General features: G+C 63.6%; 48 protein-coding genes, 1 tRNA gene and 1 riboswitch (1 of these 50 running past the window's edge). Of the genes, 19 read left to right on the forward strand and 30 right to left on the reverse strand.

What is annotated here, in order from left to right; all coding sequences use genetic code 11:
• Nucleotides 1-205, forward strand: the 3' end of a protein-coding gene (locus KLP42_RS18965; RefSeq protein ID WP_215568515.1) for an FkbM family methyltransferase. 791 nt of this gene lie to the left of the window's left edge; the window shows 205 of its 996 coding nt (coding positions 792-996); its start codon lies beyond the left edge, outside the window; its stop codon occupies nt 203-205.
• Here the strand turns inward: KLP42_RS18965 and KLP42_RS18970 are convergent.
• The 5 genes from KLP42_RS18970 to KLP42_RS18990 form a co-directional block, all read right to left on the reverse strand.
• Nucleotides 156-3,953, reverse strand: coding sequence for a glycosyltransferase (locus tag KLP42_RS18970; RefSeq protein ID WP_215568516.1), 3,798 nt, complete (start codon nt 3,951-3,953; stop codon nt 156-158). The genes KLP42_RS18965 and KLP42_RS18970 overlap by 50 nt on opposite strands.
• The gene (locus KLP42_RS18975; protein ID WP_215568517.1) at nt 3,950-5,542 is read right to left on the reverse strand and encodes an FkbM family methyltransferase; all 1,593 of its coding nucleotides are present in this window, start codon (nt 5,540-5,542) and stop codon (nt 3,950-3,952) included. Before KLP42_RS18975 ends, KLP42_RS18970 begins: the two co-directional genes overlap by 4 nt.
• Before the next feature lie 190 nt (nt 5,543-5,732).
• Nucleotides 5,733-6,710: an NAD-dependent epimerase/dehydratase family protein gene (locus KLP42_RS18980; protein ID WP_252193094.1), complete on the reverse strand. Its 978-nt coding sequence runs from the start codon at nt 6,708-6,710 to the stop codon at nt 5,733-5,735.
• A gap of 54 nt (nt 6,711-6,764) precedes the next feature.
• Nucleotides 6,765-6,968, reverse strand: a complete 204-nt coding sequence (locus KLP42_RS18985) for a hypothetical protein (RefSeq protein ID WP_215568518.1) — start codon at nt 6,966-6,968, stop codon at nt 6,765-6,767.
• Between the two features lie 40 nt (nt 6,969-7,008).
• Nucleotides 7,009-7,185, reverse strand: a complete 177-nt coding sequence (locus KLP42_RS18990) for a hypothetical protein (protein WP_215568519.1) — start codon at nt 7,183-7,185, stop codon at nt 7,009-7,011.
• Nucleotides 7,186-7,647: 462 nt separating this feature from the next.
• Here KLP42_RS18990 and KLP42_RS18995 point away from each other — a divergent pair, with 462 nt between their 5' ends.
• A complete protein-coding gene (locus KLP42_RS18995) occupies nt 7,648-8,478 on the forward strand; it encodes an inositol monophosphatase family protein (protein ID WP_215568520.1) in 831 nt (276 codons plus the stop codon).
• 82 nt (nt 8,479-8,560) lie between these two features.
• Here the strand turns inward: KLP42_RS18995 and KLP42_RS19000 are convergent, their stop codons facing one another.
• From KLP42_RS19000 to KLP42_RS19015, 4 genes are read right to left on the reverse strand one after another with little or no spacing between them, the layout of a single operon-like run.
• Nucleotides 8,561-9,652 (reverse strand): ABC transporter ATP-binding protein, encoded by a 1,092-nt coding sequence (locus tag KLP42_RS19000; RefSeq protein WP_215568521.1) that lies wholly within the window; start codon nt 9,650-9,652, stop codon nt 8,561-8,563.
• Between the two features lie 29 nt (nt 9,653-9,681).
• Complete coding sequence (locus tag KLP42_RS19005) at nt 9,682-10,509, reverse strand: ABC transporter permease (RefSeq protein ID WP_215568522.1); 828 nt, start codon at nt 10,507-10,509, stop codon at nt 9,682-9,684.
• Nucleotides 10,506-11,396 (reverse strand): ABC transporter permease, encoded by an 891-nt coding sequence (locus tag KLP42_RS19010; protein WP_215568523.1) that lies wholly within the window; start codon nt 11,394-11,396, stop codon nt 10,506-10,508. Before KLP42_RS19010 ends, KLP42_RS19005 begins: the two co-directional genes overlap by 4 nt.
• A 2-nt stretch (nt 11,397-11,398) precedes the next feature.
• Nucleotides 11,399-12,544 (reverse strand): extracellular solute-binding protein, encoded by a 1,146-nt coding sequence (locus KLP42_RS19015; RefSeq protein ID WP_215568524.1) that lies wholly within the window; start codon nt 12,542-12,544, stop codon nt 11,399-11,401.
• A gap of 428 nt (nt 12,545-12,972) precedes the next feature.
• On the opposite strand from KLP42_RS19015, the gene KLP42_RS19020 reads away from it, so the two are divergent.
• On the forward strand, nt 12,973-13,449 hold the full coding sequence (locus tag KLP42_RS19020) for a chemotaxis protein CheW (RefSeq protein WP_215568525.1): 477 nt from the start codon (nt 12,973-12,975) through the stop codon (nt 13,447-13,449).
• Nucleotides 13,450-13,522: 73 nt separating this feature from the next.
• Here KLP42_RS19020 and galE read toward each other — a convergent pair whose 3' ends face one another.
• From galE to mscL, 3 genes are all read right to left on the reverse strand, one after another.
• On the reverse strand, nt 13,523-14,554 hold the full coding sequence (gene galE / locus KLP42_RS19025; protein WP_215568526.1) for a UDP-glucose 4-epimerase GalE: 1,032 nt from the start codon (nt 14,552-14,554) through the stop codon (nt 13,523-13,525).
• Between the two features lie 162 nt (nt 14,555-14,716).
• Entirely contained in the window at nt 14,717-15,883 is a 1,167-nt protein-coding gene (locus KLP42_RS19030) for a pyridoxal phosphate-dependent aminotransferase (protein WP_215568527.1), read from the reverse strand.
• 108 nt (nt 15,884-15,991) lie between these two features.
• Nucleotides 15,992-16,417, reverse strand: a complete 426-nt coding sequence (gene mscL / locus KLP42_RS19035; RefSeq protein ID WP_215568577.1) for a large conductance mechanosensitive channel protein MscL — start codon at nt 16,415-16,417, stop codon at nt 15,992-15,994.
• A gap of 183 nt (nt 16,418-16,600) precedes the next feature.
• Between mscL and KLP42_RS19040 the strand changes: the two genes are divergently transcribed.
• Together KLP42_RS19040 and KLP42_RS19045 are read left to right on the forward strand one after the other, a co-directional pair.
• Nucleotides 16,601-20,104, forward strand: a complete 3,504-nt coding sequence (locus KLP42_RS19040; protein WP_215568528.1) for a PAS domain-containing hybrid sensor histidine kinase/response regulator — start codon at nt 16,601-16,603, stop codon at nt 20,102-20,104.
• A 194-nt stretch (nt 20,105-20,298) separates the two neighbouring features.
• Nucleotides 20,299-21,561, forward strand: coding sequence for an OpgC family protein (locus KLP42_RS19045; RefSeq protein ID WP_215568529.1), 1,263 nt, complete (start codon nt 20,299-20,301; stop codon nt 21,559-21,561).
• 110 nt (nt 21,562-21,671) lie between these two features.
• Here the strand turns inward: KLP42_RS19045 and KLP42_RS19050 are convergent, their stop codons facing one another.
• Entirely contained in the window at nt 21,672-22,805 is a 1,134-nt protein-coding gene (locus KLP42_RS19050; protein ID WP_215568530.1) for a sensor histidine kinase, read from the reverse strand.
• A 304-nt stretch (nt 22,806-23,109) separates the two neighbouring features.
• Between KLP42_RS19050 and KLP42_RS19055 the strand changes: the two genes are divergently transcribed.
• Both KLP42_RS19055 and KLP42_RS19060 read left to right on the forward strand, forming a co-directional pair.
• Nucleotides 23,110-23,472, forward strand: coding sequence for a CidA/LrgA family protein (locus KLP42_RS19055; RefSeq protein ID WP_215568531.1), 363 nt, complete (start codon nt 23,110-23,112; stop codon nt 23,470-23,472).
• A gap of 3 nt (nt 23,473-23,475) precedes the next feature.
• Complete coding sequence (locus KLP42_RS19060; protein ID WP_215568532.1) at nt 23,476-24,198, forward strand: LrgB family protein; 723 nt, start codon at nt 23,476-23,478, stop codon at nt 24,196-24,198.
• Between the two features lie 74 nt (nt 24,199-24,272).
• Here KLP42_RS19060 and KLP42_RS19065 read toward each other — a convergent pair whose 3' ends face one another.
• The 5 genes from KLP42_RS19065 to KLP42_RS19085 form a co-directional block, all read right to left on the reverse strand.
• Entirely contained in the window at nt 24,273-26,489 is a 2,217-nt protein-coding gene (locus tag KLP42_RS19065; protein ID WP_215568533.1) for a 3-hydroxyacyl-CoA dehydrogenase NAD-binding domain-containing protein, read from the reverse strand.
• A 179-nt stretch (nt 26,490-26,668) separates the two neighbouring features.
• Nucleotides 26,669-27,877 carry an acetyl-CoA C-acetyltransferase gene (locus tag KLP42_RS19070; RefSeq protein ID WP_215568534.1) on the reverse strand — a complete coding sequence of 403 codons (1,209 nt, stop codon included), beginning with the start codon at nt 27,875-27,877 and terminating at the stop codon, nt 26,669-26,671.
• Nucleotides 27,878-27,923: 46 nt separating this feature from the next.
• Nucleotides 27,924-28,253 carry a type II toxin-antitoxin system PemK/MazF family toxin gene (locus KLP42_RS19075; RefSeq protein ID WP_215568535.1) on the reverse strand — a complete coding sequence of 110 codons (330 nt, stop codon included), beginning with the start codon at nt 28,251-28,253 and terminating at the stop codon, nt 27,924-27,926.
• Nucleotides 28,253-28,510, reverse strand: a complete 258-nt coding sequence (locus KLP42_RS19080) for an AbrB/MazE/SpoVT family DNA-binding domain-containing protein (RefSeq protein ID WP_286675488.1) — start codon at nt 28,508-28,510, stop codon at nt 28,253-28,255. Before KLP42_RS19080 ends, KLP42_RS19075 begins: the two co-directional genes overlap by 1 nt.
• Nucleotides 28,511-28,565: 55 nt before the next feature.
• On the reverse strand, nt 28,566-30,359 hold the full coding sequence (locus tag KLP42_RS19085; protein ID WP_215568537.1) for an acyl-CoA dehydrogenase C-terminal domain-containing protein: 1,794 nt from the start codon (nt 30,357-30,359) through the stop codon (nt 28,566-28,568).
• 495 nt (nt 30,360-30,854) lie between these two features.
• Between KLP42_RS19085 and KLP42_RS19090 the strand changes: the two genes are divergently transcribed.
• The 4 genes from KLP42_RS19090 to KLP42_RS19105 all read left to right on the forward strand — a co-directional run bounded on the left by KLP42_RS19090 (nt 30,855) and on the right by KLP42_RS19105 (nt 37,985).
• Entirely contained in the window at nt 30,855-34,511 is a 3,657-nt protein-coding gene (locus tag KLP42_RS19090) for a peptidoglycan-binding protein (RefSeq protein WP_215568538.1), read from the forward strand.
• Between the two features lie 203 nt (nt 34,512-34,714).
• Complete coding sequence (locus KLP42_RS19095) at nt 34,715-35,644, forward strand: sulfite exporter TauE/SafE family protein (RefSeq protein WP_215568539.1); 930 nt, start codon at nt 34,715-34,717, stop codon at nt 35,642-35,644.
• Nucleotides 35,644-36,459 (forward strand): TIGR02186 family protein, encoded by an 816-nt coding sequence (locus tag KLP42_RS19100; protein ID WP_215568578.1) that lies wholly within the window; start codon nt 35,644-35,646, stop codon nt 36,457-36,459. Before KLP42_RS19095 ends, KLP42_RS19100 begins: the two co-directional genes overlap by 1 nt.
• Before the next feature lie 251 nt (nt 36,460-36,710).
• Entirely contained in the window at nt 36,711-37,985 is a 1,275-nt protein-coding gene (locus KLP42_RS19105; RefSeq protein WP_215568540.1) for a histidine-type phosphatase, read from the forward strand.
• A 29-nt stretch (nt 37,986-38,014) separates the two neighbouring features.
• Here the strand turns inward: KLP42_RS19105 and pdeM are convergent, their stop codons facing one another.
• The 6 genes from pdeM to KLP42_RS19135 form a co-directional block, all read right to left on the reverse strand.
• Nucleotides 38,015-38,740: a ligase-associated DNA damage response endonuclease PdeM gene (gene pdeM, locus KLP42_RS19110; protein ID WP_215568541.1), complete on the reverse strand. Its 726-nt coding sequence runs from the start codon at nt 38,738-38,740 to the stop codon at nt 38,015-38,017.
• 212 nt (nt 38,741-38,952) lie between these two features.
• Nucleotides 38,953-41,439, reverse strand: coding sequence for a ligase-associated DNA damage response DEXH box helicase (locus tag KLP42_RS19115; protein ID WP_252193108.1), 2,487 nt, complete (start codon nt 41,437-41,439; stop codon nt 38,953-38,955).
• A gap of 160 nt (nt 41,440-41,599) precedes the next feature.
• Nucleotides 41,600-42,016 (reverse strand): hypothetical protein, encoded by a 417-nt coding sequence (locus KLP42_RS19120; protein WP_215568543.1) that lies wholly within the window; start codon nt 42,014-42,016, stop codon nt 41,600-41,602.
• 276 nt (nt 42,017-42,292) lie between these two features.
• Nucleotides 42,293-42,937, reverse strand: coding sequence for a YitT family protein (locus KLP42_RS19125; RefSeq protein WP_215568544.1), 645 nt, complete (start codon nt 42,935-42,937; stop codon nt 42,293-42,295).
• On the reverse strand, nt 42,937-43,572 hold the full coding sequence (locus tag KLP42_RS19130; RefSeq protein WP_502941318.1) for a YitT family protein: 636 nt from the start codon (nt 43,570-43,572) through the stop codon (nt 42,937-42,939). Before KLP42_RS19130 ends, KLP42_RS19125 begins: the two co-directional genes overlap by 1 nt.
• Nucleotides 43,573-43,673: 101 nt before the next feature.
• Complete coding sequence (locus tag KLP42_RS19135; RefSeq protein ID WP_215568546.1) at nt 43,674-44,609, reverse strand: class I SAM-dependent DNA methyltransferase; 936 nt, start codon at nt 44,607-44,609, stop codon at nt 43,674-43,676.
• Nucleotides 44,610-44,753: 144 nt separating this feature from the next.
• Between KLP42_RS19135 and KLP42_RS19140 the strand changes: the two genes are divergently transcribed.
• Both KLP42_RS19140 and KLP42_RS19145 read left to right on the forward strand, forming a co-directional pair.
• Nucleotides 44,754-45,020, forward strand: coding sequence for a DUF6460 domain-containing protein (locus KLP42_RS19140; protein WP_215568547.1), 267 nt, complete (start codon nt 44,754-44,756; stop codon nt 45,018-45,020).
• On the forward strand, nt 45,020-45,508 hold the full coding sequence (locus KLP42_RS19145) for a CAP domain-containing protein (protein WP_215568548.1): 489 nt from the start codon (nt 45,020-45,022) through the stop codon (nt 45,506-45,508). The genes KLP42_RS19140 and KLP42_RS19145 overlap by 1 nt, the downstream gene beginning before the upstream one ends.
• A gap of 322 nt (nt 45,509-45,830) precedes the next feature.
• Here the strand turns inward: KLP42_RS19145 and KLP42_RS19150 are convergent, their stop codons facing one another.
• Both KLP42_RS19150 and KLP42_RS19155 read right to left on the reverse strand, forming a co-directional pair.
• Nucleotides 45,831-46,913, reverse strand: a complete 1,083-nt coding sequence (locus tag KLP42_RS19150) for a quinone-dependent dihydroorotate dehydrogenase (protein WP_215568549.1) — start codon at nt 46,911-46,913, stop codon at nt 45,831-45,833.
• Nucleotides 46,913-47,257, reverse strand: a complete 345-nt coding sequence (locus KLP42_RS19155) for a DUF952 domain-containing protein (RefSeq protein ID WP_215568550.1) — start codon at nt 47,255-47,257, stop codon at nt 46,913-46,915. Before KLP42_RS19155 ends, KLP42_RS19150 begins: the two co-directional genes overlap by 1 nt.
• A gap of 157 nt (nt 47,258-47,414) precedes the next feature.
• Between KLP42_RS19155 and KLP42_RS19160 the strand changes: the two genes are divergently transcribed.
• The 3 genes from KLP42_RS19160 (at nt 47,415) to KLP42_RS19170 (ending at nt 49,551) form a co-directional block, all read left to right on the forward strand.
• Nucleotides 47,415-47,807, forward strand: coding sequence for a hypothetical protein (locus tag KLP42_RS19160; RefSeq protein ID WP_252193109.1), 393 nt, complete (start codon nt 47,415-47,417; stop codon nt 47,805-47,807).
• Nucleotides 47,808-47,936: 129 nt separating this feature from the next.
• Nucleotides 47,937-48,584, forward strand: a complete 648-nt coding sequence (locus KLP42_RS19165; RefSeq protein ID WP_215568552.1) for a response regulator — start codon at nt 47,937-47,939, stop codon at nt 48,582-48,584.
• Nucleotides 48,585-48,885: 301 nt separating this feature from the next.
• Nucleotides 48,886-49,551 (forward strand): S24 family peptidase, encoded by a 666-nt coding sequence (locus tag KLP42_RS19170; RefSeq protein WP_215568553.1) that lies wholly within the window; start codon nt 48,886-48,888, stop codon nt 49,549-49,551.
• 101 nt (nt 49,552-49,652) lie between these two features.
• Here KLP42_RS19170 and KLP42_RS19175 read toward each other — a convergent pair whose 3' ends face one another.
• Complete coding sequence (locus tag KLP42_RS19175; RefSeq protein WP_215568554.1) at nt 49,653-50,489, reverse strand: transporter substrate-binding domain-containing protein; 837 nt, start codon at nt 50,487-50,489, stop codon at nt 49,653-49,655.
• Between the two features lie 103 nt (nt 50,490-50,592).
• On the opposite strand from KLP42_RS19175, the gene KLP42_RS19180 reads away from it, so the two are divergent.
• Nucleotides 50,593-52,653, forward strand: a complete 2,061-nt coding sequence (locus KLP42_RS19180) for a glycosyltransferase family 2 protein (protein WP_252193095.1) — start codon at nt 50,593-50,595, stop codon at nt 52,651-52,653.
• Here KLP42_RS19180 and KLP42_RS19185 read toward each other — a convergent pair.
• The 3 genes from KLP42_RS19185 to KLP42_RS19195 all read right to left on the reverse strand — a co-directional run bounded on the left by KLP42_RS19185 (nt 52,560) and on the right by KLP42_RS19195 (nt 54,975).
• Complete coding sequence (locus KLP42_RS19185; protein ID WP_215568555.1) at nt 52,560-53,552, reverse strand: glycosyltransferase family 10 domain-containing protein; 993 nt, start codon at nt 53,550-53,552, stop codon at nt 52,560-52,562. The genes KLP42_RS19180 and KLP42_RS19185 overlap by 94 nt on opposite strands.
• A 166-nt stretch (nt 53,553-53,718) precedes the next feature.
• Nucleotides 53,719-53,792: transfer RNA gene (locus tag KLP42_RS19190), tRNA-Gly, on the reverse strand.
• An 88-nt stretch (nt 53,793-53,880) separates the two neighbouring features.
• Nucleotides 53,881-54,975 (reverse strand): 2'-deoxycytidine 5'-triphosphate deaminase, encoded by a 1,095-nt coding sequence (locus tag KLP42_RS19195; RefSeq protein WP_215568556.1) that lies wholly within the window; start codon nt 54,973-54,975, stop codon nt 53,881-53,883.
• A 72-nt stretch (nt 54,976-55,047) separates the two neighbouring features.
• Nucleotides 55,048-55,126, forward strand: a riboswitch (SAM riboswitch).
• A gap of 43 nt (nt 55,127-55,169) precedes the next feature.
• Here KLP42_RS19195 and KLP42_RS19200 point away from each other — a divergent pair.
• Together KLP42_RS19200 and apaG are read left to right on the forward strand one after the other, a co-directional pair.
• Complete coding sequence (locus tag KLP42_RS19200; RefSeq protein ID WP_215568557.1) at nt 55,170-56,354, forward strand: O-succinylhomoserine sulfhydrylase; 1,185 nt, start codon at nt 55,170-55,172, stop codon at nt 56,352-56,354.
• Between the two features lie 132 nt (nt 56,355-56,486).
• A complete protein-coding gene (gene apaG / locus KLP42_RS19205; protein WP_215568558.1) occupies nt 56,487-56,879 on the forward strand; it encodes a Co2+/Mg2+ efflux facilitator ApaG/CorD in 393 nt (130 codons plus the stop codon).
• Nucleotides 56,880-56,945: the final 66 nt, after the last annotated feature.

Consider the following 56,945-nt stretch of genomic DNA (forward strand, 5'->3'; position numbering starts at 1 on the left):
TCGCCGCCTTCCGGACATTCGCGCCCGTCAGGCGTCTATCGAACTGGAAAACAATGCGCTCGTTTCTGCAAACCAGCGCATTGCCCAGCTCGAGGCGGAGTTGAGCGCGTCCAGCCGGCGTGTTGCCGACCTTGAATCATCCCGCAGCTGGCGGATTACCGCTCCACTTCGTGCATTGAAGCGTGCCGCCTCTCGCCGGACATGACCGGACTTCCATCGCAAACACTGTCAAGATCATCGGTGATATTCGACCACAAGCGGTCGGCGCATTCCTTCCAGCTCAGCGGCCTGATGTTGCGGCTGTCGGGCCGGGCCTGTTGGGGCAAGGCAAACCACGCCTTGATGGACCGGACAATCTCGGACGGTCCGCCCGCCTGAAAATAATGGGCATGGGTGCCCGCCACCTCCCGAAAGACGGGGATGTCCCTGACAATGAGGGGGGCCGCGTGTTTGGCCGCTTCGACGATGGGCAGTCCAAATCCTTCACCGTAGGAGGGAACGATGACGCAGGTGGCGGCCGCATAGACCTTTCCGAGATACTCGTCGCTCACCCCGGAAAGCCAGAAAAGGCGATGGTTGCGCTGGGGGTGCGCATTTATCCGTTCAATCAGGTGATCGACCATCCAGCCCTGCTTGCCCACCAGCACGAGATTGCCGTCAAAACCCTCGTCCCATAGCGCTTCAAAGGCATCCAGCAATTCGGCATGTGCCTTTCGCGGTTCGAGCGTGGCGACGCAGACAAAGCTTTGCTCAGCAGTGAACCTTTCGATTTGCCGCGCTTCCTCGCCGGTGATGCGCCTATCGTTGTCGCGGACCTCGATGTCGGATCCCAGGGGAAAATGGAGGAGCTTCAGGGTTTCCAGCCTGGCGGGGTCATGGACAGCAATCCAGTCAGAAAGCTCCTGTTGAACAGACCGGGAAATGCAGATCAGCCGGCAGCCGAACCGGACGATCGCCCTCAGCCAGTCGGAATGGAGGACTTCGGCCGCCGGCGGAAAGCAGCCGGGAAGCCGAACAGGCAGGAGATCGTAGACGACGAACATGATCTCACCGCCCCTGCTCTTGATCTCCTCGAAGAAGGGCTGGGTCCTGTCGAAAAACCTGTGATTGAGATCGAGGCCGACAAATATGTCCCCCTTCCCGACATGCACAGGGGCGTCTGCAGGCATCCAGTCGTGCAGGCCGAGAAACTCCTTCATGAAGGAGCGCGCATAGCGGTATCCTTCGCCCTCCTCCGGCTTGAAAACCGGCTCCACGTTGAAGATCGTATCGGTCCGGCGCGCAAACTCCGAAAGGATGTTTCGGACAACCCTCTGGATGCCGGTCTTCGCGTCCCGTTTCGCCAGCTCCGTGACGTCCAGAAAGATCTTGCGCTTGTGCATGGGGGGCTCGAATGCACCGGCTAGGCAACGGGAGGCGGCGGCGAGATCTGCGCGTGATCGCTCAGTTGGAAGCGCCGCGATAGCCTTGACGGCTTCAAAGCGATGGCAGGATTGGCTGCCGGCATGAAACCCTTCGATGGCCTCGCTATAGGAGGCGGCGACAGTCTCCGGATCGAGCTTGTCGGCGACATGGCGACGCGCGCGCGCGCCAAGAACGCTGCAGCGCCCCCGGTCCCTGACCAGGGCCATCAGCACGCCGGCAAGTTCCTCTGCTTCAAACCGGTCCGGCAGCTTGATGACCACGTCATCGGGGAGTTCGGCGAGAGACCCGTTGCCATTGACGATGGTGGGCAATCCTGCGGCCATGCAGTCGTTGACGGCAGCGGAGGTCTCCCCGCGGGAATTGCTCCTGAGCTGGACGGCCACATCGGCAGCCGCCAGATAGTCGCGATAGGTCTCCATGCTGACATGTCCGGTGATGCGGATCCTGTCCTTCAGCCCCACCCGCTCCAGAACCTCGCGGATGACCTGACGGAATTCCCCACTTGCCTCCGCCCCCACGAAGACGAGGTGAGCTGCACCATCCGCATGCAGACCGGCCTGCAACCAAGCCGTCACCAGTTTGTCATTCAACTTCAGCTTTCCCATCACGCCGAACGAGCACACCAGAATGTCTTCGGGCTTCAGGCCGAGTTTCATTCTGGCAGCATCGCGTGACGGCAGAACCGGGATCTGCCTCAACAGGGGAAGCACCGACCAGCTGCCGTTGACCTGCGAACCGTAGCATTGCTGTGCGAGAGATCTGGCATATTGGCTGTGCACGATCACGCCATGCGCCGTCTCAAGCGCCATGAAGTTCGCCGGGTAATTGTAGATAAGCGGTGTGATGTCCCTGTTTTCTTCATTGTCGAGAAGAGCCGGATACCCATGTGTGCGGTAGAGGCTTTCGGACCAGAGGCCAGACTTTCCCTCATGAACGGCCAGGTGTGCAATGATGCCGCTCAGGTAGAAATCGTGGAGGACAACGACGCCCGGTGCATAGCGTATCATGTCGAACATATGGCTGTGATACGTCGAATTCCCGAAGTGATAGAGAATCCTGTCGTATCTCGAATATTCCTTCTGGAAACGCTCGACGCTCACAATCGGCAGGCCCAAGGTTTCATGGGACTCCATGCCCTTATCCCGGTCGATGACGAGGTCTATGTCGTAGAAGGTCGTGAGCGGCGGGATCAGTTCCGCGCTATAGTCGGCAATGCCGCTCCTGTCGGGTGGCAGAGGCGATACATAGGCTAGCCTGGGGCGAGCACGGGCAAGGGGATTTGCCCTGCCTTCGGCCTGAAACCGCTGACGGGCATGGATCTCCTCGAAGGCTTCCCAGGATTTCTTCGCCGTTGCATCCCACGAAAACCGACCGCTTTGCTCACGAGCGTGTACCGCCATCACATTGCGAAAATCGACGTCGGTCAAAGAGCGCAACAGCACCCGGCAGATGTCATCGACATTGCGCGGGTCAAACAGCGCATCCTTACGGCCGACGACCTCGGGCAGGCTTGAGGTACTGGAGGCAATCGTGACCGCACCACATTGCAACGCTTCCAGCACCGGAAGACCAAACCCTTCGTGCAGGGAGGGAAAGCAGAATGTGGTGCACAGATTGTAGAGCTTGATCAGATCGTCCTCACTGACGTGCCCGGTCATCACAAGATCATTGTCACCCAGGCCGTGTCGCCTGGCGACGGATTTAAGCAGGGCAATGTCATCGTTTCTGGCAGAGCAGACGATCACGAGTTGATAGTCCGTCCTGATGTCGTTCGGCAGCGCTGCGAAGGCCGCTATCAGCGCATCGATGTTCTTGCGCGGATCAATACCTCCGGTGTACATGATGAATTTCCGGGAGATGGCGTATTTTGTCAGAACCGCCCGTGCGGACGATGCATCAATGGGAATTTGCATGAAATGCGGATCCGCCGCGGTCGAAATCGCAACGACCCTGTCCGGCGAAAGACCGAGGAACTCGACGGCCTCGCGCCGGGAATGCTCGGAAATCGCCAGCAACAGGTCAAGACTTTTCAACCGCTCGATCTTGCTCAGATACCAGGCCCTGAAGTCCGGGCGAGCAAGATAGATATCGGGATAGACGTAGGGAATGATATCATAAAGCGTCGCGGCCGTTGTCGTGGCTGATCCGGCCCCCCCCTCAGCGGTCACGGCGTCGTCCCAGAAGCCTTCGAACATGCTGCTGACATGTATGATATCCGGACGCAGGCTTTCGCAGAACATGCGCTTGATGATAGCATTGGCGTCGTATCGCCATTTGTTTTCGCGGTTCAGATGAGCGGAAGACGAAATCGTGTCGAGGAAATGCAGCCGCTCCGCGCCGAACAGCCCTGCCATTCGCCGCGCAACGTCATCTGCGCCGTCAACCAGCGTCCGGGACAGAACCATGTCAACGTCATGCGCCCCGGATGTGCGCAGAAGCGCTTCCATCCATGACAGGGTATAGCGTCCGATTCCCCGACCGCGGCTGCTGACGCTCTGCGCACCGATGAGATCTACGAGCAACTTCACTTTTTCGCCAATCCTGACAGATATTTCACCGATTGTTCAGCCTTCACGATCTGTTCGATCAGGATGTGTTCCGTCTCCGTCAGAGCGTCCGGGTCAGAGCCAGCCCCGGCCGACTGCATCGTGACCACGACCGAGGGCGTCAGCAGAGCCTTGCGAATGAAGCGCTCGACACCTGGAAAGCGGCTGACCAGACGGCGCGCCCGCAGTTGCAGGTCCGGCGAGCGTCTCACCTTTCTGTACAGTCCGTGCAGGATGAAAACAGCTATCCTGTGCGGACGCGAATTGGGCTTGAAGGTGAGCCAGGCCACTGACCCGTTTTTCAGAAACCGCAATGGGAAGAGGACGGCGAAACGAATGCGACTCGTATGGACACCGAAGCGGACAAAGATCGGCCGCATCGCCCGCTTGATCGACGCACTGACCATGCGATAGGGGGAAGTGATCCTCCAACTGAAGCTGGAGCGCAGATCCATGACCTGCTGATGCAGCAGGTCGCTCCGGTGCGTCCAGTCGGCAACGTCCAACAGGAGCCCCTGAATATTCTTCTCCGTCGCTTCGACATATCGTGCATGGCGGTCTTCAAAGGCTTGCAGTTCGCGCGCCAGATCGTTTCGCCGCGCCTCGGCTTCGGACAAGCCGCCTTGAACCGTCCGCAGTTGCTCCTCTGTCTGGCTAAGCTTTTGCCTCAGCTCGATCTCGCGTTCGAGGTCCGTCATTCGCGCCTTGGCGAGCCTGACGATGTCTGCAGTCAACTCGCGCACCTGTGCGGAACGCCCCGAGTGATCGCACCGGACGCTGTCTGGTTCATCACGAACCACCGGAAGCTCCCTGTTGAACCGGGACACAAGGCTTGAACTCGAGGTTCCGGACAGGACGAAGCCATCGAAGACATTGGGAGGAACACCGAAGGCGTCTGCATCCAGCTCGGCATTTTCGTGGATGTAAAAGCAGTTGAGCCCATCGAAGTACCGGGCCTGGTATCCACGGCTTTCAAGCAGATGCGCCCATCCATGATCGGTTCTATCTCTGCTGGAGGGTGCGGTCGCCTCGATCACCACGACGAAAGGCCTGACCTCGCTTTTTCCCCAGCTGCTGAGGACGTCCTTCTCCATACCCTCCACATCGATCTTCAACCAGCATATGGTCCGGTCTGCGAACATCTCAAGAATGCTCTCCAGCGAGAGGCAGTCGACATGCACCTCCTCCCACGCCAGACCGGATTGCCTGTGCCGCTCAGCAATGCCACGATCTGCCGTGCTCAATCCGGTTTCGGGAAAACAGTAGAAGGCAATCGGGCCGGGACCGGTTCCGACCGCAGCCTCGATGACCACCTCGTCCGGACGGGCATCTCGCATCTTCTCAGCATAGGCGTGGACCGGCTCGATGCTGACACCGCGCCAGCCTCTTTCGTAGAAGCCGCAGCTGACGGAATCGGTGACCGGGTCCTGCGCGCCGATATCGATATAGAAGCCGTTATCGATATGGCTGAACGCGCGCCAGAGGATCACGTCTTCGAAGTTCTGGGCGTAGGATGTAAACATTGTCTCTCGTTTGCCATCGGGAGTCGCGCCTTGCGGCGAATCCTGCATGTATTTTCTCGGTTTCCGAGTATTTCGGCGCCAAGTCCGGGCGGCTCTCCCCGCATCTTGAACCCATATGCCCGACAGGTCCTTGGCTGCTGCACCAGGCGCTGCAGGAAAAGGACGGCTGCATGGATCGGCGGAGTGCGTGAGTTCTCCGGCAGCGGGAAGAGACGGCGAAACGGGATCATCGGCTCCCTCAGCTTTCCGATCTGCTTGCGCTGACACGTTGACGCCAGTCGGCAAGGACGGCGGCTATCGTCTCTTCGACCGGGAAGCGCGGTGTCCAGCCGAACACCTGGAAAGCGCGCTCGGCATTGCCGCGTGCGAGCGGGATATCGACCGGCCGCAACCGTTCCTGCGACACAGCGACCTCGATCCGTCGGCCAGACAGACGGATCAGGATATCGAGGATCGTTCCGATCTGCACCGCCCTGCCCGATGACAGGTTGAAAACCTGCCCTTCCACCCCTGTGACCTTGCCAAGCGCGGCAAGTGCATAAGCGCGCACCACATCACGCACGTCGAGAAAATCCCGATAGGCGCTCAAATTGCCAACCTCGATGACAGGCTCCGAGAGGCCCTGCTCGATCCGGGCAATCTGGCTGGCAAAGGCGGGCAGGACATAGGCAGCCGTCTGGCCCGGTCCCGCGTGGTTGAAGGGGCGAAAGCGGATGGAACGCAGCCCGTCGCGATACATCCGCCCCAGAGCGATGTCGGCAGCAGCCTTTGTTGCTCCATAGACCGTGAGGGGGCGTAATGCCGCGCCTTCAGTCACGGCCTCTCCTTTTGTCTCTGCAAATGTCTGGCCATAGGTCTCCGAGCTTCCCGCATAGATAAACCGGCAGTCAGGCACTTCGCTCAATGTCGCCCGGGCGAGATTGACGGTTGCCGTGAAGTTGACGTTCCATGCCGTCACCGGATCACGTCTGGCCTCCTGCGGATCGGCAATGGCAGCGAGATGGATGATGGCCGTAGGATGCAACTCGCGCAGGACCCGAACAACCGTCGCCTCATCCCGGATATCCAGAGCGATATCGCAGCCCGGACCGCGGCCACAACCGTAAAGCTCAAGGGGTTCGTCCCCGGCGGCATCCTGCAGGGCCGGCATGAGCCAACGCCCCACAAATCCGTTTGCCCCGGTCACGAGGATCCGATGTTGCGGCATCATCGGCATCGTCCTCAAGTGAATACCAATGTGGCCAAACATGTCGGACTGGTCGCGACCATCTCAGGAACCGTTCAGGAGAACATGGCCACCGGGGCCGCGCCAGAGGCCAGCCGCATCCGAGTCTATGGCGATGCGCTGGCGGTGCATCGCGGCCAGCATCAGGCTCGCAAGCGCGGCGTCACGCTCCGGCCCGTCGGAAATGATGCCGATAAGAGGCTTCCCATCACGATCCATGATCGCGGCAGCCGGATCGGCGAGCGTCATAAAGAGAGATGCACCATCCCGCCGCCAAACTTGACGAAGATCACTCACAACGCCTCTCGATACTTAACTTCGAGACGGTGCCAGCCATCCATTCGGTGACACCGGCATAGGTTTCGCCGCTGTCGAATATCCAAGCAACCATGGCCTGTTTTCCGCATAAATATCTTCGCTTGAAGCCCATTCTGTGAGTGACGATCCGCATCTTGTCAATATTCAATGCATGCTTCTGGGACATTCGAAGGAATGAGATGGGACATCAGGAAATTTCTTTCCCGGTCGACATTGTTATTTACGACACAGAGATATCCAATATATTATTGATGGAGCAAAATCTGGAAAATTCTCCCTTTGGTTGTCCTGTCCGACCATGCCAGGAAATTTTTGTATCATACGAAATGTCGTATACTCCATTTCCCGTCTCCCGATTACATTTCCGAGAGACCTCCTTTATACCCGGCTGTGCCAATCGGCCTGCCTGGACAATCCGTCTCCTTGGTCACTCCTGATTTCGTCCCGACACGTTTGGGCTGTACACTCACTGTCTCATTGGGGGAGCCTTCGGTTATTCCCCTGAAATTTCAGGGAAGTTCACAAGGTTGTCGCACAAATCGGGGAGGCTGCGGCGTTCCATGAAGCCTTGCCGGCGGTTGATCTGCCGGACCTGATGAAGACAGTCCCGATGCCCTCCCCCGATATTTCCCCCCGCCTTCCCCAGCATGCCTCGAACCGTCTGCTGCTGATGTCCGCTGCCGCGCTGGAAGCCGGCGAACTGGCGCGTCGCTCGCTGAAGCGGCGCTATGCCGACCAGATGGTGGCCAAGGCGCCGCGTGATTACCAGACCGAGATCGACGTGGCGGTGGAGGAGATCATCGTGCGGCGCATGCGCGAGCATTTTCCCGACCACGCCATCACCGGCGAGGAGGCTGTCGCCAATCATGAGGCGGCGGAGGGTGCGCCGCGCATCTATATCGATCCCATCGACGGCACCACGAACTATGCCTGGGGCATTCCGCACTTCGGCATGACGATCGCCATCGTCGAACAGGGCGAGGTCACCTGCGGCGTGGTCTATGACAGCATGCAGGACGAATTGTTCGTCGCCGAGAAGGGCAAGGGCGCGTTTGTCAACGGCGAACGGCTCGTCTGCCGGCCGGTGGACAGCGTCGAGGACGTGCTGATCGGCGCCGGCCTGCCGATTCCCGGACAGGTGAAGAGCACCAGCGAGGACACCTATTTCGCGGCGCTGCGCCGCCTGATGGCCAACACATCCGGCGTCCGCCGCCTGGGCTCCGCCTCGCTCTCGCTCGCCTATGTCGCCTGCGGCCGGCTCGACGGCTTCTTCGAGGACGGCCTGTCACTGCACGACTATGGCGCCTCCATGCTGCTGATCCGCGAGGCAGGCGGCCGCGTCACCGGCTTTTCCGGCGGCCCGATCGGCCCGCACGGTGACATTCTCGCCTCAAATGGCGCGCTGCATCCCTGGCTGCTTGAGGGTTTTGCCGGCCGCTGAGCGGCAGCAGGTCAACCGAACGACGAAAACGGCGGGCACCAGACCCGCCGTTTTGCTGTCGTTCACGCAGTGAAAAGACGGCTCAGACCGTTACCCGCACCACGTCGAGGCTCGCCGCCGTCGTCGCACGCCCCTCCACCCGGCCGGAGTCGACCAGCCGGTTGTCGCGGTAAAGCGCATAGGCTGCGGGAACCAGCCGCGCGCGGGCGCCCCTTTCCCAGCGGATGGACGGGCTGGTCATCGCCTTCAGGCGCGTGCCGTCAGCGAGTTCCACGTCCACCATGATATGGCTGCCGAAATCGGTCGAGCGCAACACGGTTGCCCCCGCCTCCCCGTCGGTCGCGGCAAGGCCGAGCGCTTCGGGGCGCACGGCCAGCACCGCCGGCCCATCCTGCACACCGACGGCGATCGACACATGCGGATGACGGAAAGTGCCGCCTTCGACATTGGCCGCGATGAAGTTCATCTGGCCGATGAAGCCGGCCACGAACTGGGTCTGCGGGTTGCGGTAGATGATGTCCGGGGCATCGGCCTGTTCACACTGTCCGTTGCGCAGCACCACGATCCGGTCAGCCATGGCGAGCGCTTCGTCCTGGCCGTGGGTCACGAAGAGCGTGGTGATGCCGAGCCGCTGCTGGATGTCGCGCACCTCCTCGCGCAGCCGCTCGCGCAGATGCTGGTCAAGGCTGGCGAAGGGTTCGTCCAGCAGCAGGATCTTCGGCTCCAGCACCAGCGAACGGGCGAGCGCCACGCGCTGCTGCTGCCCGCCGGACAGCTGGAAGGTCTGGCGATGGCCGTAGCCGCCAAGCCCGACAAGCTCCAGCGCCTCCTCCACCTTGCGGCGGATTTCGGAGCGCGGCAGCCGGCGCAGCTTGAGGCCGAAGGCGATATTGTTGAACACGTTCATGTGGCTCCACAACGCATGGCTCTGGAACACCATGCCGGTCGGGCGCCGGTCGGGCGGCAGGCGGCTGACATCCTGCCCGTCGATGCGGATCGCACCCGAGGTCGGCTGCTCGAAGCCGCCGATCATGCGCAGGATGGTCGACTTGCCGGAGCCGGATGGCCCCAGCAGGCAGACGAGTTCGCCATCTGCCACATCCAGCGAAAAATCATCGACCGCCACGGTGCTGGCGAAGGACTTGCGCAGGCTCTCGATCGTCAATCTGGCCATGGTCTACTCTTTCATGATTGCACGGCGCCTCAGGCGCCAAATCCCTTGGCGAAGGCCCCGGTGCCGATGACGCGGCGGGCAAACATCAGGGCGATGAAGGACGGAACCCACAGGATCACGGAGAGCACCGCGCCGTACTGGATCACGACCTGATTGTTGATGAAGTTGATCATCAGCACCGGCATGGTGCGGATCTGCGGCGCGCCGATCAGCCAGGCGCCTTCGGTCTCGTAGAAGGTGGAGACGAAGGTGAGCAGCACGGCCGCAAAGATCGTCGGGCCGGCCTGTGGCAGGGTGATCGACCAGAAAACGCGCAAGGGTCCGGCGCCAACATCGCGCGCTGCCTCTTCCATGCGCCGGTCCACCGCCTGGAAGGCCGCGACCGGGATCCAGATCATCAGCATCAGCGTGCCGACCAGCTGGATCAGCACCACGCCCCAGAAGGTGGCGATCAGGTTCAGCTGCAGGAAGATCGCCGCGATTGCCACCAGCAGGCCGAATTTCGGAAAGGCATGCGAGGCAAGGAAGGACAGGAAGAACAGGTCGCGGCCCGGAAACTTCATCCGCGCGAAGGCGTAAGCCGCCGGAAGGCAGATCAGTGCGGAGAGCGCCGTCACTGTCGCCGACAACCTGAGGCTGATCGACAGCGCCTCCCATACATCGGCGCGCGACAGCGTCTGGTCCCAGAAGCGCAGGCCGAATTTCTGCGGGATCACCGAAGGATAGCGCCACACCTCGGTAAAGGCCCAGGTGAAGACGACGAGAAGCGGCACGGCGATGACGATCGCCAGCAGGATCGTGAAGGCCAACCCTGTCCAGTCGAAGCGGCCGGAGGTGGAGGAATACGTCCGGATCATCTGCTCTGGCTCCTCTGGTTGCGGGCGATCGACCAGACATAGAAGATGCCGAAGAACAGGCAGAAGACGAAGGAGATGACGGCCTGCGTCTTGGCGTTCAGCGGATCGTAGAGATCGTTGAAGGTGCGCAGCATGAAGGGACCCATCATTTCCGGCGAGGCCGGGCCCAGCACGTAAGGCAGCGTGAAGGAGGAAAAGATGCCGAGCACGGTGAAGGAGATCGTCACCAGGATGGAATTGCCCATGCGCGGCAGGATGATGTGCCAGAAGACGCGGATCGGACCGGCACCGACATCACGCGCCGCCTCGACGGCGCTGTTGGAAATGCCGGCGAGACCGGCCGTCAGCATCAGCACGGTCAGCGGCAGGTTGTCCCAGACAAGCCCGATCACCGGACCCCAGGGGGTGAGATAGGGGCTTGGGATCTTGGGCAGGCCGACGGCATTCAGCAGGATGTCAACCGTGCCGTTCGGTCCGATGGTGCGGATCAGCGCATAGGACAGGATGATCGACGGAACGAACATCGGGAAGATCGCGAGGCTCTGCACCAGATCGGCGAAGCGGCTGGTGGAAAAGCGCAGGTAGAGCGCAATCGGCAGGCCGACGAGGAGCAGCAGCACGGCGCAGACGCCGGTGGTCCACAGCGTCAGCGCCAGATTGGCGCGGCTATAGGGGTCGGAGAAAAAGAACCGGTACGAAGCCGTGCTGAACTGCACGCCGTCCGTTGCCTCGACGAAGAGGGTCGAGACGATGGCGGCGATGATCGGGTAGATGATCAGCCACCCGACGAGAAACACCGGAAGGGCAACAAGGAGGAGGCCTTTCAGCCCCCTCCCGATTGCCGGCTCGGATCCACCGGTGGCGGACGCAGTTGCCGTGTCTGCCATGATCAGCCGCGTGCGAGACCGGTCGCCACGTTGCGGTACCAGCCGTCATTGATGGCTGCATTCCAGTCGCCGCCCGGGAAGGTCGGGATGGAATTCGGCACGACGTCCTTGTACTTCTCGCGCAGGTCGGCTGCGACGTTGTCCCAGGTCACGCCCGGGAAACCGCCGATCTGGGTGATGACGGCCGACTGCATCTCGCTCGTCAGCAGGAAGTCGGCAAGCTTGAGGGCCGCATCCTTGTTGGCGCCGTTGGAGAAGACCGTCAGTCGGGAGAAGCCGCCGCAGAGCGCGAGGTCGGTCAACTGAACGAGGCCGGTCGTTTCCGGCAGAACGCCCTGCGACATGGCCTGCAGCACCTGGTCCGACCAGACCGGAACCATGGTGACGACGCCCTGCGAAAGGAGCTGGATCGACTGGGTGTTGCCGGAGGTATAGGCGCCCTTCTCATACAGGAAAGGAGCCATGTCCTTCAGCACGGCCCAGGCCGGCGTCAGCGACTTTTCGGCATAATCGGCCGAGAAATTGGCGATGGTGAATTTCGACGGATCGCGACCGTTCACCTCGTGGATGGCGCGACGAACGAAATTGCCGCCGGAGCCGCCCTTGTCCGGACGGTTGTAGATGAACTGGCCGGGGTTCTTCTTGACCCAGGCAACCAGCTGTTCCCAGGTCTTCGGCGCGTCCTTCGGGTCGAGCTTGGTCTTGTCGTAGGCGAGCAGGACCTGCGAGCCGCGATAAGGCAGCTGCTGCGGCATGTCGATTGCGGCGCGGTTGATCTTGCCGTAGCTCGGCACATTCTCGGCCGAGAAGGTGACCCAGAGGCCGGCCTCGACGCCGCCGGCCGGCAGGCGCGCATCGAAGTTCTCGAAGACGTCGGCCTGCGGATCGGCCTTGCTCTTCAGTGCGGCCAGCGCACGGTCGGCAATGGCGCGAAGGCCGTTGTCATCGCCGGCATCGACCAGCTTCACCTTCATGCCGGGATTGGCCTTCTGGAAGGCCGGAATGATGGTGTTGTTCCAGAAATCGATGATGTTGTTGTCCGAGCCGCTGTAGACCTGGATCGTCTTGTCGTCGGCGAGAGCGAGGGAAGGAAGGGCGCTGGCTGCTGCAACGGCAGAGCCTGCCGCCAGGAATTCGCGTCTGTTCATGGGTCTGTCTCCGGATGTGGGACGGCCTGGCCCGCTTGTCCGGGCCGGCGATAACGCGGCGACCCTAGGCAGGCTGAATGACAGCTGGATGATCGTTCGATGACAGTTCCTTGTAATTTGCACAGCTGTGCGAACTTTTTGGAGCGGCGACGATGCATGCGCGGGCCGGGCGGAATGTCAGCCGGGCCCCAGGAATTGCGTGCGGCAATAAGACTTCATTAGCAAAAACGAAATATCTTGGATCAACCATGCAATTGATGGCGTCGAACAGACTGTCGACGGCATGATGCCGTATCCAAGCAAAGCGCCTGCATTTTCGCGCGGCACATCCGGCCGACCGCGTCTCAAGCCCGGCGCAGGATCGAACGGCTATTCTGGCGGACAATCGATTGGCTTGACCTGCAACCGAAGTTCGGAGACTTCCGCCCATGAGCGTGCCCCAGACCACCACCGGCGACGAACTGCTGGAGATCATCGCCTTCCGGCTGCATTCCCAGGAATTCTGCGTGCGCACGACCTCCATCCGCGAAATCCGCGGCTGGGCGCCGGTGACGCCGCTGCCGCATGCGCCCTATGACGTGATCGGCGTGATGAACCTGCGCGGCACCGTCATCCCGATCGTCGATCTCGCCGTGAAGCTCGGCATGCCCAACACGGAGGTCAACGAGCGCAGTGCAATCGTGGTGACCGACATCAAGGGCATGACCGTCGGCCTGCTGGTGGATCGCGTATCCGATATCATGACCATCCCGTCGAGCCGCCTGCAGCCCGTACCAATGGCGGCGGGCTCCAGTTCCGCCTTTTCCGACGGGATCATCGCCCATGACAGCGGCATGATCTGCTTCCTCAACCTGGAACGGATGTTTGCGCTCGATGACGCCGACGACTGGGGCATGGTGGCCTGAGGCCGCCCCGACCCTTACCGGACGCCACCGGTGAACGGGCGCCCCGCGGCGCCCGTTGTCGTTTGCGCCGGTATCAGAAGCTTGCGGCGAGACGGCGGTGAATGGCCGTCAGTCCGCCGAACTTGCGTTCGTTGAGCTGGCGCTCCCAGCGCAGGGCAGTCGCGACGATGTGGTCGAGATCATCATGGCGCGGCGTCCAGCCGAACAGGCGGCGGGCGCGGGTGGCGTCGGCCACGACCGACGCGGTATCGCCGGCGCGGCGCGGCGCATAGCGCACCTCAAACGGCCGCCGCTCCACCCGCATTACCGCATTGAGCACGTCCAGCACCGAGTAGCCGCGGCCATAGCCGCAATTGGCGACCTGTGGCTGGCCACCGCGCCGGAGGTAGGCGAGCGCCTTCAGATGCGCCTCCACCAGATCGCTGACATGGATGTAGTCGCGAATGCCGGTGCCGTCGGGTGTCGGATAATCGGTGCCATAGACATCGACCCCGCTGCGCAGACCAAGGGCCGCCTCGCAGGCGATCTTGATGAGATGCGTGGCGCCTTCGGTGGAAAGGCCCGCCCTGCCGGCGGGATCGGCACCGGCGACATTGAAATAGCGCAGCGCCACATAGCGGAAATCATGGGCGGCGCTCGCGTCGCGCAGCATCTGCTCGGCCATCAGCTTTGACTGGCCATAGGGGTTGTTCGGCAGCGTCACGGCGCTTTCGGTCACCGGAACGCCATCCGGCACCTCGCCATAGACGGCAGCCGTCGAGGAGAACACGAAATGCCGGATGCCAGCCTGAATGGCGGCCGCCGCCAGTTGCCCGGTCTTGGCGCTGTTGTTGTCGTAATAGTCGAGCGGATGCAGCACCGATTGCGGCACCACGATGGAACCGGCAAGATGCAGCACGGCATCCACGGCATTTTCCGCGAAGATGCGAGCCAGCAGATCCCGGTCGCCCACATCGCCGAGATAGAAGCGCGCCGGATCGGGCACCGCCCAGCGAAAGCCGGTGGACAGCCTGTCCAGCACCACCACCTCCTCGCCCGCGTCGAGCAGGGCCCAGACCATATGGCTGCCGATATAGCCGGCGCCCCCGGTCACAAGAACTGCCATGGTTCGATGCTCCTGCCTGATGTTTCGGCGCATCGAACCATGCGGGACCTTCACCGCGCCTTACCGGCAAAGCCTCATGCGGAGCATTGTTTGCGCAAGGGAAAACGGAGGATTTCCGCAATCGCTCGCATTTGACGGATCAAGGCGTGGCGGGCGCCCGCCCTACAGTTTGGCGATATAATCCGCCAGCCGGCCGGCGGCTTCCTCGATCTGTTTCGGATCACGCAGGAAGCAGGCGCGCAGGAAGGCACCGCCACCCGGACCGAAGGCGGTGCCAGGTGCCAGCCCGACCAGCGTCTTGTCGACGATATCGAAGGCGCCGGCGCGCGGATCATCGATGCCGTCCACCTTCAGGAAGGCGTAGATCGCGCCGTCCGGCTTGCGGGTCTGCACGCGATTGGTGGCGATCAGCGCGTCGCAGAGGAGATCGCGCGAGATGCGGGCCCGCTCGATATTGGAGCGCAGGAAATCGTCGCCCTGGTCAAGGGCCGCGATCGCGCCGCGCTGCATGAAGGGCGTCAGCCCGGAGCTGGAATACTGGATGAGGTTTTCCAGCACCTGGCCGATCGACGGCGGCGCCACGATCCAGCCGACACGCCAGCCGGTCATCGACCAGTTCTTGGAGAAGGAATTGGCGTAGAGAATGCGGTCGTCGGGCGTCGAGATGTCGAGGAAGGACGCGGCGCGATCGCCCTTGTAATAATAGAGGGCATAGATCTCGTCGGCGATGATCCACAGCCCGTGCTGGCGGGCAAGCGCCAGGATGGCTTCCAGATCCTCGCGCGTCGCCGTCCAGCCGGTCGGGTTGGAGGGGGTGTTGATGAACAGCGCACGGGTGCGCGGCGTGATCGCCGCCGCAATCTTCCCGACATCGAGCGACCAGCCGCCATCAACGAAATCCACCGCGACCGGCACGGCACCGGCGCCGGCAATGCCGATGGCCGCCACAATGTTCGGCCAGCTCGGCGTCAGATAGATGATCTCGTCGCCCGGCGCCGTCAGCGCCTGGACGCAGAGATTGATGGCATGCATGCCGGAGCTGGTGGCGAAGAAATGCTCCATCGGCAGCGAGACGGAAAAATGCCGCTCGTAGTAGCGCGACAGGGCCTGACGCAGTTCGGGAAGACCGCGCTGCCAGGTGTAGAAGGTCTCTCCCGCGTCGAGCGAATCCTTGGTCGCCTGATTGATGAAGGCGGGGCTCGGCAGGTCGCCTTCGCCGGCCCAGAGGGGTATAAGCCCCTGGCGCCCGCGGGCATAGTTGACCAGTTCGACGATCCCGCTCTGCGGGGCGGCAAGCGCACGCGCGCTCAGGCTTTCCAGAAGTGTCATAAAATGGGTCTCCAGCTCACCGCCCTCATAGCGCAGGGCGGTGGCAAAATCCCATGAGTTTCGGTGAGCGGCAGATCGAAATCCGTGATGTTTGCCGAAGAACGATCCTCAGCGCGATTTCAGCAGGTCGCGAATCTCGGTGAGAAGCTGCACATCGGCCGGCGGCGGGGCGGCGGGCGCGGCCTCGGCCGACTTCTTGTCATCCATGGCCCGGATGCGGTTCACGGCCTTGACCATCAGGAAGATGATCCAGGCCAGGATCAGGAAGTTAAGGACCACCGTCAGGAACTTGCCATAGGCGAAAACGGCTCCTTGCGCCTTGGCTGCCTCCAGCGTCGCCGCCGTGACCCGGTCGTTCAGCGGAATGAAATAGTTCGAGAAATCGAAGCCGCCGATAATGACGCCGACCACCGGCATCACCACGTCGTTGACCAGCGAATTGACGATGCCCGTAAACGCGCCGCCAATGATGATACCGACCGCAAGGTCGATCACATTGCCTCGGGCAATAAAGGAGCGGAATTCGGAGATCATCGACATGGGGGCCTCTCGGTGTCGGGTGGCAGATGCCGCGAATATATATCCTGGGCCGCAGCGGGGAAGATGCTGATGGTGAAGAAGCCGGCATTGGACTTTTTGGCGAGGTCCGCCTTCATTTCCAAAGGACGCGGTTTGGCCTAAGATCGGCGCGGAGAGGAAGCCGGTCGCGGAGGTGCCATGCTGCCTGGCTGGGTGATATTTCTGGCGGCCTGCGCCTATATCCTGCTGCTGTTTGCCGTGGCAAGCTATGGCGACCGCAGAAGCAGGCGCTTCGGCGTGCCGAAAAAGGGCCGGCCGATGGTCTACGCCCTCAGCCTTGCCGTCTACTGCACCTCCTGGACCTATTTCGGCGGCGTGGGGCTTGCCTCCGAGCGGGGGCTGGAATTCACCGGCATCTATATCGGCCCGATCCTCGCCTTCACGCTCGGGCTGCCGCTGGTGCGCCGCATCATCGAGCTGGCCAAGGCGGAAAAGCTCACCTCGCCGGCCGATTTCATTGCCGCCCGCTATGGCAAGAACTCCTCCGTGGCGCTGATCGTCGCCATCATCTCGCTGGTGGGGGCCATTCCGTATATCGCGCTGCAGCTGAAGGCCGTCTCCAGCTCGGTGGCGGCCATGGTCGATCCCTCGGCCTATGGCATCGGCAGCGGCAACCTGCATTTCATCGATCTCGCGCTGATCGTCACGCTGATGATGGCCTGTTTCGCGGTAATGTTCGGCACGCGCCATACGGATGCGACGGAACACCAGGACGGGCTGATCCTGGCGGTAGCGATGGAATCGGTCGTCAAGCTGCTGGCCTTCGTGACCATCGGCCTGTCGGTTCTGTATCTGATGTTCGACGGGCCGGCGGACCTGTGGCGGCAGGCGGCACAGAACCCGCTGGTGGAACAGGCGCTCGGCTATCAGACGCCGCTTCCTCGCTGGCTGCTGCTGATCGGGCTCTCCGCCTTCGCCATCATCATGCTGCCGCGCCAGTTCCATGTCACCGTGGTGGAAAACCGCACCCAGGCGGAGCTGAAGATGGCGAGCTGGCTGCTGCCGCTCTATCTCGTCGCCATCAACATCTTCGTGCTGCCGGTGGCGCTGGCGGGGCTCATCCGCTTCGGCGGCACCGGCAATGCGGATCTTTACGTGCTGCAGCTGCCGCTGTCGCACCAGATGGACGTGGTAACGCTGATCGCCTTCATCGGGGGCTTCTCGGCGGCAACCGCGATGGTGATCGTCGCCTCCGTTGCACTCTCGATCATGATCTCCAACGACATCGTGATGCCGATCTTCCTGCGTCGCAAGCTGATGACCTCCAGCGGCCAGCGGGCGGATTTCGCCCGGCCGCTGCTGCGCATCCGCCGCACGGCCATCTTTGTCGTGCTGATGCTGGGCTATGCCTATTATCGGGCAGCAGATTCCTCCTCCGGCCTTGCCTCCATCGGCCTTCTGTCCTTTGCAGCGGTGGCGCAGATTGCACCACCGCTCTTCGGCGGCCTGTGGTGGCGCCGGGCCAATGCCCGCGGCGCGGTCGCCGGCATGTGTCTCGGCTTCTTTGCCTGGGCCTACCTGCTGTTCCTGCCGAGCCTCGGCGGGCAGGACAATTCCGCGATTGCGGCGGCGGTGCTCGATTTTCTCGTTCCGGGCACCGGCCTGTTTTCCGGCCCCGGCGCCGATCCGCTGGTCAATGCCGTCCTGCTCAGCCTGATCGTCAACAGCCTCGCCTTCGTCGTCGGCTCGCTGTCACGCAATCCGCGACCGGTGGAGCGCATCCAGGCCGGCATTTTCGTCAAGCGCCATCTGCGCTCCCAGTTTGCCACCCGCGGCTGGAAGACGCGCGTCTCCGTCGGCGACCTGAAGGCAGCGATTGCCCGCTACCTCGGCGAAGAGCGCATGCGCCGCTCCTTCGCCAATTACGAACGCACCGCCGGCCGCAAGATCGGCGATCGCGAAGCCGCCGACATGGCCTTCATCCATTTCTCCGAGCAGCTGCTGGGCAGCGCCATCGGCTCCTCCTCGGCGCGGCTGGTGCTGTCGCTGATCCTGCAGAAGGCGGAGGATACCAATTCCGACACGGCCTGGCTGCTGGACCAGGCGAGCGAGGCCCTGCAATACAACCAGGACATCCTGCAGACGGCGCTGTCGCAGATGGACCAGGGGGTCGCGGTGTTCGACAGCCAGGAACGGCTGGCGATATGGAACCGTCGCTTCCGCACGCTGCTCGGCCTGCCGGAACAGGTGGGCCAGGTGGGCTATCCGCTGAGCGACATCGTCGGCATCCTGACCGATCGCGGCGACATTCCCGAAGAGGATGCCCAGGCCGTCATCGATCGGATCAAGACGCTCGACACGCCCTTCCCCCTGGTGCTGAACGGCGGCGCCCGCATCATCGAAGTGCGCTCCAACACCATGCCCGACGAGGGCATCGTCGCCACCTTCACCGACATGACGGAGCGCGTGGCAGCCGCCCAGGCGCTCAGGCAGGCAAACGAGACGCTGGAACAGCGGGTGGAGGAACGCACCGCCGAACTGACACGGGTGAACCGCGAACTCGCCGAGGCGCGCGCCGCCGCCGACGAGGCCAATCTCGGCAAGACGCGCTTCTTTGCCGCCGCCGGCCACGACATTCTCCAGCCGCTCAATGCGGCGCGGCTCTATTCCTCGACGCTGGTGGAACGGCTCGGCCAGTCGGAGAACAGCGCGCTGGTACGCAACATCGATTCCGCGCTGGAATCCGTCGAGAGCATCCTCGGCGCCGTTCTCGACATTTCCCGTCTCGATACGGGCGCGATGAAGCCACGTGTCACCTCCGTACCGCTCGATGATCTTCTGCGTCGCATAGAGACGGATTTCGCGCCCGTGGCGCGGGAGAAGAACCTGAAATTCAGGGTGATGCCGTCCTCGCTCAGCGTCAAGACCGATCCCAACCTGCTGCGCCGGCTGGTGCAGAACCTCGTGTCGAACGCCATCAAGTACACGATCAGCGGCAAGGTGCTGGTCGGCGCACGCCGGCGGGGGCGCGAGGTGGTGATCGAGGTGCTCGATTCCGGCATCGGCATCCCCTCCTCGAAGTTCAAGACGGTGTTTCGCGAATTTGCCCGCCTGGACGAAGGTGCACGCACCGCCGCGGGCCTCGGCCTCGGTCTTTCCATCGTCGACCGCATTTCCCGCGTGCTGTCGCATCCGGTGGAACTTGCCTCGACGCCAGGGCGCGGCACGATCTTTCGCGTGCGCATGCCGCGCGACATGGGCCGAACGCGCTCATCCACACCGGAAAAGCCCAGTCCTGCCCTGCCCCAGCCCCTCTCCGGCCTCGGCGTGCTGTGCATCGACAACGAGCCGAAGATCCTGGAGGGGATGGAGCTCCTGCTCTCCGGCTGGGGCTGCCGCGTCACCTCGGCCCGTTCGCTGCAGGAGGCCGAGCAGAAGCTTGCCGGCATGGACGTGCAGCCGGCGATCCTGATTGCCGATTACCATCTCGATGAGGGCACCGGCATCGAGGCGATCGTTCGTCTGCGCACGCTGATCGGCGAGCCCGTGGCGGGCCTGCTGCTGACCGCCGATCGCAGCCAGGAAGTGCGCGCCGAGGCCGAACGGCACGGCCTCGGCCTGCAGCACAAGCCGGTGAAGCCCGCGGCGCTGCGTGCCTATGTGACCCAGGCCGCCGGCATTCGCCGCGCCGCCGCGGAATAGACCCGGTCGCCTCACGCACCGGCGTTAACGATCTGTTCATGACGCCAATGTGAAGAGGCGCACCCCCAAACACAATCCGAATCACGGGAACCCGCCTCGCTTACGCCGCGTTACTGGGGAAATTTCCTGCCCGCAGAGGCACCACGGACCGACCGGCGCGAGCCTTCGGCGCCCGCAAGACGGAGACTCGACCGATGAAACGCTATGACCTGATTGACGGGATGCGGGGCTATTTCCTCGTCTTCATGCTGATCAACCATCTGGTTTTTGCCGGCGGTTACTGGCTCGTGAAGATCAACCACAACCAGCTGGCCTTCGTGGAGGATGCGCAAGGCTTCGTCTTCCTGTCCGGCCTGCTGATCGGCATGGTCTATGTCCGCAAGATGGCCAAGAACGGCTATGAGGCCGGCCGCAATGCCATCTATTCGCGCGCCTTCGAACTCTACCGCTATGCCATGGGGATCGTGCTGTGCGTGCTGGCCGCGCAGATGCTGCTGCCGGGCGCCTATTACATCTGGTACAACTGGCTGGGCTACACGAACTTCGACGATCCGCTGCGGCTTGCCGCCATCGCCAGCTTCGTCTTCCAGCCGACCTTCATGGACATCCTGCCGCAATACATCATCTACATGCTGTTTGCCCCGATGCTGGTGAAGCTCGTCATCGACGGCAAGTGGGCGCATGTGATGGCCGGCTCGCTGATCCTGTGGATGGCCGGCCAACTGGGCCTGCAGAAGGTCGTCACCGACCCGCTGAACCAGTTCTTCATGCGGCCGGACGACCAGGGCATGCGTGCTTCCTTCAACCTGCTCGGCTGGCAGATCGTCTTCTATTCCGGCCTTGTGCTGGGTGCGATGACCTCGCTCAACAAGATCGAGTGGGGCCGCATCTTCTCGCCGGAAAACAGCTACATCCCGACGATCAGCGGCCTGATCTGCGCCTTCTTCCTGCCGCTGCGCATCATGACGGCCAACGGTCTCATGCCGGCGGACCTGGCGGCGAAGTTCGCGACCATGGAAATCCGCGCCGATTTCGGCCCGGTCTACCTCGTCAACTTCGCCGCCGCCGCCACGCTCATGACCTGGATGATCATCGCCGGGCCGAAGCACAAGGCCGCCTGGGTGCGGCGGATCGCCGGCGCCATCAACTGGGTCCTGTCGCTGAAATTCCTGCAGCTTCTGGGACGCCACTCGCTCTATGTGTATGTGTTCCATGTCGGGATCGTCTATGCGGTCTACTACTTCGACGGCCGCACGCCGGAACTGTCGGAACTGACGAAGACCGCGATCGCGGTGTCGTGCATCGCCCTGCTGGCGATTCCTGCCCTGTGGCGCGAACGGGACAAGTGGCTGCCTGCCCTGACCGGCAGCGAACCGGCCCCGCAGCCGGCCAAGCTGGCGGCGGCCCCGGCGCGACGCTCGCCCGCCAAGCCTCAGCCCCGCCCGACGACCGCCTGATTACCTGTTCCGTTCGAACAGACAGTGCAGGGCGGCCTGATGATGCGGCCGCCCTCAGCCGTTGCGGCGCCTGGCTCGCGTACCGGGCGGGGTCACACGGCCGAAGCGCGCTAAGCCAGCACGCTTGCCGCGCGCATGGAAAAATGGACCACGAGACCGGAGGGTTCGTAGGAGAAGGTGCATTCTCCGCCGAGCCCGGCCGACATGCGGCGCACCAGATCGGTGCCGAAACCCTGGCTGCCCGGCTCCGAAACGGTAGGACCATTGCGCTCGCGCCAGATGAGATCGATATGCTCTCCCGTCTGTTCCGTCTCCTGGCCTTCGGGCTGGTAGCGGCGCCAGGAAACGACGATCTGCCCGGCATCCTGCGACAGCGCGCCGTATTTCAGGGCATTGGTGCCGAGTTCATGGATGATGAGGCTGAGCGCGATGATCGTTGCGCCGTTCAGGTTCAGGCGCGGCCCGTCGAAGACCAGCCGCTCGCCCTCCGACAGGCCGAGCGGCGACAGCGTTGCCAGCAGTGCCTCGCGCATGTCGGCGCTTCCGCCGTGCAGGGAACCGCGCAGCAGGGTGATGGAATGCCCCATGGCCTGGATGCGCTGGCGCAATTGGCTGCCGAGCTGGGCGGGCGTCGTCGCATGGCGTTGCGACAATGCGATGAGGCCGCTGGTGGTGGCCAGCAGGTTCTTCATCCGGTGATCCACCTCTTCGGAAACCAGTTGCTGGAGCTGCAGATTGTAGGCCAGATCATCCCGCGCCCTCACCTGCGACGCATAGGCCGCCAGCAAAAGCTGCAGCAGACCGAGATCGATGGCGATCACGAAGAAGAAGAAGGCAAGGGCCGTGATGGAAGGCACCGTCAGCGCGAAGCTCTCCGTCGGCGCGATGAACCAGTACCAGGCCACCAGCGCCGAGAGCATGGTGTTCATCAGCGCCGGATACATGCCGAAGCAGAAGCCGGTAAGGATGACGGCGGGAAAGAAGGTCAGGTAGGGAAAGCCGGGCGGCAGATAGTCATCGACCAGGAAACGCATGGCCACCGCCACCACCTCGATGACCAGCGACATGGCAAAGGCAAACAGCCGCTCCCGCACCGTCATGCTCTGCGTCGTGGAGCGGAAGGCAGGCAGGCGCGACAGAAGCTGCACGAGGCGATTGTCCCGCGCCGCCAGGCGGCTGAGGGCGGCGGCGGATCTGGCGGCAGCGCTGGCCGTGCCCGGCTGGCCTTCGCGTGTGTTCGACATACTCAAATCCCCGAAGGCCGGAAGAAGCCCTGCCTGAGCCGTGGCGAACCCAGGTTGCTGTTTCCAATGCAAAAATGCGGTATGGCCACTATCGCAGCCGCTCGAAAAACCGCAACAGGAAAACGCGACGGGACCTTTCGATCGCCGTGCGGCAGCAGCCCGACCTTCTACCCTGGCAACTGGCTGCGCCGGCTGGCGCACGCAAGAGATGAATGCGCCGGACAGAACCGTTCGTGCCCTCACCGGTCGTGACCTCGCCTTGCTCCTTGTCTAGTCTTGGTGCCCTCACAGCCCGGAGGCCATCATGTTACGCGGTATCGCGGCCCTGCTTTTCTTCCAACTCATCGGCGAAAGCCTCGTCTTCCTGACCAAACTGCCGGTGCCCGGCCCCGTGGTGGCGCTGGTGCTGCTCTTCTGCGCCCTGCAGCTGGGCCGCAGCATGGGGCGCGGCCCCTTCCCCCGCATCGAGGGTGTCGCGGAGGCGTTGCTCGCCAATCTCGGCCTGCTCTTCGTGCCGGCCGGCGTCGGCATCGTCTCGCTCTGGGGCGTGATGCGCAGCGAGGCCGGCCCGATCGCGCTGGTGCTGGTGGCCTCGGCCATCATCACGCTTGCCGCGACGGTGTGGACGTTCATCGCCGCTCGCCGCTATTTCGACCGGAAGGGCTGAACGATGCGCAGTCCTGTCGACCTGTGGGTCTACCTCTCCACCTCGCCGCTGATCTGGCTGACCCTGACCCTCTGCACCTGGATTGCCGCCAGCGCGCTTTCGGTGCGGCTGAAACGCCATCCGCTGGTCAATCCGGTGCTGACCTCCATTGTCGTTCTGTCGGTGCTGATGACGGTGTTCGACATTCCCTACGAGAAGTTCTTCGCCGGCGCACAGTTCGTGCATTTCCTGCTGGGACCGGCGACCGTCGCCATCGCCGTGCCGCTCTACCGGCAATGGGACGAGGTGAAGACGGTGCTGGCGCCGATCGGCGTCGCGCTGCTGGCCGGATCGCTGGTTGCGGTTGCCTCGGTGATGATACTGGGCTGGCTCGTCGGCCTGCCGCGCGAGATGCTGATTTCCTTCCTGCCGAAATCGGCAACCGCAGGCGTCGCCATGGCCATTTCCTCCTCGCTCGGCGGCAATCCATCCCTGACGGCGGTTCTGGTCATCCTGACCGGCATTACCGGGGCTCTCATCGTCACCCCGATGATGAACCGCATGGGTATTCGCGATTATGCCGCCCGTGGCTTTGCCGCCGGGCTGACATCGCATGGCATCGGCACCGCCCGCGCCTACGAGGTGGATGCGACCGCCGGCCTGTTTGCCGGGATTGCCATGGCGCTGAACGCGATCGCCACCTCCATCATCGTGCCGCTCGTCGCAAGGCTGCTGCTCGGCGCCTGACAAAGTGGAAACAGGCCCCGAAGGGCCTGTTTCCGGCGTTTCGACGCTGAAGCGGCGGTTCACGCAGCCCCAGATCACGCAGCCTTGGTCACGGCAGCATAGGGGTTGAACCGCTCATAGAAGGTCTCGCCCTTGGCGGCCATGTCGAGGAGCAGCGGCGTCGGCTTGAAGTGATCGCCATACTGGGCAGCCAGCGTTTCGCACAACGCCACGAAGGTTTTGACCCCCATGCCGTCGATGTAAGACAGCGTGCCGCCGGTGTAGGGCGCGAAACCGAAGCCGAGGATGGAGCCGACATCGGCCTCGCGCGGATCGGTGACAATGCCCTCTTCCATGGTGCGGGCGGCTTCCAGCGCGATGGTTACGAGAAGGCGCTGTTTCAGCACGTTCACATCCACGTCCGCTGCCGGTTTCTGCGGGTAGAGGTCTTTCAGGCCCGGCCACAGGAACTTCTTGGCGGGTTTGGCCGGATATTCGTAAAAACCCCTGCCGTTCTTGCGGCCGCGGCGATCCAGATCGTTCACGAGCTTGTCGACCAGCGCCATATGCTCCGGCTTGACCGAGGTTTCGCCGAGATCGGCAATCGAGGCCTTCATGATCTTCTGGGACAGATCGACGGCCACTTCGTCGTTGAGCGACAGCGGGCCGACCGGCATGCCGGCCATCTTGGCGGCATTTTCGATCATCACCGCCGGCACGCCTTCGATCAGCATGTCATAGGCTTCGTTGATGTAGCGGAAGACGCAGCGGTTGACATAGAAGCCGCGCGTATCGTTGACGACGATCGGCGTCTTCTTGATCTGGGCGACGTAATCGAGTGCCACGGCAAGCGCCTCGTCGCCGGTCTCCTCGCCGAGGATCACCTCCGTCAGCATCATCTTCTCGACCGGCGAGAAGAAATGCACGCCGATGAACTGCTTCGGACGCTTCGAGTTCTTAGCAAGGCCGGTGATGGGGAGCGTCGAGGTATTGGAGGCGAAGATCGCGCCTTCCGGCAGCACGGCCTCGACCTTCTCGATGACATCCTTCTTGACCTGGCGGTCTTCGAACACGGCTTCGACGACGAGCGAGACATCGGACAGTGTCGAATAATCGGCGGTGGGGGTGATGAGGGAGAGCAGCTTTTCGCCCTCCTCCTTGGTCATCCGTCCCTTGCCGATGCTGTCGGCAACCAGCTTTTCGGAGACGGCCTTGCCCTTGGCGGCGGCTTCCTCGTCGCGGTCGATCAGCGAGACGGCAATGCCGGCGGCGGCCGAGACATAGGCAATGGAGGCGCCCATGAAACCGGCACCGACGACGCCGATCTTCGTCAGCTTCTTCTTCTCCACGCCGGCCGGACGACGGGCGCCCTTGCCGAGTTCCTGCATGGAGATGAACAGCGAGCGGATCATCGAGAAGGCTTCGGTAGAGCGCAGCACCTGCGTGAAATAGCGCTGCTCGATCTTGAGGCCGGTGTCGAAGGGAACCTGCAGGCCTTCGTAGACGCATTTGAGGATCGCAAGCGCACCCGGATAATTGCCGGCGGTTTCACGGCGGAGGATAGCAGGAGCGGCCGGCCAGAGCTGGGCGGAAGCCGGGGTCCAGATGCCGCCGCCGGGAACCTTGAAGCCCTTTTCATCCCAGGGCGCGACGGGCTTCAACCCGTCCTTGATCATCTGTTTGGCGGCTGTCACAAGCTGATCCGGCTCGACCACCTGATGCACGAGGTTCATCGCCTTGGCGCGTTGCGGCGTCAGGGTCTGGCCCGTCGTCATCATCTGCAGGGCGTCCTGCGTATTGGCAAGGCGCGCCACACGCTGCGTGCCGCCGGCGCCGGGGAAGATGCCGACCTTGACTTCCGGCAGCGCGAGCTTGACGGATTTCGCGTTAGAGACAACGCGGCCATGGCAGGCGAGCGACAGTTCCAGCGCACCGCCCATGCACACGCCATTGATGGCCGAGACCCAGGGCTTGCCGTTGGTCTCGATCTTGCGCCACAGCCAGGTCATGCGGCCGGCGACATCGAACAGCTTCTGCATGGCCGTGTCCGGATTGTTGGCCTGCTCCTCCTGCAACAGGGTGAACATGCCGCGGATCATGGTGAGATCCGCGCCGCCGGAGAAGGAATTCTTGCCGGAGGTGAACACGACGCCCTTGACGGCCGCATCGGCAACCGTCTGGTCAACGATAGCGTCGATCTCGTCCATCACCTCTTCGGTGAAAACGTTCATGCTCTTCTCCGGCATGTCCCAGGTCACAAGGGCAATGCCGTCTGCGTCGGTCTCGACGGTGAAATTCTTGTAGGTGCTCATGGTGGGATTCCTCTTCCCTGAAATTGTGTGCCGATATCGCCGCCGCTCCGAAATAGGTGCGATCTGGCGCGGGTTAAGCCCCTCCCCCTTTTGGGGAGGGGTTGGGGAGGGGAATTGGCCGTAAAGACCCCTCCCGCCTGCCGGCCACCCTCCCCACAAGGGGGAGGGTTAGAACCCCATCAAACCCGCTCGATCACGGTTGCCGTGCCCATGCCGGCGCCGATGCAGAGGGTGACCAGCGCGGTGTTCAGATCGCGCCGCTCCAGCTCATCCAGCACCGTGCCGAGGATCATGGCGCCGGTGGCGCCGAGCGGATGGCCCATGGCGATCGCGCCGCCATTGACGTTCATCTTGGCGTGGTCGATGTCGAACGCCTGCATGTAGCGCAGCACGACGGCGGCGAAAGCTTCGTTGAGTTCGAAAAGATCGATGTCCTTCAGCGACATGCCGGTCTTCTTCAGAAGCTTTTCCGTGACGTCCACCGGGCCTGTGAGCATGAGGGCCGGATCGGAACCGATATTGGCAAAAGCCTTGATGCGGGCGCGGGGCTTCAGGCCCATGGTCTGACCGCCGGCCTTGGAGCCGACGAGGACGGCGGCGGCGCCATCGACGATGCCGGAGGAATTGCCGGCATGGTGGACGTAAGCGATACGCTCGACCTCCGGATGCGCCTGCAGGCCGACCGCTTCGAAGCCGCCCATTTCACCCGGCATCTGGAAGGACGGGTTGAGCGAGGCGAGCGACTGCATGTTCGTCTCGGGCCGCATGTGCTCGTCGCGGTCGAGGATGGTGAGCCCGTTCTGGTCCTTCACCGGAATGACGGATTTGGAGAAATAGCCGTTCGCCCAGGCATGGGCTGCGCGCTTCTGGCTTTCCACCGCATAGGCATCCACGTCATCGCGGGTAAAGCCGTACTTGGTGGCGATGAGGTCGGCCGAAACACCCTGCGGCATGAAATAGCCGGGGAAGTTGACAGATGGGTCCATGTACCAGGCGCCGCCGGACATGCCCATGCCGACGCGCGACATGCTTTCGACACCACCCGCAATGACGATGTCATCGGATCCGGCCACGACTTTGCCGGCGGCGAAGTTGACGGCGTCGAGGCCCGAGGCGCAGAAGCGCGAGATCTGCATGCCGGGCGCCCTGGTGGAATAGCCCGCCTCGAAGGCGGCGGCCTTGGGGATCACGGCGCCGGCATCCATGACCGGATCGACGCAGCCCATGATGATGTCATCCACCTGGGCGGTGTCGAGCCCGTTGCGGTCGCGGATGGCTTCCAGCGTTTTCGCAGCGAGGCGGACGGAGGGAACCTCGTGCAGGGAACCATCCTTCTTGCCGCGCCCGCGCGGCGTGCGCACGTGGTCGTAGATATAGACTTCGGTCATTGTCTCTCTCCCTTGGGCACACGGGGCGCCCTCTTTCACTCGTTCGCTACTCGAAGAATGTACTGACCCGCGCCAGAACTTCGTCGAGAATGAAATCGGGTACCTTCTCTACAAAACGCGCACCGCGCGCCTTGAGGTCGAGGGACCGTAGCTGGTTGCACAGGATGACGCCGGAGCTTCGTGTGCCAGCACCCGACAACGAAACAGCAAAACCCTGAAAACGGGCAAATTGCCCGCCAGTCGTGACCGGCACGATGATGGGCGTGCCGAGATCGTTGAAGGCCTTCTGCGTTACAATCAGTACGTAGCGCGATCCGGCCTGTTCACGGCCCTTGATCGGTTCGAGATCGACATGCCAGATCTCGCCCCGCTCCATCAGATGATCTCCCGGCCAACGGGCGGATCATTCATCCATTCAAGCTCCTCGTCGGACAGAGGCGCATTGGGATCACACTGCGCCAGAAGCTCATCCAGCGTGTATTTCGGCCGCGCACGCGGCACGGCAATCAGCCGCCCCGCTTCCGCAGACACCTCGACTTTGGTATTTGCCGAAAGGCCCAGTTCTTCGAGCACGGCCTTGGGGATGGTCATCATCACGGACCCTCCGACATTGCGCAAAGTTGACGTTGCCATTTCCACCTCCGAAAAAGTTATACATACATATAACTTTTATCGATCAATGCCGCAATCAAAACGCCTCGGCGGCCAGTTCCATCAGCGTGTCGCTGCCCGCTTCGATGCGGGTCTTGCGCAGCGCGGTCTCCGGCATAATCTTGTCCATGTAGAAGCGCGCCGTGACAAGCTTGGTGTTCAAGAAATCGGCGCGCTCGTCACCGGCGGCGATCAGGTCCTGCGCGGATTTTGCCATCTTGGCCCACATGTAACCCAGCATGACGAGGCCGAAGAGGTGCATGTAATCGGTCGAGCCGGCGCCGGCATTGTCGGGTTTGGCCATGGCATTCTGCATGAACCACATGGTGGAGGCCTGCAGATCGTTCAAGCCCTTCTTCAGCGCCTTGGTATAGGGCGCCATCTGTTCGTTGGAGCGGTTCTCCTCGCAGAAATCGCCGATTTCCTTGAAGGCGGCCATGACGGCGCGGCCGCCGTTCAGCGCCAGCTTGCGGCCGACGAGATCAAGCGCCTGAATGCCGTTGGCGCCTTCGTAGATCATCGCGATGCGGGCATCGCGGACATACTGGCTCATGCCCCATTCTTCGATGTAACCGTGGCCGCCATAGACCTGCTGGGCCATGACCGCATGGTCAAACCCCTTGTCGGTCATCACGCCTTTAAGGATCGGCGTGGCGAGACCGAGCAGATCGTCCGCCGACTGGCGTTCGGCTGCGTCCGACGAACGGTGGGCGATATCGGACTTCAGCGCCGTCCACAGCATGAAAGCGCGGCCGGCCTCGTTGAATGCCTTGATCGTCATCAGGGTGCGGCGGATATCCGGGTGCACGATGATCGGGTCGGCAGCCTTTTCCGGCGCCTTGGGACCGGAGAGCGAGCGGCCCTGGATGCGGTCCCTGGCGTAGGCGACGGCGTTCTGGTAGGCCACTTCGGCAATGGCGAGACCCTGCAGGCCGACGCCGAGGCGCGCCTCGTTCATCATGACGAACATGGCGTTGAGGCCCTTGTTCTCCGCGCCGATCAGGTAACCGGTCGCCTCGTCATAATTCATCACGCAAGTGGCATTGCCGTGAATGCCCATCTTGTGCTCGATGGCACCGCAGACGACCGTATTGCGCGCGCCGACCGAGCCGTCCTCGTTCACCAGGAATTTCGGCACGATGAACAGCGAGATGCCCTTGGTGCCGGCCGGCGCGCCTTCGATGCGGGCAAGCACCAGATGGACGATGTTGTCCGTCATGTCGTGTTCGCCGGCGGAGATGAAGATCTTCTGACCGGAGATCTTGTAGGTGCCATCGCCGTTCGGCACGGCCTTGGTGCGCAGGAGGCCGAGATCGGTGCCGCAATGCGGCTCCGTCAGGTTCATCGTGCCGGACCATTTGCCTTCGACCATCTTCGGCAGATAGGTCTGCTTCTGTTCCTGGCTGCCATGCACGAGGATCGCGGCAATCGCGCCCTGGGTAAGGCCCGGATACATCATCAGCGACATGTTGGCGGCGGAGGTATATTCACCGACGGCGGCATGCAGTGTGTAGGGAAGGCCCTGACCGCCGAACTCCTCCGGCACGGCAAGGCCGATCCAGCCACCCTCACAATAGGCGTCATAGGCTTCCTTGAAACCCTTGGGCGTCTTGACGGAGCCATCGTCGGCCCGCACGCAGCCTTCCTGATCGCCGGAATAGTTGACGGGGAAGAGAACTTCCTCGGACAGGCGCGCGGCTTCGGAGGCGATCGCCTCGATCATTTCCGGCGTGGCATCGGAAAAGCCGGGGAGATTGTTGTAGCGCTCGATGCCGAGCACATCCTTGAGGATAAACAGCGTATCGGCAACGGGGGCCTTGTAGACAGGCATTCGCGAACTCCTCCAAATCAGCGGCCGGATGAGCCGGCATCCATAGTCCTACAAAATATTGACGTGCGCGTAAACGTCAATTGGTCAAATCGCACATTCTTGTGCGTGACGCCGGCCTCTCCCGAACAGGGAGCCTGCGGGGCTGGACCAGCGCGGGTGGGCCAGCGCGGGCGGATCGGCACAGATGACCGGCCGGACATCGAACGACGGACGGACGTGACTGCACGCCGGCCGCGCCACCGGCAGAAAGCCTCAACCTTCGTTAAAACTTCGCCCACCATTAACACGGTATTAACCACGTCCGGCGAAATGATGGGCCACGCCGTTGCATGCGTGCTTCGGCCACTGGGCAGAGGGATTGCCGGGCCATGGGAACGGGTGCGCGCTCTGCAGGGCCGCGCAGCACATTCCTTACCCTGGACCGTTTCCTCAAGCAGGCTGGTGGCCATGCCCGATCACGCAAGCCCGGACGTGCGCAGTCGAAGCGAGTAGAAGATGAACGGATCACGCCTCAATCCCAATGCCCGCGGAGAACGCTCCTCGCTCGATGCGCTGAACCGCACCATCGAGGGACTGGAAGCGCGCATCGAAGACCTGCTGAAGGTGTCCTCCACGCGCGATCCGCGCTTGACCGAACAGCGCCAGCGCCCGGAACGACTGCCGCCGGAACCACGCGCGCCGGAACGTCGCCTGCAGGTGGAGCAGGATACGCTGCAGGAAATCCGCCAGCGCCAGCGCATGCTGGAGGCGGCGCGCGAACGCCGTCCCCTGACGGACATGGCCGAGCGACCGCTGCGCGCCGAACCGGAGTGGGCAGCAATGCCCGCAGAGCCGCGCCCCCTGCGGGACAGCCGCCGCGCCAGCGACGCCCGCCCGCCCTATGCCGATCCCGTCGAACGCCCCGTTGCGCGCACGCCGTCACGGTCGGATTTCAGCGCACAGACGGTGGCCGAAGCCCTGAACGATCTGCGGCGGGAATTGCGCCAGGATATCAGCGAGAACATTGCCCGCGAAATGCGGGCCCTGCGCGAGGACGTTCAGTCCATGCAGGGGCTGACGAGCGGCCAGAACCTCAGCGAGGATGTGCGCGACGAGCTGGCCCGGCTGGCGGATGGCGTCGACGCCTTGAGCCAGCGCACGCCGGGGGCGGCAGCCGATCTGCGCGCCGAACTGGAGGACCTGCGCCTGCTGATCGACGGCATGGCCGGCCGCGACAGTTTCGAGCGCAATGAGAGCCGCTGGAGCCAGCTGGAAGAGCGCCTGGACGAATTCGACACCACCGGCATCCAGAAGGAACTGATCGCCCTTGCCTACCGCATCGACGGCGTGAAGGCGGAGCTCGGCCTGATGGCCGACAGCCCCGCGATCCGCGCGCTGGAGGACAAGGTGCTGATGCTGGCGACGGCGGTGGAGGCGCTCTCCGCGCGGCCGCAGGACAGCGAGCGTATCGCCGACCAGTTCACCCATATCGACACGCGCCTCGACGAGATCACCCGCGCCGTGGCGTTCAACACCAACCGGTCGCGCAACGAGGCTGCCGAACATGCCGCCCTGCGCAGCCTGGAAGAGCGGCTGATCGACCTCAACGACAAGATCGACGGCCTGTCACGCATGCAGGACGCCTACCGGCTGGAAGAGCGGCTGGAAGAACTGGCGGAAACCTTTGCCCGTCAGCCGCAGCAGGAACTGACCGGCACGCTGTCCGATCTCGCCCGCAAGATCGACGCCCTCGCGCACGAGCGGCAGGGCGACGGCCTGGCGCAGCGGCTGGAACAGCTGACGCGCCGCATCGACGAGCTGGCGAACACTCCCGCTGCCGCCGAACCCGGTCTGGAACGGCTGGAAAGCCGGCTGGATGCGATTGCCGCTCGGCTGGACGAGGCATCCCGCGCGCCGCGCGACGACAGCCACTCGCTTCGCAATCTCGAGGCGCAGATCACCCATCTGTCCGGCCTGTTGAATGCGCCGCGCCAGGAGGCGGGCCTTTCCGAAGAACTCGATCAGCGCATGGCCGCGATCGAAAGCTACATGACGACCAGCGACGAATATGTGCTGGAAGCGGCCCGCCAGGCGGCAGAATCGGTCATCGAGGCCTATTCCCGCAGCGGCAGCGGCACGAAAGGCGGTGAAGCCTCCGCGGATCATGCCGCATTGCTGGCGCTGGCTGACGACCTGAAGCAGCTGGAAGAGCTGACGCGCGGCTCGGAAGAGCGCGCGCAGGAAACCTTCGGCAGCCTGCATCGCACCCTCGTGCAGATCGCCGAGCGGCTGGACACGATGGAAAGCCGGCTTTCGGAGCGCCCGCTGTTCGGTGCCGGGTCCGCCGCGCGCGACCGGCAGGAGGCCGCTCCGCTTCGTCCGCCCATGGCAGCCGCCGATCCCGCCGAGACGGACGATGCGCCGCGCGGCCTGCTGGCGCGCGCCGCCGAACAATTGCGCTCGGAGACGGCCACGGGTGGCGAAATCGCCCTGGCGGACATCGGCACCGCGGCTGTCGGGAGGACGGAAGAACCGGCCCGCACGGGGCTGCTGGCCAGCCTCTCCCGCCGCTTCCGCCCCGCCCAGCGGGACACGGCCCGGCATTCGCAGGGCGGCCCGAATCGCACGGTCATCGACCCCGCCCCCTCCATCGATCCGGTGGACAGCGTGAATGACGGTCCGGAAACCGAATTGCTGGAACCTGGCTCCGGCGTGCCGGATGTTCGCAAGATCCTGGAGCGCGTGCGCGCCAGCCAGGCGGCGGCGGGCTTCCCCCAACCCGAAGCGCCCGCCGGCAATGGCGAACGCATGGACTACATCGCCGCCGCGCGCCGGGCTGCCCGGGCTGCCGTGCAGGAAATCGGTCCCGAGGCCACGGAGAAGGCGCCGCGAGCCGCGATGACGGAGGCGGGCGCCCCGAAGCGTGGCCTGAAGGCCGTCTTCCAGCGGCACCGTCGGCCAATCCTGATGGCAGTAGGTGCCGTGCTGCTGGCCCTGATGGCCATGCCGCTTGCCAATACGCTGATGCGCAGCGAGCGGGCGCCGCAACCCGGCCCGCTGACGACCGGCGCCGCAAGCCCTGCAAGATCCGCTCCGGCAACGGCGACGGCAGAGCCGGCAAAGGCCGCCCAGGCACGCCCGTCCGCACCGGCAGGCAGCACGGCATCGGCAAGCCTCGTTGCAGCCCCCGTCGCGCCGGTAGAGGCCGGCGCACCGGAACCCGCCAACCGGCCCGCCGCGGGCGCGGCCGGCCCGATCGACCAGCAACAGGCCTCGGCCAACGCCGCGCCGACGGCAGCGCCAGCAATCGCGGTCCCCGCCGGTATCGGCCCGCAACCGCTCGCGGAGGCCGCAGCCAGCGGCAATCCGCAGGCTCTGTTCGAAATCGGCACGCGCTTTACCGAAGGCCACGGTGTGGCCGCCGATCAGCAGGAAGCCGCCCGCTGGTATCGCATGGCCGCCGAGCGCGGCTATCCGCCGGCGCAGTACCGGCTGGGCAGTCTCTACGAAAAGGGCGACGGGGTGGCGCGCGATCTCGCCGAGGCCCGAAAGCTTTACGAGGCGGCAGCCCGCGCCGGCCATGCCGGCGCGATGCACAATCTTGCCGTCCTGCATGCCTCCGGCGCGACCGGCAGCGTCGATTATGCCACGGCCGTCCACTGGTTCGCCGAGGCGGCCGAACACGGCGTGGCCGACAGCCAGTTCAACCTTGCCATCCTCTATGCACGCGGCAACGGCACGGCGCAGAACCTGCCGGAATCCTACAAGTGGTTTGCGATTGCCGCCGCAGGCGGAGACAGCGACGCCGCCGCCAAGCGCGACGAGGTGGCCCGCGCCCTGAAACCCGCCGAACTGGAAAGCGCCCGCCAGAAGGCGGCAGCCTGGCAGCAGCAGCCGCTCGATCCCCGCGCCAACGGCACCAACATGCCGCAGGACTGGGTGGAAAAGGGCAATGGCTCCGCCTCGATCGACATGGACAAGGCGATCCGCAGCATCCAGGCCATCCTCAACCGCAACGGGTTCGACGCCGGCCAGCCGGACGGGCTGATGGGGCGCAAGACACTCGCCGCCATCAAGGCCTTCCAGCGGCAGAACGGTCTGCCGGAGGACGGCAACATCACCGAAGCGCTGGTGCGAAAGCTTCTGGCGCAGACCGAGGCGCGCGGCGCGTGACACATTTCACGCCCGACGCCGAAAAAGCCGGCGCCTGAAGGGCTTGTCAATTGACTCCCATGCCTGCCCGTCGCATGACGGTAGCCTGTGTTCGTGCGGGCCGATGCCCGGCGCGAGCGGGAACGACATGAACGCCGCAACGGGCGGACCCTGATCGCGATGCCGCCCGCGACGGCTTTGCTTTTGCTGCTCGAGAGGCGCCCGTGACTGTCTATCTGCCGATTGCAGAGCTGTCGGTGAACATCTTCATCATTCTCGGCATGGGCGCGGCCGTCGGTTTTCTGTCCGGCATGTTCGGCGTGGGGGGCGGCTTTCTCATCACGCCGCTCCTGATCTTCTACAACATCCCGCCGGTCGTTGCGGTCGCCACCGGCGCAAATCAGGTCGTCGCCTCCTCGGTCTCCGGCGCCATCAGCCATTTCCGGCGCGGCACGCTGGACATGAAGCTCGGCACGGTGCTGCTGGTGGGCGGTCTTGCGGGCGCCTCGGCCGGCATCTGGATCTTCTCGTGGCTGCGCAAGGTCGGCCAGCTCGACCTGATCATCTCCCTGCTCTATGTCGTCTTCCTCGGCACGATCGGCAGCCTGATGCTGGCGGAAAGCCTGCGCGCCATGCGCCGCGCCGCCCGCAACGAGCCGATGCCGCTGCGCCGGCCGGGCCAGCACAACTGGGTGCACCGCCTGCCGCTGAAGATGCGCTTCAAGAAATCCAAACTCTATCTTTCGGCCATTCCCGTGGTGGCCCTCGGCTTCGGCATCGGCATCCTCACCTCGGTCATGGGTGTCGGCGGCGGCTTCATCATGGTGCCGGCGATGATCTATCTGCTGCGCATCCCGACCAGCGTCGTGGTCGGAACCTCGCTGTTCCAGATCATCTTCGTCACCGCCTACACCACCATCGTTCAGGCGGCGACCAACTATTCGGTCGATATCGTGCTTGCCACGATCCTGATGGTCGCCGGCGTCATCGGCGCGCAATATGGCGTGCGGGTGGGGCAGAAGCTGCGCGGCGAGCAGCTGCGCGCGCTTCTCGGCCTGCTGGTACTGGCCGTCGGCCTCAGGCTTGCCGTCGATCTGGTGATCACACCGGCCGATCTCTACTCGCTGTCCGTCGGAGGCTTTGCCAGCCGATGATGACGATCCGCCTCATCCCCTGCCTCGCCGCCCTGCTGCTTGCCATCCTGGGCTGGGCCGAGCCCGCCGCCGCCCAGGTGCCGATCGGCCCCGGCCCCTCCCCCGTCCGCGAGGGGCTGGAGATCGGCACCTCCACCAGCGAGATCGCCATTACCTCCGATTTTCGCGGCGCGGACCTGACGGTATTCGGCGCGCTGACCAATGCGGACGAGCTGTTTCTGGCGATCGGCCAGTATGACGTGGTGGTGACGCTGGAAGGGCCGCGCGACGCCGCAACGGTGCGGCGCAAGGAGCGCGTCTTCGGCATCTGGATGAACACCCAGTCAGTGACCTTCGAGCAGGTGCCGGAATCCTATTCCATGGCGAGCACCCGCCCGGTGGAGGATATCCAGGGCCCAACCTCGCTGACGCGGATGGGCGTCGGTCTCGATCATCTGGCCCTCTCCCCCATCGGTTATGTCGGCAATGCGCTGGCCGTCGCCGATTTCCGCGAGGCCTATCGGCGACTGAAGCTGTCCAGCGGGCTCTACCAGCGTGACAGCGCCGGCGTCCGCTTCGTCAGCCCCAGCCTGTTTCGCGCGACGCTGCGCCTGCCGGCCAACGTGCCGGACGGGGTGCATGTGGCGCATGCCTATCTGTTCAAGAGCGGCGAACTGATTCTGCAGCGCGAACTGCCGCTGCGCGTGGTCAAGACCGGCCTGGAACAGACGATCACCGATGCCGCGCACCAGCAGCCGCTGGCCTACGGTCTTGTCTGCGTGCTGGTTGCACTGGTAACCGGGTGGGGCGCAAGCGTGCTGTTCCGCAAGGACTAGGGCAATTCCAGCGAAAGCGGGAACCCGTTTCGCGTCCGACACCGTGCGCGAACAGGGAGATGGAGCGCTTCCGGCGCATCCCTCTTTGCCGGGACACTCCAGGAGGCGCAGAAGGCACGTTTTCGCCGCAAATCTGTCGTCTGCCTGCAATCGAGCGCCATTAAATGCCTGCGGGCGGAGACGCCCACTTCGCCGGCAGGAGCCAGCTCCACCTCGGACCTGCCGTATCCCTGCTGCGCCGCGGAGTCCCCATGCTGCCCAAGTTCCTCGCCCTTGCAGGCCTGATCCTGCTTCACGCCATCCCCGCCGAAGCGACGAGCCTGACCGTGGACAAGCATGTCTCGATCATGCGTCATGGCGTGCGCCCGCAGACAAGCAGCAAGAAGCTCGACATCTATCCGCAGAAGGACTGGCCGCACTGGGACGTGGCCGACGGCATGCTGACCGCACATGGTGCAGCTGCCACGCAGCGCCTCGGCCAGTGGGAGGTTGCGATGCTGCGAAACAAGGGGCTGATTGCCCCTTCCGGTTGCCCGGCACCGGGCAGCGTGTTCGGCTGGGCCAATGGTGCCGTACAGCGTACCATTGAGACCGGCGACGTGCTGCTCGAAAGCATGTTTCCCGGCTGTGGCCTGCATGTCGGCTACAATCATGTGCAGGATGTCGATCCGCTCTATGCCGCTTCCGATGCCGCACTCGGTGCCGTCGATCCGGAGCGGGCAAAGGCGGCAATCCTGGCTGCGGCCGGCGGTAGCCTCGATGTTCCGCGGGCAAGGGCGGAGCCTCTGATGCGCGAACTGGATGCGATCATGGGATGCGAGGCGGCCGACAGCCCCTGCTCCATGACCCGCCGCCCCTGGAAGATCAAGGTGGACGCCGCAGACGGCGACCAGCCGGCAGGCGTCTCCGTCAAGGGGCCGATTGCCGATGCTGGAACGCTGGTGGAACTCTTCCTGTTGCAATATGCCAACGGCTTTCCGATGCAGCAGGTGGCCTTCGGCAGGCTGAAAGGCCCCGAGGACATCATCCGCCTGTCAGCGCTGCGCCAGATGAAATACGATGTCGGCAACCGCGTGCCCTATCTCGCCGCCCGTGATGCCTCGAATTTCCTCAACCAGATCCTGCTTGCGCTCACCGGAGATCCGGATGGACCGCCCGATGCACGCTTCGTCCTGTTCATGGCCAGCGATACGCAACAGGCGGAAGTGGCGGCCATGCTCGGCCTGCACTGGCAGCTTGCGCCCTATGTTAACGACGAGACGCCGCCGACCGGCGCCCTGACATTCGAACGGCTGCACGATGAGACGGGCAGAGCCTATGTCCGGCTGGGCTTCATTGCACCGACGCTGGACCAGATCCGCGCCGCCTCGGTGATCGATGACGGGCACCCGCCACTGCAGACAGCAATTGCCCTTCCCGGCTGCGAGGCAGAGACCATCGAGGGGGCCTGCCCGCTGGACCGCTTCCTGCAGATTTCCCGCGCGACGCTCGACACAAGCGCGGTCGGCGCGCAGCATTATCGCTGAGCCAGGCCTCGTGCCGGGGATCCTGGTTGTCAGCCGATCAGGCCGGAAAACCGCACCGAATAGATGCGGTCCCGACCGAGCAGATGGGCCGTCAGCGCGCTGCGATCAAACAGTCCGTGCATGGCCTTGTGCCTGAGATCGAGCCCGCCGCTCAAAACACCGAAGGCCGGCATCACCAGACGCTGACCATCCGTGGCAAAACAGGCGCGCCGCACATATCTTCCGCGCCGGCTGACGGTGGCGGAAGGGTGCAGATGGCCCGCCACCTCGCCCCGGCCAGAAATCAGGCTGGGCTCGTGGCGGAAGACAAGGCCGGAAAGCACCAGTTCGTCCGCCGAGCGGCCCGGCAGGTCGAACACGCCATCCGGATCATGGTTGCCGTTGATCCAGATTATCTCGCGCCCCGAAGCGAGCGTGCGGATCATCGCGCGGAACTCCTCCGGCATCAGCTGCGAGCCGCGCCTGTCGTGAAAATTGTCGCCGAGCGAGATGACGATCTTCGGATCGTAGCGGGCAATGACCGCCGACAGCAGGTTCAGCGTGGCAAGCGTATCGTAGGGCGGCAGCATCATGCCGCGCCGGGCAAAGGCGGCGCCCTTTTCCAGATGCAGATCGGAGACGACAAGGCACTCGTCCGCCGGCAGATAAAGCGCGCCAAGCGGATCGCAGAGGGCCGCAACGCCGTTCACAAGGATTTCGGCGCCGGAAACCGGATTCATCATGTCTGCGGCGGCAAGCGCCAGTCTGTGGTTCATCTTCGTCTTTTACGTCTTGGCTATCGCAATCTGGCTCGGCAGATGGCCGGTAGGTGCACTCGTCGTCCTCTCATCCCGCCTCCGCTTTGCTGGACGGACCTCTCCCCGAGACGAGAGGGGAACCGCGAAGGCTGCGGCATTTCCCCTTCTCCCCGACGGGGAGTGGGCCCGAAGGGCGGATGAGGGGAATGCCGAACGAAGGCAGGCCTTCTTCACCCCATCGCCTCCGCAATCAGTTCCTCCGCCGCCTCCTCCAGCACGAAATCTCCCTCGCCCGCAACCGGCTCGCGGCCGATTTCCAGCATCACGGGCACGGCCAGCGGCGAAACGCGGTCGAGCGGGCGGTGAATCACATGCCCCTTGATTCGGGCCAGCATAGCGCCAAGCCGGCCGATATCCAAAAGCCCGGATGCCGCATCGCGGCGTGTCGCCTCAAGCAGGATGTGGTCCGGCTCATGGCTGCGCAGCACGTCATAGATCAGGTCGGTGGACACCGTCACCTGCCGTCCGGTCTTCTCCTTGCCCGGATGCCGCCGTTCGATCAGGCCGGAAATCACCGCGCAAGAACGGAACGAGCGTTTCAGCATGTAGGATTCGGCAAGCCAGGCCTCGAGATCGTCGCCCAGCATGTCCTCGTCGAACAGGTCGGCGAGCGACAGGCGACCGCTGTCGATCATCTCGCCCATGTCGTTCAGCGACCAGATGGCGAGCGCGTAGTCATTGGCCACGAAGCCGAGCGGGCGGGCGCCAGCCCGTTCCAGCCGCCGGGTCAGCAGCATGCCGAGCGTCTGGTGCGCCAGCCGCCCCTCGAAACAATAGGCGACCAGGAAGAAGCGGTTGCCGCGCGGAAAGGTCTCGATCAGGAGCTCGTCGCGCCTGGGCAGCATCGACTTCTCCGTCTGGAGCGCCAGCCAGTCGCGCACCTGATCGGGCAGGACATGCCAGCGGGACGGATCGGCCAGCATGGCGCGCACCTGATCGGCGAGATAGGTGGAGAGCGGAAACCTGCCGCCGGCATAGGCGGGAATCTTGGGGTCCATCGAAAAGGCATTGGTGACGAGGCACTCGTTTTCCCGGATGCCCTCGAAGCGCAGCACCTTGCCGGAAAACAGGAAGGTATCGCCCTGCACCAGCTGTTCGAGGAAATATTCCTCGACCTTGCCGAGCGAGAGGCCGCCGCGCCCCAGCGATCCCAGCTGGTTGCGCTTCACCAGCCGCACATTCAGCTCAGTGTCCTCGACGATGGTGCCGAGGTTCATGCGGTATTGCTGGGCAACCTGCGGGTTGGACACCCGCCAGCGGCCGTCCTTGGTCCTGCGGATCCTGGCGTAGCGTTCATAGGTGCGCAGCGCATAGCCGCCGGTCGCGACGAAATCGACGATGCGCTCGAACATCTCCCAGGAAAGGCCGGCATAGGGCGAGGCGCTTCTCACCTCCTCGTAAAGGGCAAGCGCATCGAAGGGCTCGGCACAGGCCATGCCGAGCACATGCTGGGCCAGCACATCAAGCGCCCCCTCGCCGACCGGCGGCGTATCCTGCGCGCCGAGATAATTGGCATCGAGCGCCGCCTGGCATTCCATCACCTCGAAACGATTGGCCGGCACCAGGATCGCCTTGGACGGTTCGTCCATGCGGTGGTTGGAACGGCCGATGCGCTGGGCAAGCCGCGAGGCGCCCTTCGGCGCGCCGACATGCACGACGAGATCCACATCGCCCCAGTCCAGCCCCATGTCGAGGGTCGAGGTGGCGACGACGGCGCGCAGCCGGTTGGCGCTCATCGCCGCCTCCACCTTGCGGCGCTGGCTGACATCGAGCGAGCCGTGATGCAGCGCGATCGGCAGACTGTCCTCATTGATCGTCCAGAGTTCCTGGAAGAGAAGCTCCGCCTGGAAGCGCGTATTGACGAAGATCAGCGTCGTCTTGTGCTTCTTGATCTCCTCATAGACGGCGGGAATGGCATAGGTCGCCACATGGCCGGACCAGGGAATGCGCTCCTCGGTCGTCATGATCGAGATGTCGGGCGCTGCTCCGCCGGTCACATGCACAAGGCCGGCCGGAGGGGCGGGGCTGTCACCCTGCGGCACCAGCCAGCGCTGCAGGTCCTGGGGGTCGGAGACGGTGGCGGAAAGCCCGATGCTGCGCAGGGCGGGCGCGTGCCTTCGCAGCCGGGCAAGCCCCAGCGACAACAGATGGCCCCGCTTGGAGGTGACGAGCGAATGCAGTTCGTCCAGCACCACGTAGCGCAGATCGCGGAAGAAGCGGTCCGCCTCGCCGTTGGCCAGAAGCAGCGCCAGCTGCTCCGGCGTGGTCAGCAGAATGTCCGGCGGGCTCAGCCTCTGGCGCTGCCGCTTGGATTGCGGCGTGTCGCCGGTGCGATTTTCGATCGAGACAGGCAGGCCCATCTCGGAGACGGGCTTCATCAGGTTGCGTTCGATATCGACCGCCAGCGCCTTCAGGGGCGAGATGTAGAGCGTGTGAACCCCGACGAAGGCAGAGCCGGGCGGAACCTTGCCGCGGCGGGTGAGATCCGTCAGCGAGGGCAGGAAGCCGGCCAGCGTCTTGCCGGCCCCGGTCGGGGCAATCAGCAGCATGTTCTCGCCGGCCGTGGCGCGGGCGAGCAGTTCCATCTGATGCGCACGCGGCACCCATCCCTTTTCCGCGAACCACTTCTGAAAGGGTCGCGGCAGGAGATCGGGCAGGCTGTTCGGGGTCTCGGCAAGATTCGTATCCACGCGCCTCAAGGTAATGGGTGGCGCGCGAATGAGAAGAGGCTTGACGACGGGATATTTTGTCCAGGCGATCTGTGGTTGATCAGAGCCGCCCATCGCCTGAACACGCGAAGCGGACCGTATGGCCCCCTCACTTCAGAACATCGACCTTCACCACAGTGTCCGTGATGCGGCCGTCCTCGGCCGACAGCCGGAACTTCGCCTCGTCCGGTCCGACATAGCCGGGGTTTGATGTGTAATAGCCGACCAGCATGTCCACCTTGGTATCGCGGCATTTTTCATAGGGCCCCCTGGCCATGGCCGGGAACCGCTTCTCGGTAACGAAGGCCAGTTTGCCATGCTTCGGCGGCTCCAGCACATAGGCCTGCGGAATGCCGTCCGCCGTGCAATCCCGCTTCAGCTTCCAGGCATTGCCGACCCATGTCTTTTCGCCCGCCACCACTTTCCTGGACGTGACGTGGGTCTCCACATCGTCAGGCCCTGTCGTCGCACATCCCGCCAGACTTCCGCACACCAGTATGACCGCAGCAACATATTGCGTCTTCATTGCTCCTCCAGAGGATCCGATTGGACACCGCGGAAAGTCAGGGCCGACCTCATGCCGAACCATGGCTTCCGCCGCCATCAGGAGAAAGTGGCGGGCCATCTTCAAGGCACAAGAGCGTGATAATACGATATATTATTACATCGACGGGAATTTGCCGGTGCAGCACCCCTCCGCCTCGCGCCGAACACCAGCCTGCCGTGCTGAAGCCGTTGCTGAGACCCTTGCTGCGTGCATTCGCCAACTGGCTGTGGTCAGTGCCGGGAAAAGGCTCCGGCGCTAGCGCACGATGTAGCGGTCGGTGCGGTGGTTGATGGCGAGTGTCAGGTTCAGCGTCACAGCCGCCAGGATGGAGCAGAGAATGACGAAGGGGGTGGCGACAAAGAAGGAGATCGTCAGCACGACACCATCGAGCGCCAGCTGCACCAGGCCGGCGCGCCAGCCGAACTTGTCCTGCAGGTAGAGCGCCAGGATGCCGAAGCCGCCGAGGCTTGCCCGGTGCCGGAAGAGGGCGAGCATGCCGGTGCCGATCAGCAACCCGCCGAAAAGGGCGGCGACCAGCGGGTTGATCTCGCCGATGGAAACGAGATCCGGCAGGATTTCCGTGAGAACCGAGGTGAGCGCCACCGCCGCAAAGGTCTTCAGCGTGAAGGCCAGTCCCAGTCGCCTGTAGGCCAGCCAGTAGAACGGCAGGTTGAGCAGGAAGAAGACCACGCCGAAACTCAGGCCCGTCGAATAGCGCAGCAGGAAGCCGAGACCGGCCGTGCCGCCGATCAGGAGATGGGCTGAGGAAAGCAATGTGACGCCGAGCGCCGCCAGCATGGAACCGGCCACCACGCCCTGGATATCCTCCAGGATCGAATGGCGGTCGGAACTTGAAGCCCAGAAGCCGACCGGCGTCTTTTGCTGGCTTGCATTGGCCATCAGCGCACCACGATGTAACGGTCCGAGCGATGGTTGATCGCCAGGAACAGGTTGAGGATCACCGCGCCGAGGATCGACCAGACGACGACCTGCCAGTCGAGCACCAGGAAGGCGCAGGCCATGACGCCGGTATCGAAGGCAAGCTGGATCAGGCCCGCCTGGATGCCGAAGCGCTCCTGGATGTATATCGCCAGAATGCCCACACCGCCAAGGCTCGCCCGGTGCCGGTAGAGTGCCAGCAGACCATAGCCCAGCAACAGTCCGCCCATCAGCGCGCCCCAGAAGGGATGCAGGTAATCGATCAGCAGGAAGCGCTTTTCCGCCTCGGTGATCAGCGAGACGAGACCGATGGCAACGAATGTCTTGGCCGAAAAGGCAAGCCCGAGCCGCTTGAAGGAGAGATAGTAGAAAGGCAGGTTGACGAGGAAGAACAGCAGGCCGAACGAGATCTTGAACGTGTAGTGCACCAGGAAGGCGACGCCCGCCGTGCCGCCGGTCAGCAGGCCGACGCGATTGAGGAAATAGAAGCCGAGCGCCGAAACCAGTGCCCCGGTCAGAAGGCCCTGGCTGTCCTCCAGCAGCGTGTGCTGCGAGGGATCGGCGCTGTAGAAACCGAGCGTCTTCTTCTGTGACAAGGCCATGTTCCCCGTTGTGTTTTGCCGCGATTGTGCACTGCAGAACAGACGGCTTCAAGATGGGGCAGCATCCCTGACCGAAAAGGCAAGAAAGCGCGCGTTCACGCCGTCAGCCGGGCAAGAAACAGAATGCCGAAGACGGGTTTGCCGGCATCCATGCGAATATCGGTCTTCATCAGGTCGAGCAGCGTGAAGCCGCACTCGGCCAGCAGTGCCTGCACATAGGCTTCGGCATGGGCATAGCGCAGCGAAGGCTGCAGGCTGAAGCCCTCGGCCGTATCGCCGCCATCCTCCACCGAAAAGGCAAAGAGGCCGCCGGGTCGCAGCAGCGCGCGCACCAGCCCGAAGGTGGTGCCGAGACTGCCGAGATACATCAGCACATCGGCAGCGGAGACAAGATCGGCACGCTGACGCGGCAGTTCAGCGGCAAACAGGCTGTCGACAGCCGATGCATCGGAAAGGTCCGCCTGCCCGAGATGATGGTAGAGCCCCTTTTCCTGCGCCTTGGCCAGCATGTTGGCCGAAAGATCGAAGCCTTCCAGCCGCTGCGTGACAGCCGCCACCTCGACGCCGAACAGGCCCGTGCCGCAGCCGAGGTCCACAACGCGCGCGAACGGCGCATGCGGCGCGACCATGGAAAACAGCTTCTGCGGCACGCTGTAGTTCAGCTTCTCCACCAGCGCCGTCTCGAAGCGGTCGGCATAGTCATCGAACAGCCCTTCCACATAGGCGGATGGCGGTGTCTCCGGCGTCGGGGCGGCACCGAGCAGGGCAAGTTTCAGTTCGGCGCCGAACAGGCCCGTATCATCCTGCTCGGCTACGCGGGAAAACGCCTCGATCGCCTTTGCCGGCAGTGCAGCCTTCTCGCAATAGTCGCCAAGCAGGAACCAGCCGGCCGTCCAGCCGGGCACGATCTCGAGCGCCTGTTCGATGAGTTCGGCGGCGGCGGCATGGTCGCCCGCCTCCGCCAGCATGCGGGCATAATCGGCGCGGCGATCGGCGATCACGTCGCCGGACGAGAACTGGATGGGTGTCATGGATTTCGATGTTCCGAGGATCGCGCGCTTCTGGACGAAGCCACAAAAAAACACAAGTTCTATCGCATGCGGCAATGCAGAATGCTTGCGGGCCCGGGATGCGGAACCTATGTCTTGCAGCGCAACGAACCGAGGACAAACGGCATGGCCGAGCAGGTGAACAGGTTTCTGGGCGACAGCCCCGGGCGAACGATCGTCAAGCTGATCGTGGTGTCGCTGATCGTCGGCTTCGTCATGACGGTCTTCGACGTTCGGCCATGGGATGTGTTCCACGGCATCCGCGACTTCGTTCTCGACCTGTGGCATCGCGGCTTCAAGGCGCTCGGCGCCGTGGGTGACTACCTGCTGGTGGGCGCAACCATCGTCATTCCTGCCTTCGTGATCCTGCGCATTCTGAGCTATCGACGCTGATGACCCCTCTTCTTCATTCCCGCCGCGGCCTTGTTCTGTTTTCGGGCGCGGCTCTGGCCACCCTTGCCGGCTGCTCCATCACGCCGCGAATCCTGCCCGTCGATGGCGCAACGGACGATACCCGCGGTGCTCTGCCGCTCGTCAACGCGCTGAGGGCGAAACATGGGCTCTCGCCGGTCTCCGCAAGCAGCCCCACGGCGCGCGCGGCGGCGGAACAGGCGGTGCGCATGGCCCGCGCCAACCAGATGAGCCATCTGATCGGCTTTGGCGACGATTTCGGTGCGCGCATGAAACGCAACGGCGTGCCGCTGCCGGCGGCAGAAAACATCGCCAGCGGCCAGGCCGACGTGACGGCCGCTGTCGAAGCCTGGATCAATTCGCCGAAGCATCTGGAGAACATGCTGGGCAATTACCGCATGATGGGCGTTGCCATGGCGCGCTCGCCATCCACCGCGCGTCCCTATTGGGCAATGGTTCTGTCGGCCTGATGCAGAACCGCGTGCCGGCGCCCGGTTCGGGACACCGCACCCGCAATGGCCATGCGGCGCAGCCATTTACGCTGTAGGTCCGGCAGGATCACTCAGAACCGGGTGAACCCCTCAAGGTCCACGACCAGCCAGATCATAATGCGAAGCAGGACCACGAAAGCAGCCAGCACGATCAATATAAATGATGGACGACTAATTAATGTCTTCATCAAAAGACAGCGCCGATCTCTGTTTACTTGCCGATACCCCTAAGATCCGGGAGTGTCAAAGTCAAGCAACACATCTTTCATCGCACAGAAACTGTCCATCTATACGAATTTCATCATAATCTCTCGGCCGCCCACCTTTCCATTGCCGTCGATTTGACGTCCAGGATCGAGGACAGACCCAGGCGCGTTGCCGCATTACCGAGGCCACGGACGATCTCGCCCGCCAGACCCGGCCCGCGATAGACCATGCAGGAATAAAGCTGCACCAGATCCGCGCCGGCACGGATCTTCTCGAGCGCCGTCTCCGCAGACGACACGCCGCCAACGCCGATGATCGGCAGGTCCGGCCCCAGGCGCTTGCGCATGCGGGCGAGAACGGCCGTCGAGCGATGGAAGACGGGCTTGCCGGAAAGGCCGCCCGTTTCGCCCGCCTGCCGCACATCCTTCAGCCCGTCGCGCGACAGCGTGGTGTTGGAAACGATCAGGCCATCCAGCGAATGCGAGAGAACCTCGGCGGCAACATCGTCCATGCCCTCCTCCGTCAGGTCCGGTGCGATCTTGAGGAAAACGGGAACAGGGCGACCGCGCCGGACCGCCTCCGCATCGCGCGCGGCAAGCACGGCGGAAAGCAGGGCCGCCAGGCTTTCACGCGCCTGCAGGTCGCGCAGGCCGGGCGTGTTGGGCGAGGAAATATTGACGGTGAAATAACGGGCGACGCCGGCAAAGCGATGAATGCCCGCCACGTAATCGGCAATGCGATCCTCGCTGTCCTTGTTGGCGCCGATATTGACCCCGACAATGCCGCGGGTCTTCAGCGCCGAAAGGCGTCTGAGCGCCGCCTCGTGCCCCTCGTTGTTGAAGCCCAGCCGGTTGATCACCCCCTCATCCGCCACCAGACGGAAGATGCGCGGACGCGGATTGCCCGCCTGCGGCTTCGGCGTCAGCGTGCCGACCTCGGTGAAGCCGAAGCCCAGCCGCAGCATCGCCTCCGGCACCTCGGCATTCTTGTCATAGCCGGCGGCAAGTCCGACGGGATTCGGAAAATCGAGACCCGCCAGGCGCACCCGCAACCGCGCATCCTCCGGCACCGCGCAGGCCGGCACGAGGCCGGATTTCAGCGCGGCAATCGAAAGCCCATGCGCCGTTTCCGGGTCTAGCGTGAAGAGGGGCGCGCGCAGAAAATCGAAGACGGACATCAGGAAAGCTCCGGAAACTGGTGGGTGCCATCGGGCGAAAGCGGCAACGGCCTTTCCCACAGAACCGCATCCAGCGGCAAGGCCGCATAAAGATGTGGAAAGAGAGCGCCGCCGCGAGAGGGTTCGAAGACGAGGCTTTCGCCCAGCAGCGCGCCATCGACGGCCACGAGCAGAAGATCGTCCTGACCGGCAAAATGACGCCGTGCCGTCTCGGCGACCTGTTCTGCCGTCGAAAAATGGATAAAGCCATCCGCATGGTCGACCGCAGCGCCCGTAAAAATGCCGGTGCTTCGCGCCGATTGCCACAAATCGTGCGGAACGATCTTATATACGATGCTGCTCATGCGCGTCTCTCCTTCGGCAAAGGACGCAGAGGCTTTGCCGCAAACGGCGGCCATTGTCCATGCCGGCCGCCACGAAGGAAGAGGCCCGGAGCACCGGGGCGAACGGCCCCGGCAACGGCAAGGGAGTGGCAGGATGCGAACAGGAATATATGCCTTGATGCTGATCATTGGCCCGGCTGAGACGATGGCGCAGGCCCAGACCTCGCCGCCCGGCCCCGAGGCTTTACCCCGCTACCGGCTTGAGCGCACCGAACACGGTTTCATCAGGCTGGACCAGCAGACCGGCGCGGTGAGTTCCTGCCGCGAGGAGACGACCGGGCTCGTCTGCCGGCTGGCAGCCGACGAGCGGGCCGCCTGGGAACAGGAACTCGACATGCTCGCAAGGCGCGTGGCCGCCCTGGAGGCGCGGGCGGGTCGCCCGGAGGATCAAGCCCCCGCGGAGGCGGATATCGAGCGCTCGCTATCGATCATGGAACGTTTCATGCGCCGCTTCATGAACCTCATCGAGGAATTTCGCGGCCATGAGACGCCGCAACCGGATCGCACCTGATCCTTCGGATGAGGCGCCTGCCCGGCCCACAATTTGCCCCCTGAAACTTAGACTTGTTTCGCGGTTAATGCAGGACTAAGAATATAATCGGGCAGGAAGCAGACTGTGCTCTTGGGAGGGGGCGTGGACATGCAGGAATTGACGATCATCATCGCCGACGATCACCCCTTGTTCCGCGGCGCACTGTGTCAGGCATTGGGCGATATTGCCGAACGCCCCTGCGTGATCGAGGCCGGCACGTTCGAAGCCGCCCGGACGGCGGCACAGACCCATCCGGACGCGGATCTGATGCTGCTAGACCTCGCCATGCCAGGGGTCAGCGGCTTTTCCGGCCTGATGTCCCTGCGTGCCGAGGTTCAGAGCCTGCCGATTATCATTGTCTCGGCCAGCGACGACGCCGCCACGATCAGGCGCGCGATCGAACTGGGCGCATCCGGCTTCATTTCCAAGTCTTCCGGGCTGGACGATATACGCTGCGCGATCCGCACCGTGCTGGATGGCGGCGTGTGGACACCGAAGGATTACGCCGCCTGCCCGGACGAGGACCCGGCACTGGCCGATCTGATGGAGCGGCTGAAGACACTGACGCCACAGCAGAGCCGGGTGCTCTCCATGCTGGCCGAAGGACTGCTCAACAAGCAGATTGCCTATGAACTCGGCGTGTCCGAGGCCACCATCAAGGCGCATGTCTCCGCCATCCTCCTGAAGCTGAATGTCGACAGCCGCACCCAGGCCGTCATCAAGCTCGGCAAGATCAACGTGGCAATGGTGGCCTGACGGGCACACAAAAGGATTTTATTCCTTTTTCACTTTACTCTGAAATAGGCTTTGACTAGAACTGGGAGTGTCGGACATCCCGGTGTTCTGGTCTTTTGCCTACGGCCTCGACAATGGTTCCGGTTGAGGACATGGCGGCATCGACGGCGGCAGGCCCCGACGCGATCGGGGCGACGGCAAACATGACAGACGCGGGCGCGCGCCGGCGAAACCGAGGCCCCGGGCCGGCCTGTCGCAATGAATGTCCGGGCTGGTTTGCCGAATGAAGGGCACTGGGCAAGGGCTGGGAGCACGAACGGCAATGTTGTCGCACGAAACGATCTGGAAGGCGCTCGATACGCTGGCGGAACGTCATGAGATGACCGCCTCCGGCCTCGCGCGCCGTGCCGGGCTCGACCCCACCTCCTTCAACAAGTCCAAGCGTCACGGCCCGGACGGCAGGCTGCGCTGGCCCTCGACGGAATCAATCGCCAAGGTGCTCGAGGCCACCGGGGTCTCGCTCGACCAGTTCATGAGCTACATGCCGCAGACCACCCGCCAGGGCGGCCTGCCGGAGGGCGCGTTTCCACCGCAGGCCAGTGCCATTCCTCTGTTGGGCTTTGCCCAGGCCGGCGCCGGCGGCTTCTTCGATGATGGCGGCTTTCCCGCCGGCCAGGGTTGGGACGTGGTGGATTTTCCGACCGATCCCGGTCGCAAGGCTGGCGTCTATGCCCTCGAAGTGCAGGGCGATTCCATGCTGCCGCTCTACCGGGACGGCGACCGGCTGATCGTGGAACCCGGCGCGCAGATCCGCCGCGGCGACCGAATCGTCGTCAAGACGCGTGAGGGCGAGGTAATGGCCAAGGTTCTGTTGCGTCAGAGCGCCCGCACGATCGAACTCGGCTCACTCAACCCAACCCATCCCAACCGCAGCTTCGACATGGCGGATGTCGAATGGATCGCCCGGATCATCTGGGCAAGCCAGTAGGGTTTTCCGATCGGTGCCGCAGCAGCTTTTCCCGCAGCCACCGGCGGACACCGCGCAATCCCGCCGCCGCCCGGTTCGACCGGCGATCGGGACCGTCCGCGTCAATAAAAGCCGTTCGGGAAATAGCGCAGATAGATATCCTGCAGCTTTCCCTTGCGGACAAGCTGCGTCAGCGCATAGTCGAAGGCCTGCGCCAGTTGCGGCGTGTTCCTGCGCGTCATCAGCACCATGCCTTCTCCCAGGAAACGCTCCGAAAGATAGGGCCCGTCATAGAGGGTGCAGCAGCCCTGCGCGCCCTCTCCCGCCACCCAGAAGGGAAGACGCAGGCCATCGGAAAAGACCGCGTCCACCTCCTTCCGCTTCAGGGCGTCCAGCATGCCGGCCTGGTCCTCGAAGGCAACCTGTTTCAGCCTTGGAAAGAAGCTGGCGAGCATTGCCTGATGCACCGTTCCCCTGACCACGCCAACCGGCCGACCGGCCAGCGCTTCGGCAGCCTTTCCCTCGAGCCCCACCTCGCGGTTGCGGGCGAACCGCGCCGGGATGCTGATATAGGGTCTGGAGAAGGCGAAGCGCTGGCGAAGGGCGGGCGTGACCGCAATGCCGGCGGCGATGGCCTCGCCCTCGCCCGCCTCGAGCGCCGCCTCCAGATCCGCAAAGGGCATGGCCTGCACCTGGCACTTCGCCTCGATCGCCAGCTCGCGGCAGATTTCCCGGACCAGATCCAGGTGAAAGCCCGCCAGACGCCCCGTCTGGTCCACGAAACTGAAGGGCGGAAAGTCCACCGTCGTCAGCACGCGAAGACGCGGCAGCGTCGATAGATCCGGCCGCGCCAGACGTTCGTCGGCATCGAACAGAACCGGCATCTCGGATGTCTGCGCCCGCGCGGAAGGCGCCCCGAGAAGGATGACGGCCGCAAGAATCAGCAGAATTTTTTGCATCTTTTGCGAGAATCCCTCAGTTTTGCCAGGTGAAACTATTGCGTGTCCGTCTATGATCATCTCGGGGACATGGGGCGCAACTCTTGCGGTATGGTGTATCAGCTTGAGTGAGACGGGGGAATATCCGCCCACGATGGCGGATTTGCGCAAGCGCGTCCTGGCGCATCGAGGATGGCTTCACATTCTGGAGGCGGGCCAGGGCGAAGATACGGAAGCGTCCGTTCTGGTGACGCTCGGATTTTCCGCATCGCGCATCGCGGCGCTGGCGGCCGAGGCGGCGAGCAACGGCACGACCATCGAGACGGAGCTTCTGCATTCCGGCGCGACGACCGAGGACGCCTATTATCGGGCGGTTGCCCGGTTCTTCCGCCTTCCCTTCATGGAGCGGATCGATCCGCAGACCGTGGTTGACCTCGACGGACTGGATACGCAGCTTGTCCAGCCCCTGCAGGTTCGCCTGACCTATCCGAACCGGGCACCGCAGATCGCCATGGTGCCGCGGGCGGAGAAACTGCCGGAATTCGCCGCCTTTCTGGCCAGGAAGCCGGCCCTGCGCGATGGCCTCGTGATCACCACGCCATCCGCCTTGCGTGCAGCCGTCTGGGAGGCGGGATCGGCCCGCCGGGTGCGCCGGGCCGCGACCGATCTCTTCGACATGCAGCCGCATCTTTCGGCCCGCATCATCACCACCGGAACGCAGGGGCTGGTTGCCGGCAGCATGCTGACGGCACTGGCGGCCATCTGCATCGCCATGCCCGCCATCCTGCTGCCGCTGCTGCACATCACCATCACGCTTCTCTACTTTGCCTGTCTTGCGCTACGCATGGTGGCCCTTGTCGAACAGCGGCGGCAGCGACGGCGGGCACCGGCCCTGCCTCAGCCGGTGGAAGAGCCGCTGCCCGTCTATTCGGTGATGGTGGCAATCTACCGCGAGGCGGATATGGTGCCGCAACTGGTGGCGAGCCTTCAGCGGCTGGAATGGCCGCGCTCCCGCCTCGACATCAAGATCGTCTGCGAAAGGGATGACGCAGAGACGCTGGCCGCTCTCGATGCACAGAAACTGCCGCCGCATTTCGAGGTGGTGAAGGTGCCGCCTTATCACCCGCGTACCAAGCCGAAGGCGCTGGCCTATGCCCTCGCTGCGGCCCGTGGCGAATTTCTCGCCATTTACGACGCGGAAGATCGGCCGCATCCCGGCCAGTTGATGGAGGCCTATCGGCGCTTCCGGTCGAGCGGTCCGGAGCTTGCCTGCCTGCAGGCGCCGCTGATCATCTCCAATGTCGACGAGAACCACATCAGCGCCCTGTTCGCCATGGAATATGCCGCCCTGTTCCGCGGCCTGCTGCCGATGCTGTCGCGCTATCGCATGCCGCTACCGCTCGGCGGCACCTCCAACCATTTCCGCACGGCGGTGCTGCGCCGGGTGGGCGGCTGGGACCCGTTCAACGTCACAGAGGATGCCGATCTCGGCCTCAGGCTCTACCGGCTCGGCTATCGCTCGGAAACACTGCGCTGCCAGACGCTGGAAGAGGCTCCGGTCAGCCGCGCCGTCTGGATCGGTCAGCGGACCCGCTGGTTCAAGGGCTGGCTGCAGACCTGGCTGGTGATGACCAGAAACCCGCTGCTGACGGCGCGGCAGATGGGATGGCGCGCCATGCTGGTCTTCCACCTGCTGATCGGCGGCATGCTGTTTTCAGCCCTGCTGCATCCGCTGATCCTCGTGCTGTTCATCAAGGCACTGCTGCTGCTCGCCCACACGCCGCTTGCTGAGATGGGTATGCTGACGCTCGGCCTGATGCTGATGGACGGCCTCAACGTCATCGCAAGCTATCTCGTGTTTCTCGGGCTCGGCATGGGCTCGATGATCGGCCTGGAAAAGCTGAAGGTCGGCCGGCGCTGGATCGCCGTGCCGATGCACTGGATGATGAGTTCCTACGCCGCCTGGCGCGCCGTCAATGAGCTGCGCACCAATCCCTTTTTCTGGAAGAAGACGCCGCACCGGCCGGCCCGGACGGCCCGCGCCGGCGAAGCGTCCGCCGCGCCGGGCGAATGGATGCGGTCTACCTCGGTTCAGCGGCTGCGCAAAGCCTTGCGCCAGGCCTTGCGCTTCATGTTGAGCTTGCTGAACCAGGAGCGCTGGCGCGGGGCGTTGCGGCGCACATAAACGGGCGCATAGCCATACCGGGTGCGGCGGCGGGCAGCTTCCGGCTCCTGATGCAGGATGTGATTGATAAAATCGGCAAGCTCCTGCCGGCGGAACGAGGGATCATTGCCATCGGCAAAGACGGGCTCGTTCAGCATGGCGACCATGCGCTGCGGATCGGCCGCCAGCTGCATCACATGCGCGATGCAGCTTTCGTCGTCGGGAAAATCGTGGCGGTTGACGAAGGCTCGCGGATTGAAGTCCAGATCGACCAGCGGATTGCCCCAGTAGATCGGAATGCAGCGCGCGGCAAAGGCGTGGAAGATCTTTTCCGTCGTGTAGCCCGGCGTTCCGGAATTTTCAAACGCGATGGCGAAGTTGAAACCGCCCATGACCTTCAGCTTGGCCGGCACCGGCTTCAGGCCGGTCATCCGGGAAAAGCTGTCGTCATTGCGCAGATGACGGCCGAGCGAATTGACCGGCCGATGCGCAGAAAGGTGATGGAAGAAGGCGTCGCGAACCGGATCGGCGCGGCCATTGGAGTAGATGAAGGTGCAGAAGCCGCGATCTTCGACAAGGCGCGCATCAATTGGCGCCCGATCCCTCACCTGCTCGGCCAGCGCAAGATCCTCCAGATAGAAGGGATGGCGCAGATAGCGGTCGCCGAAGGTCATATGATCGAAGCCGATGCCGTAATCGCAGACATTGAAATCCGGCCGCACATTTTCGCCCGTATAGAAGACGCGCACGCAGTCGTCATAGGTGCGGTGCATCGTGTCGAAGCAGGAATAGAACAGCACCTGCGGCTGCCTGGGATCGAGCACGACCCTGATATCGTCCGACAGGCCTTCCAGCAGGAAAAGATCCTCCGGATTGAAACCCGGCCAGAAATCCGTGTACCAGACCCGCACTGTCTTCATCGCCGCACCCGTCCTTTGCGCCCTTCCGCCTCGCTCTTAGTGGCTTCGCTGGGCTTTACAAGAGGAGGCAGATCCCCGACCGGCAAAAGGCGACAAGAACCGCGCCGCGCAGTGGGCAAGGGACAGGGGCGCGCCTTGATGCGTTCCGAACAAAGGATGGGGAGAATGGAGCGGGTGAAGGGAATCGAACCCTCGTATTCAGCTTGGGAAGCTGCTGCTCTACCATTGAGCTACACCCGCGACGCGAAGCAGACCTAGCATCTGGCCCCGGTTCCTTCAAGAGCAAAGCACCGTCAGGAGGCCGCAGGTCCGGAAGACGAAGGGGCGCTCACCCCCTGAAATGCTTCGAGAGCTTCAGGCCCTGCGCCTGATAGTTGGAACCGAGGCCGGAACCGTAGAGTGCCTCTGGCCGCTCCTGCATGTGTTCATAGACGAGGCGGCCGACGATCTGGCCATGTTCGAGAATGAAGGGAACCTCGTGGCTTCTCACCTCCAGCACCGCCCGCGCGCCGGACCCGCCGACGGCGGCATGCCCGAAGCCCGGATCGAAAAACCCGGCATAATGAACGCGGAACTCGCCGACCAGCGGGTCATAGGGCGTCATCTCGGCCGCATAGAGCGGCGGCACGTGCACGGCCTCGCGGGAGACGAGGATATAGAACTCGTCGGGATCGAGGATCAGTTCGTCGCGGCCACGGCTGAAAAGCGGCTCCCAGAAGTCGAGCACGTCGTGATCTGCCTTGCGATCCACATCGATGACGGAGGTATGGTGCTTGCCGCGGTAGCCGATCAGGCCGTCGGGACCCGTGCCCTTGAGGTCGATCGACAGCGCGATGCCGCCGCCGGACACGTTCGGCCGCTCGCTCGCCACCAGCGTTTCCGCCTCGTGCAGGGCAAGAACCTCGGCCTCGGTCAGCAGGGCGTGGCCGGTGCGGAAGCGGATCTGCGACAGGCGCGAGCCGCGACGCACGATGACCGGAAAGGTGCGCGGCGAGATTTCGAGATAGAGCGGGCCGCGATAGCCGGCCGGAATCTTGTCGAATTCCTGGGCGCGATCGACCATAACACGCGTGAAGATGTCGAGGCGGCCGGTGGAACTCTTGGGGTTGGTCGAGGCGGATAGATCGTCCGGCAGATCGAGGCTTTCCATCAGCGGCACGATGTAGACGCAGCCGGTTTCCAGCACCGCGCCGTTCTCCAGATCGATCTCGTGCAGCGTCAGCCGCTCCAGCTTGTCGGCCACGCTGTGGTTGGGGCCGGGCATGAAGCTGGCACGCACGCGCAGCGCCTTGGAGCCCAGCCTCAGATCCAGGCTCGCCGGCTGGATCTGGTCGGCATCGAGCGCCGCCTCGGATTTCAGCCTGCCGTCTGCGAAAAGAGCGCCGATGGCGCGATCTGCCAGAATGCCCGCGTTGCGTTTCATTGACCCTATCCTTCAATCGCGCGACAAAAGCAAAAGCAGGCAATTGACGCAAGCGCTTCGCAGGCGTATGCGAACTTATCCCGTGGTGATTTGGCCGGTCGGCTTGCAGCCACGTTAAACAAGTGGCTAAAAGGACCGGGTGCGAAACCGGTCTGCTTTGCGACCGGTTTTTTTGTTATGAAGTGGTGACACGCATGAGCAAGACCTGGCGCCCCGCAACCCAACTCGTCCATGGCGGCACGCTGCGCTCGCAGTATGGCGAAACCTCCGAAGCGATCTACCTGACGCAGGGCTTCGTCTATGAAAATTCCGCCGCGGCCGAAGCCCGCTTCAAGGGCGAGACGGACGGCTTCATCTATGCCCGCTACGGCAGCCCGACCAACGACATGTTCGAAAAGCGGATGATCGCGCTGGAAGGCGCCGAAGACGCCCGTGCCACCGCATCGGGCATGGCCGCCGTGTCTGCTGCCATTCTCTGCCAGGTCAAGGCCGGCGACCACATCGTTGCCGCACGCGCCCTGTTCGGCTCCTGCCGCTACGTCGTCGAGACGCTGGCGCCGAAATACGGCGTCGAGTGCACGCTGGTGGATGGCCGTGACCTCGCCAATTGGGAAGCCGCGATACGCCCCAACACCAAGGTCTTCTTCCTGGAAAGCCCGACCAACCCGACGCTGGAAGTGGTCGATATCGCGGGCGTGGCGAAGCTCGCCAACCAGGTGGGCGCCAAGCTGGTGGTCGACAACGTGTTTGCAACGCCGCTCTTCCAGAAGCCGCTGGAACTCGGCGCGCATGTGGTCGTCTATTCCGCGACGAAGCATATCGATGGCCAGGGCCGCTGCCTCGGCGGCGTCATCCTCTCCGACAAGCAGTGGATCGACGAAAACCTGCATGACTACTTCCGCCATACCGGCCCCGCCATGTCACCCTTCAATGCCTGGACGCTGCTGAAGGGCATCGAGACCCTGCCTCTGCGCGTGAAGCAGCAGACGGAAAGCGCCGGAAGGATCGCCGATTTTCTTGCCGACCAGGGCAAGGTCGCCCGCGTCATCTATCCGGGTCGCAAGGACCATCCGCAGGCCGACATCATTGCCCGCCAGATGACCGGCGGCTCGACGCTCGTCTGCTTCGAGCTGAAGGGCGGCAAGGATGCGGCCTTTGCGCTGCAGGATGCGCTGGAGGTGATCAAGATCTCCAACAATCTGGGCGACGCCAAGAGCCTGATCACGCATCCGGCCACGACGACGCACAAGAACCTGACGGATGAGGCACGCGCGGAGCTTGGCATTTCCGGCGGCACGCTGCGTCTTTCCTGCGGTATCGAAGATACCGACGACCTGCTCGACGATCTGGTCCAGGCGCTTTCCAAGGTCTCCGCCTGAGCTTTTTCTGCGACGATGCCGGTCGCAGGGCCGGCAAAACTTGTCGATCACCACATTCAATATGGGCGGATTTCTTGACCTTCCGCCCATACTGTACGATATCCCTAACGATACGCAGTGAAGGTGTCGCGCATGTATCGTGCCCGGACAAGGGATATCGAGGTCGAAGTCGAGCCCTATTATCTGGAGGAGCAGTCCGATCCGGAGGACAGCCGCTATGTCTGGGGCTATCGTATCGTCATATCCAACCATTCGGATCTGACGGTGCGGCTGGTTCACCGCTACTGGCACATCACCGACCAGAACGGCATCGTGGACGAAGTGGAAGGCCCCGGCGTTGTGGGAGAGCAGCCTCGCCTGCAGCCCGGCGACACCTTCGAATATTCCTCCGGCTGCCCGCTCGACACCCCATCCGGCATGATGTTCGGCCACTATCAGATGGAAACAGATGAAGGGGAAACCTTCATCGTCACCATTCCCGCCTTTTCACTGGATTCCCCGGGCCTGATGCGCGTGCTGAACTGAACCTGCGCCCGAACCCGGGTTCCGCTTTTCGCATGACGGCAAGCACAGGCCGGACGGGCCTTCACG

This window comes from Rhizobium sp. CSW-27, from assembly GCF_018760785.1.
Taxonomy (GTDB): Bacteria; Pseudomonadota; Alphaproteobacteria; order Rhizobiales; family Rhizobiaceae; genus Neorhizobium.

Excerpts from the sequence above, each read along its gene's own strand:
- KLP42_RS19050 (WP_215568530.1), bottom strand. The coding sequence starts at position 22,805 with ATGTCGAACACACGCGAAGGCCAGCCGGGCACGGCCAGCGCTGCCGCC.
- KLP42_RS19135 (WP_215568546.1), bottom strand. The coding sequence starts at position 44,609 with ATGACACCCATCCAGTTCTCGTCCGGCGACGTGATCGCCGATCGCCGC.
- KLP42_RS19075 (WP_215568535.1), bottom strand. The coding sequence starts at position 28,253 with ATGGAGCGGGGCGAGATCTGGCATGTCGATCTCGAACCGATCAAGGGC.
- KLP42_RS19160 (WP_252193109.1), top strand. The coding sequence starts at position 47,415 with ATGCTGATCATTGGCCCGGCTGAGACGATGGCGCAGGCCCAGACCTCG.
- galE (WP_215568526.1), bottom strand. The coding sequence starts at position 14,554 with ATGGCAGTTCTTGTGACCGGGGGCGCCGGCTATATCGGCAGCCATATG.
- KLP42_RS18995 (WP_215568520.1), top strand. The coding sequence starts at position 7,648 with ATGCCCTCCCCCGATATTTCCCCCCGCCTTCCCCAGCATGCCTCGAAC.
- KLP42_RS18985 (WP_215568518.1), bottom strand. The coding sequence starts at position 6,968 with ATGACGCTCGCCGATCCGGCTGCCGCGATCATGGATCGTGATGGGAAG.
- mscL (WP_215568577.1), bottom strand. The coding sequence starts at position 16,417 with ATGATCTCCGAATTCCGCTCCTTTATTGCCCGAGGCAATGTGATCGAC.
- KLP42_RS19105 (WP_215568540.1), top strand. The coding sequence starts at position 36,711 with ATGCTGCCCAAGTTCCTCGCCCTTGCAGGCCTGATCCTGCTTCACGCC.
- KLP42_RS18980 (WP_252193094.1), bottom strand. The coding sequence starts at position 6,710 with ATGCCGATGATGCCGCAACATCGGATCCTCGTGACCGGGGCAAACGGA.
- KLP42_RS19155 (WP_215568550.1), bottom strand. The coding sequence starts at position 47,257 with ATGAGCAGCATCGTATATAAGATCGTTCCGCACGATTTGTGGCAATCG.
- KLP42_RS19170 (WP_215568553.1), top strand. The coding sequence starts at position 48,886 with ATGTTGTCGCACGAAACGATCTGGAAGGCGCTCGATACGCTGGCGGAA.
- KLP42_RS19200 (WP_215568557.1), top strand. The coding sequence starts at position 55,170 with ATGAGCAAGACCTGGCGCCCCGCAACCCAACTCGTCCATGGCGGCACG.
- KLP42_RS18975 (WP_215568517.1), bottom strand. The coding sequence starts at position 5,542 with ATGCAGGATTCGCCGCAAGGCGCGACTCCCGATGGCAAACGAGAGACA.
- KLP42_RS19055 (WP_215568531.1), top strand. The coding sequence starts at position 23,110 with ATGTTACGCGGTATCGCGGCCCTGCTTTTCTTCCAACTCATCGGCGAA.
- KLP42_RS19140 (WP_215568547.1), top strand. The coding sequence starts at position 44,754 with ATGGCCGAGCAGGTGAACAGGTTTCTGGGCGACAGCCCCGGGCGAACG.
- KLP42_RS19040 (WP_215568528.1), top strand. The coding sequence starts at position 16,601 with ATGCTGCCTGGCTGGGTGATATTTCTGGCGGCCTGCGCCTATATCCTG.
- KLP42_RS19175 (WP_215568554.1), bottom strand. The coding sequence starts at position 50,489 with ATGCAAAAAATTCTGCTGATTCTTGCGGCCGTCATCCTTCTCGGGGCG.
- KLP42_RS19045 (WP_215568529.1), top strand. The coding sequence starts at position 20,299 with ATGAAACGCTATGACCTGATTGACGGGATGCGGGGCTATTTCCTCGTC.
- KLP42_RS19145 (WP_215568548.1), top strand. The coding sequence starts at position 45,020 with ATGACCCCTCTTCTTCATTCCCGCCGCGGCCTTGTTCTGTTTTCGGGC.
- KLP42_RS19015 (WP_215568524.1), bottom strand. The coding sequence starts at position 12,544 with ATGAACAGACGCGAATTCCTGGCGGCAGGCTCTGCCGTTGCAGCAGCC.
- KLP42_RS19065 (WP_215568533.1), bottom strand. The coding sequence starts at position 26,489 with ATGAGCACCTACAAGAATTTCACCGTCGAGACCGACGCAGACGGCATT.
- KLP42_RS19090 (WP_215568538.1), top strand. The coding sequence starts at position 30,855 with ATGAACGGATCACGCCTCAATCCCAATGCCCGCGGAGAACGCTCCTCG.
- apaG (WP_215568558.1), top strand. The coding sequence starts at position 56,487 with ATGTATCGTGCCCGGACAAGGGATATCGAGGTCGAAGTCGAGCCCTAT.
- KLP42_RS19100 (WP_215568578.1), top strand. The coding sequence starts at position 35,644 with ATGACGATCCGCCTCATCCCCTGCCTCGCCGCCCTGCTGCTTGCCATC.
- KLP42_RS19125 (WP_215568544.1), bottom strand. The coding sequence starts at position 42,937 with ATGGCCAATGCAAGCCAGCAAAAGACGCCGGTCGGCTTCTGGGCTTCA.
- KLP42_RS19000 (WP_215568521.1), bottom strand. The coding sequence starts at position 9,652 with ATGGCCAGATTGACGATCGAGAGCCTGCGCAAGTCCTTCGCCAGCACC.
- KLP42_RS19185 (WP_215568555.1), bottom strand. The coding sequence starts at position 53,552 with ATGAAGACAGTGCGGGTCTGGTACACGGATTTCTGGCCGGGTTTCAAT.
- KLP42_RS19020 (WP_215568525.1), top strand. The coding sequence starts at position 12,973 with ATGAGCGTGCCCCAGACCACCACCGGCGACGAACTGCTGGAGATCATC.
- KLP42_RS19060 (WP_215568532.1), top strand. The coding sequence starts at position 23,476 with ATGCGCAGTCCTGTCGACCTGTGGGTCTACCTCTCCACCTCGCCGCTG.
- KLP42_RS19010 (WP_215568523.1), bottom strand. The coding sequence starts at position 11,396 with ATGGCAGACACGGCAACTGCGTCCGCCACCGGTGGATCCGAGCCGGCA.
- KLP42_RS19120 (WP_215568543.1), bottom strand. The coding sequence starts at position 42,016 with ATGAAGACGCAATATGTTGCTGCGGTCATACTGGTGTGCGGAAGTCTG.
- KLP42_RS19085 (WP_215568537.1), bottom strand. The coding sequence starts at position 30,359 with ATGCCTGTCTACAAGGCCCCCGTTGCCGATACGCTGTTTATCCTCAAG.
- KLP42_RS19005 (WP_215568522.1), bottom strand. The coding sequence starts at position 10,509 with ATGATCCGGACGTATTCCTCCACCTCCGGCCGCTTCGACTGGACAGGG.
- KLP42_RS19150 (WP_215568549.1), bottom strand. The coding sequence starts at position 46,913 with ATGTCCGTCTTCGATTTTCTGCGCGCGCCCCTCTTCACGCTAGACCCG.
- KLP42_RS19165 (WP_215568552.1), top strand. The coding sequence starts at position 47,937 with ATGCAGGAATTGACGATCATCATCGCCGACGATCACCCCTTGTTCCGC.
- KLP42_RS19195 (WP_215568556.1), bottom strand. The coding sequence starts at position 54,975 with ATGAAACGCAACGCGGGCATTCTGGCAGATCGCGCCATCGGCGCTCTT.
- KLP42_RS19080 (WP_286675488.1), bottom strand. The coding sequence starts at position 28,510 with ATGGCAACGTCAACTTTGCGCAATGTCGGAGGGTCCGTGATGATGACC.
- KLP42_RS19030 (WP_215568527.1), bottom strand. The coding sequence starts at position 15,883 with ATGACACTTCTGGAAAGCCTGAGCGCGCGTGCGCTTGCCGCCCCGCAG.
- KLP42_RS19070 (WP_215568534.1), bottom strand. The coding sequence starts at position 27,877 with ATGACCGAAGTCTATATCTACGACCACGTGCGCACGCCGCGCGGGCGC.
- pdeM (WP_215568541.1), bottom strand. The coding sequence starts at position 38,740 with ATGAACCACAGACTGGCGCTTGCCGCCGCAGACATGATGAATCCGGTT.